The following is a 56934-nucleotide window of genomic DNA, read 5'->3' as shown; positions in this document are numbered from 1 at the left end:
GTGCCCGTCAGGAAGCCGGGCTCCTGCGGCACATAACCGCGGTACCGCGCGAGCCGCTGCGCATCCCAGAGAATCGAGTCCGCGCCATCGAGCAGCACCTGTCCGGATTCGGCCGCGATACCCCCGGCGAGGATGCGGATCAGCGTCGTCTTGCCCGCCCCCGATGCCCCGACGATGCCCAGCATCTGCCCCGCCTGCAGGTCGAAGCTCACCCCCTTGAGCAGCATCGCCGCGCCATCGGCGCTGCGCGTGGTGACCTTGCGCGCGGTGATCCGGCCGAGCGGCGCCGGCAGGACGGTCGCGGGTGCCGCCGCCGCGTCCGTGTCGAACAACTGCTTCAGCGATTTCAGCGCCTCGTTGGCACTCTGCAGGTTCGACCAGCCGCCGATCAGCAGCTCGACCGGCTGCAGCGCACGGCTGAGCAGCACCGAGGCGGCGATGATCGATCCGACCGAGATCTGCCGCTGGACCGCGAGGATCGCGGCAAGCCCCAGCGCCAGCGACTGGAGGAACAGCCGCATGAACTTGGCGATCGCGGCATAGCGCGCGGTCGCCATCTGCGCCGCGGCCAGCGCCGCCTGCCCGTCGCTGCGTTCGGCAATCTGCCGGTCGACCATAGCCCGTCCCATGCCCAGCGCGCGGACGAGCTCGGCCTGCTGGGCGATATCCTCCTGGACGATCGCCGACCGGGCATTGGCGGTGTGCGCGACGGTCATCAGCCCGCGCGTCCCCCGCTCGGACATCCATGTCAGCACCGCGAGGCACGCGCCCGCGGCGATGATGAACAGCCCCAGCAGCGGATGGATCAGCACCGCTGCCAGGACATAGATCGGCGTCCAGGGCGCATCGAAGATCCCGACCAGCGTCGGCGCGGTGATCACCTGCCGCAGCGTGTCGAACTCGCGCATCGCCTGTGCGGTCGTCGGGTCGCGCTGCCGGGTGTGGCCGCGCTCGATCAGCCGCGCCAAGATCGCTCGCGACACGCGCTGGTCGAGCCGCAGCGACACCTTGACCATCAGCCGCGACCGCAGGGCCTCCAGCACCCCGATCGTGGCGATCGCCGCCCCCAGCACCAGCGTCAGGATCACCAGAGTGACGACGCCCCCGGTCGGCACCACCCGGTCATAGACCTGCATCATGTACAGCGTCGGCGCGAGGTACAGAATGTTGACCAGCGCGCTGAACAGCAGAGCGGCCACCACATGCGACCGGCACTGCCTGACCGCGTCACGTACCGGCAGTGGCAGCCGGTGCTCGAACATCTGCATCATCGATCAGAACCCGAAATCGCTGTGGTCGATCGTCGTCGCGTTCACCCCGGTGAGCGTGATCGTCTGCGTGCCGATCGTGATCACCGTGTTGACGCCGACCTGCGAGATCAGCACCTGCGCCCCGAAATTGGCGGCAGTGATGCCGCAACCCGAAACATCGAGCAGGTCCTGTCCCCCGGCCGCATCGAAGTCGAAATCGACCACCGTGTCATTGCCCTGCCCGGTCACGAACACGAACACGTCGTCGCCCGTGCCCCCAGTCAGCCGGTCGCTGCCGGTGCCGCCGACGAGCCGGTCCTGCCCCGCGCCGCCCAGCAGCTGGTCATTGCCCCCCAGCCCCTGCAACAGGTCGTCGCCGTCGAACCCGGACAGGATATTGCCCGCGCTATTGCCCGTCAGTGCGTTCGCGCCGGCATTGCCGTTGCCGTGCACGCCGGAATTGCCCGTCAGCGTCAGGTTCTCGAGCCCGTCGGCCAGCGTGAAGGTGATGCTGCTGGTGACGAGATCGACGCCGTCCCCGTCGGTCTCGTCGACGCTGTCGCCCAGAGTGTCGACGATGTAGATATCGTCGCCCAGGCCACCCGCCATCACGTCCGCGCCGGTGCCGCCGTCCAGCGTGTCGGCGCCGCCACCGCCGAACAGCTGATCGTTGCCGGCCATCCCGCGCAACGTATCGGCCCCCTCCATCCCCGACAGGATGTTGACGCCGGCATTGCCCGTCAGGATGTTGGCGTCCGCGCTGCCCGTCGCATCGATCGCCGCCACCCCGCTCAGCGTCAGGCGCTCGACCCCAGCCCCCAGCGTGAAGGACACGCTGCTGGTGACCGTATCGAGACCGTCCCCACCGGTCTCGTCGACCATGTCGCCGATATCGTCGACGACATAGCTGTCGTTGCCACGCCCGCCGGACATCACGTCCTGGCCCGTGCCGCCGTCGAGCGTATCCGTGCCCGCACCGCCGGACAGCTGGTCGTTGCCGGCAAAGCCCGACAGCACGTTCGCACCGTCATTGCCGGTGATGACGTTGTCGGCGGCATTGCCCCGCCCCGCGATTCCCCCCGTCCCGGTCAGGGTGAGGCGTTCGACGCCGGTGCCGAGCGTGTAGGTGATGCTGCTGGTGACGGTGTCGATACCGTCGCTGGCAATCTCGTCGACGATGTCGCCGGTCGTGTCGACGCTATAGAGATCGTCGCCGTCGCCGCCGGTCATGATGTCCGATCCGGTGCCGCCGTTCAGGATGTCCGCGCCCGCACCGCCGTTCAGCCGGTCGTTGCCCGACAGCCCGATCAGCGTGTCGTCGCCGTCGAGACCCGTCAGCGTGTTCGCCGCACCATTGCCCGTCAGGATGTTGGCGGCGGCGTTGCCCGTGGCGCTGGGCGAACCGCTCCCCGTCAGCGTCAGATTCTCGACACCGGCGGCCAGCGTGAAGGTCACACTGCTCTTGACCAGGTCGACGCCGTCGCCGTCGGTTTCGTCGACGACGTCGCCGACATTGTCGACCGTATAGATGTCGTCACCCGTGCCGCCGGACAGGCTGTCCGCGCCGGTACCACCGTCGAGGTCGTCCGCCCCGCCCCCGCCGAACAGCTGGTCGTTGCCGGCCAGCCCGCGCAGCGTATCCGCGCCGTCCAGCCCGGTCAGCCGGTTCACCCCGGCATTGCCCGTCAGGACGTTCGCATCGGCATTGCCCGTCGCGTTTATCGCCGCACTGCCCGTCAGCGTGAGGTTGTCCACCCCGGCCGCCAGCGCGAAGCTCACGCTGCTGTTGACCAGATCGACGCCATCGCCGCCGGTCTCGTCGACGGCGTCACCGACATTATCGACCGTATAGGTGTCGTTGCCGAGCCCGCCCGCCATCGCGTCCGCACCGGTGCCGCCGTCCAGCCGGTCGTTGCCGCCGCCGCCGGTCAGTCGGTCGTCCCCCGCGAGCCCCGCCAGACTATTGTCCCCGTCATTGCCGGTGACGATGTTCGCGACCGCGTTTCCGGTGGCGTTCAGCGCCGCGTTTCCAGTCAGCGTGACGTTTTCCAGCCCCGTTGCGAGTGTGTAGGCGATGCTGCTGAGGACGGTGTCGGTCCCGTCGCCCCCGCTTTCGCTGACGACATCGCCGGTGCTGTCGACGACATAGGTGTCGTCCCCCAGCCCGCCCGCCATGGTGTCGGCGCCCGCTCCCCCATCAAGGAAATCGGCACCGGCGAGCCCCGTCAGTGTGTTGGCGGCACCGTTGCCGGTAAGCACGTTGTTGCCCGCATTGCCGGTACCGCTGATCCCCGAGGAGCCGCCGAGCACCAGATTCTCGACCTCGGTGCCCAGCGTGTAGCTGATGCTGCTGGTCACCGTGTCGGTGCCGCCCAGGCTGCCCTCGACGACCGTGTCACCGCCGTCATCGACGACATAGGTGTCGTCGCCCAGCCCCCCCGCCATCCGGTCGGCCCCGCTGCCGCCGTCGAGGCTGTCGTTCCCGTCTTCGCCGAACAGACGGTCGTCTCCGTCCAGCCCGAGCAAAGTGTCATCGCCGCCGCGCGCGAAGACGAGGTCGGCGTCCTCCGTGCCGGTGAGCGCGTTGGCCTCCTCGTCACCGAGGATCGCGTAATCGGGGATCGCGACCGCCATCGTCGCGTCGGAATAGACCACCGCCTCCGGCTGGTTCGTCCCCTGCGTGCTGAACCCGCGATTGTCGGTATAGTTGGTCGCGACGCGCAGCGGCTGGCCGATATCGTCGACCGTGACCTTGTACGTGTCGTCGGTCGCCCCCGCGATATCGACCCACGTCCCTTCGACCTGACGCTGCCACTGCCGCGCAAAGCTCGTCGTGCCGTCATAATCGATGAAGCTGCCCGTCGTGACCGTCAGCACCTGATCGATTTCCGGCTCGACGTTATCGATTCCGAAGCTGCCGACATGCTGCCGGTTGATCTCGGCGACGCTGTCGGCGAACTGGATCCGCTCGACATTGCGCAGCATGTCGCTGCCCTCGTCGCCGATATTGTCGACGACGCTGACCCGCCCGTCGGGCCGCAGCGTGATCGTGAAGTTGGAGCGGTTGCCGATATAGACCGCGGTATCCATCCCCGACCCGATCGTCGCCGCACCCGTGGCATAGCCGTTGACGGTCTCGCGGTAGACGATCTCGCGCGACGCGATGAGCTGGCCGGGGTTGATCGTCCCGTTCAGCAGCCGCGCCTGGATCTCGGTCAGCGAATCCGCGCGGAACAGCTCGGCACCCGACCCGTCCTTGTTTTCGCGCACGCTGATGAAGACGTGCATATAGGCGTCGCCGTCGATGACGTCGTTGCCCGCGCGCCCCTTGATGACGTCCGCGCCGCCGCCGCCGATCAGCAGGTCGTCGGTCGTGCTGCCGTCCATCACCAGCGCGTCGGCATCGCTCGCATCCCAGGTCTTGAAGCTCAGCAGCTCGCGCAGCCCGGTGATGAGCCGGACGCCGTCCTCGTACAGGTTGTTGCCGAGGATCCGGGGATTGTCGTCGCCGAGCAGGTCCGGGAAATTGGCGCCCGTGCTGACGAGCCCGAGCGGGATCTGCCGGCCGGTCAGCGTGTCGGCATATTTCCACCCCGACAGCGCCTCGACCAGGTCGTTGCGGTCGCGCAGCGTGAACGCCTGCTGGTTGACCGCGGCACTCAGCCCGAGATCCGAATTGGCGGCGGTCGTATCACCCTGGTGGATGACCCAGTCGAACCCGGCCATGCCGTTGTTGCGCTGGATCCCCGCCCCCTGGATCATGATGTCGTCGCCGCTCTCCCCGTCATAATCGGTGTCGTTGCCGCCGCCGTTCAGGATGTCGTTGCCGATGATCGGGCTGTTGAAGAACAGGTTCGAATTCTCGCCCGTCACGCTGTCGAAGCCGTCGCCGCCCTCGATCCAGTCGTCGCCTTCATTGCCCATCAGACCGTCGCTGCCGCTGCCGCCGAGCAGGAAGTCGTTGCCGCGGCCTGCGAACATCTCCTTCGCATCGGTGCCGCCGACCATGAAGTCGTTGCCGCCGCCGCCGAACATGATGTCGAGCCCGGAGCCGCCGCTGACGACGTCGTTGCCCTCGCCGCCGCGCAGGAAATCGTCGCCGAACGGATCCTCGATGATGTCGTCGCCGTCACCGGCATAGACCTGATCGGACTCCGTGCCCGCGTTCAGGTAATCGTCGCCGCCATCGCCCCACAGCGTATCGATGCCCTTGTCGCCATAAAGCCGGTCATTGCCCTCGGTCCCGCCGAGCACGACATGCTCGCCGCCGCTATATTTGAGCATCCCGCCATCGTCATGGCCGTCGCCGTCGACGTCCTCGCCCGGGGCGATCCGCACCACCTTGGGGTCGAACGCCTGCTGGAAACTGTCCTCCCAGACCGGATCGAACGTGCCGCCCGCCAGATACGTGCCGTCCTCGCCGATATTGGTGACCTGCGGCGTCAGCGGATCGAGTTCGAGGATATAATCCGCGGTGTTGAAGATCTGGCCGTCGACATGCGTCGAATGCACGTCGCCCAGGTCGGAATTGCGCATGACGAGATCGGCGAAGCTGCTCTTCTCCAGCTCGTTGAGCATGTTCATGCCCTGGGTGCGGCTGAGATAATAGAAGCGGTCGCCGTTCTGCAGGCTTTCGAGCTGGTGCTCGAACACATAGTTGAACGTCGAACCCAGCATCCCGCCGAATTCCATCTTCTCCTCGGCCAGACCGCCGATCCACAGATCGACCAGATTCAGCCCGGTTTCGTGGCTATTGACCCCGTCGACGATGCTGGGCGCCCAGTTGCCCTTGCTCTGCAGGAAGTTGAGCCGATCGGCCGGGGCCTGCAGCACATGCTCCTCGACGCCCATCGCGGCATTCGCATGCACGACGATATCTGCGCCGCCCATCACCAGCAGGGTCGCGGCGGCGCGCTTGCCCTCCAGCGTCGTCTCGCCGGTGATCAGCGGATGCGTGCCATAAGCGGCGATGAAATTAACGATCGACAGTGGGTTCTTGATGTTCTGCGCGAAGTCGAGCCAGCTCGTATAGGGTTTGAGCTGCGAATCGTTGGTCGAGGCGTAGAGCTGCGCACGCACCACGTTGAACGCCGCCACCCCCGCATCGCGGCCGCGCGCGATGTTGAGCGCGGCAAGGTCGAGCGGCAGCCCGACCAGGAAATTGCGCAGGGAATCCGGCACGAACTCGTCGATCTCGCTGCCCTCGACGCGCGTCATCCCGCGGATGATCGCGCCGGCGGCGATTTCGGCATCCTCCTCGCCGGTGACGGGATCCAGACCCGCTTCGCCAAAGGCCTGCGGGTTCAGGAACGCCTCGACCAGGCTCAGCGACTGGGTCGACAGCGTCGGATCGGTGATCTCGATCGTGTCGGTCAGCATCGAATGGCCGAACCGGTACACGGCATGCGCGAACTCGGCGGTGATCGCGGGGTCGATGTCGGCGGTGTTGCTGAAGATGAACGGATCGATATTGGGCTGGATCCGGCGCGCGAATTCCTCGAACACCAGATGCTGATACTGCATCTCGGTGCTGAACCGCCCGGCCTGGAACAGCCGCTCGCCATCCCAGTCGAGCGCGGCGATCGCCTGCGTCTTCGCCGTCCCGGTCAGCGCCTCGATCGCATCGAGCTCCGCCTGCGTGATCGCGGTGCGCGTGCCGTCGGCTGCGGGGCGCAGCCATTCGTTGACGATGGCAAGGTCACCCGATGCGATGATCGTCAGCTTGTCCGCCTCGACCACACGGTTGTGCTCGGAATGGAAGACCGTGTGGACCGCGGTCAGCCCGATATTCTCGTTGCCGCGGCCGTCGCCCGTGACGAAATGCGCGTCGAGCATCTCGTCGTCATAGGTCAACGGGTTGTTGTCGTCGGCGATCAGGTCGCGCGCGTTGATCACGCCGTCCAGATTGACGTCGCGCAGGTCGTCGAGCGTAATCACGTGGTCGCCATCCACATCGACGATCCGCCCCTCGCCCGCGACCAGATCGGCCTCGTCGGACACGCCGTCGCCATTAAAGTCGAGCATATCCGTGTCCGCGGTCTGCCGCACCGCGGGCGTCGCCGGATTGTGATCGAGGTCGACCAGCACCGGCTCGGCATGATGCGCGATGTCGTTGAGGAACGCGTGGCCGGTGAAGTACGCGTTCGCGGGCACCGCCACGCCCTCGGCCGTCCCCTCGAGCAGCGTGCCGTCCTTCAGCATGATCTGCGCATAGCCGTTCGCGCCGGGGATGAACCGGCCGTACGCGTCGGTCAGCAGCAGCGGCACATTGTGCACGTCGTAGTCGTCGAGCCGGATGCCCAGCATCGTCAGCGCCTGCGCCTTGGTCTCGGCCCAGTTCGCCATCCCGCCGATCGCGCCGTCCAGCAGCCGCCCGGTCGAGATCGCATGCGAATCCTTCACCCCGTCGCCATCCGAATCGACCGAGAACTTGTATTCGCGCAGGAACACCTGATGCGATGCATGCGAGGTATAGGTCTGGTTCTGGTCGATGAACGGCGTCGTCGTGTTGACCGTCTCGGTCCCGCCGACGACCGGGTTGCCGTTGGCGTCATATTGCGTCGACCGGGTCAGCGGCATGAAGTTGGGGCCGCCAGGCACATAGAGCGGATCGTCGGGCTGGAGCGGGATCAGCACCGTGCCGTTGCCGCCCTTGGTGATCAGGTCGAGCCCATGATCGAAGAACTGGCCGAAGAACGTCATCCAGGCGTTGAACGACGGCGACAGGCCGATGTCCGGCGACAGGTTCGGGATCGACGCCAGTTCCTCGTTGGTCGGGATATAGCCGTCGGGTGGCGCGTCGCCGCCATGCGCATCGGCATAGGCCGCCTGCGCATGCGCGTTGACGTACCAGGCGGCGATCGCCGCGGGATTGGTGTTGGTCATGTCGGCGATCAGGTTGCTGATCAGCCGCGGGTCGGCATCGACCACGCTGCCCGGCGTGCCGTAATCGGTGTTGGTCAGGACCGGCCCGCCGGGCCCGGTGCCGAACGTCGCGCCGTCGTTCAGATTGCGGAACACCGGCGTCGTCAGCCGCGGCAGCAGCTGATCCGCCGCGCCCAGCACCGCATTGCCCGGCAGCAAGTTGTTGTAGCTGCCATCGACGGTCCGCAGACCATAGGGGATCAATTGCGCCTGGGGGCCCAGGATATCCGCGAGCGACTCGCCAGCGGCATTGCGCTCGCTGATCCTGATCTGCGCCAGGATGAAGTTCAGATCTCCCAGATCGACGGTAAAGTCACCAGACATGATGCAATTTCCCCTCTGAATGACGAAACGCGAAACGTCTCGAGCGATCGTGATCGGGTCGTGATCGAAGACCGGCACACGTCGTGACGCCAACCTTCCATTCTTCGTTCGGCGGGATAAGGCCCATGAAGGACCTACGCCGGCCCCTGGCAGCCTAGGCCCTGTCCTAGGCCGAACGGCCGGGTTCGCGGGCGTTCCGCCTGGCGATGGACCCGAACACGCTTCGGATCCCGGTCTGTGCGAGGTCGAGCGGGGCCATGCGCGGCGCTACCCCGCCGCCAGTGAGGGGGGGCTCGTTCCGGCGGCGGGGTCCCGATCCGGCGAGCGAGTCAGCCGGTCGAGACGATACTGGACACTAGAGCCGCCGGGTCAGCCCCGGCGGCGTGCCAGATGACGGATCATGTCCTCGAGCGCGACCGAGGGCTGGTCGTGCATAGCATAGCCCGCGACACGCGTGTCGGGCGCGAGGACATAGATGAGCGAGGAGTGGTTGATGCTGTGCCCCATCTCGCCGGGCCTTGGCGGGATATGCTCGCGCGCGACGTTGAACGCCTGCGTCGCCGCGTTCAGCTGCGCACGCGTGCCGGTCGCCACGACCAGCCGCCCGTCGAACTTCTTGGCCAGCGCGCGCATCGCCGCGATGCGATCGAGCTCGCCATGGCCGTGATGCGTTGGCGCCTGCAGCGCCATAGCCGCCGCCGCGCCCGGCCGGCGGAAGCGCACCACACCGAGCGGCGGCACGTCGATGTCGACGAACAGCGCACGCGCCGCGATCCCCGACTGGCGCAGCCGTTCCGCCGTCTGCACCATCCGCGGAATGGCCATCGGGCAGCTCGCGCGGCAGCGGCTGTACCCGAAGAACAGCAGCGTCCAGCGATCGCGAAAATCCGAAGGCCCGATCGGGCGGCCTGCAACATCGGAAAAGTCGAACGCCCCGCCCAGCTGCGTGGGCATTGCCGCATGCGTCGCATGGCCGGGACGTGCGGACGGGGGGGCGGATCGGGTCGGGAATGTGGTCATGATACGACAATCTGCGTCTTGGCCACGCCGCGGCCATTGTCCTGGACGCGGCGGGTGATCCAGTGGAGATATTCGATCGTTGCGTTGATCGCGCCGCGCTGAGTCGCGGTGATCAGGAAATCGAGCCTTGTGGCGCTGGTCAGCTCGATCGGTGTCCCCGCGGGAAAGACGATCGGCGCATTCCAGTTTTCCTTGCCCAGCCGGTGCCCGTCGCACGACACGCAGGTCACCGGCACCTGGAACGTCACCCTGAGGATCGAGTAGCTCGCGTTGAGCAGCCGGATCAGGACGGTCTCGCCGACCCGCGCCTTCGCCGCGACCTTCTGATCGGTCATCGTCTTGGTCGGGAACACACCGTTGATCAGGAAATATTTGGGCTCGAACCGGTTCAGCCCGACATTTTCGCCGCACATGCCCGCATCATGGTTGTTGCTCAGCACATTGTGCCAGCGCGCATCCATGTCGTCGCACACCCAGAGCCGCTCGACCTGATAGCGCTGGTACGGGGCATTCGCCATCGGCGACGAATAGAGATAGCCGGGCCCCTCCGGCGGATCGACGATCAGCCCGCCGAACATCCCCATCTCGAAATGCAGCGGGGTGTTGCGGTGGCAGTGATAGAAGAAGGTGCCGGGGTTGGACGGTTTCCACTGATAGGTGAACTGGTTTGCCACCTCGAACGACACATGGCCGACGCCGTCATGCATCGTCGTCGGCTCGATGCCGTGATGGTGGATCGTGTGCGCATGCTTGGCGGTGAGCAAAGTGACATGCACGATCTGCCCCTGCCGCACGCGCATCAGCGGCGAGGGATAGGGCGATTTGACGCCGCTCGCCGGATCCTCGAACGCCCAGTAGCGCAGCCGTACCCCGTCGGGCGCGACCAGATTGCCGCTGGTCGTCACCTGCCGGACGAAGCTGATGTCGGGCGTCAGCCGGTCGGGCGTCGGCAGGCTTGCCTTGAAGACGTTGCAGCCGAACGTCTGGAAATTGGTGACGCCCTGTGCCGCGGTCTTGGTCCAGTCGATCCCCGACGGACTGATACTCTCATCGCCCATGGTCATTCCCCATCGTCTCGACCGGATCAGAAGGCGTAGATCGGGCTGGTCATCGTCCAGTGCGTGACCAGTCCCTGCGGATAATTGCCCCCGCCCGCGGTCTGCGACATCTCGGTGTGGCAGTGCATGACGTATTTCAGCGGGAACGGCTCCTCCCTCGGCGGCCAGACCGGCACGTCGGGCGGCCGCTCGAACGGCAGGATCATGTCCTTGCGGTCCATCGGCCGCATGACCCACACGTCGCGTTCGTAGACGTTGGTCTCGCAATAGGGGACGCCGCTCGCGTCCGCCTCGGTACATTCGAACAGGTGATTGCCGTGGATGTGCGCCGAATGCGTGCACAGCCCTGCATTCATCACCCGCAACAGCGTCGGCTGACCCTGTTTCCCGACCGGCTCGATCGCCTGCGCGGCCGCCCTGTCGACGCTGGCTGTGGTGTCGTGGACCGCGGTATCGAACCCGCTCAGGCCGTTGATGTGGAAATAATCGGGCAGGAACGCATCGATCAGCGCCTGGCCCGATATCCGGTAGCCCGACGCCACGCGCGCGTTGATCGCCGAATCGGTCTGCGAGAACAGCCACAGCTTGTCGCGCGCCGGATCCCCCGCCTTCCACCGCTCGCCGGGAAAGCGCGGATGCCGCCCGAACGCATCGAACACCGCGGCGATCTGCGGCGTGTGCATCGCGCGGCTGAACGGCGTCGCCGAGCCCGCGACCGTCGTGCCCAGCGCAGGGTCGACGATGAAGGCGCCGTGCAGCCCGAGGATGCGGTTGAGCGGCGGCTCATACGGATCATGATAGAGATAGGAGCCGCCGACCGGCGCGACGAAATCCGGCACCTGCCGCGTCTGGCCGGGGGGGATTTCGGGCACGGTCGCCTGCGGGATGCCGGTGATCGCAAAACCGTGCGGGACGAGGTCGTTGTTCGTGACGCTGAGCGAGACGGGTTCGCCCTCGCGGTACCGCAACACCGGCTGTGGCTGGCCGCTCTCGTGGAAATAGAACACCATGTAGACGATCTTGCCGTCGATCATCTCCTTCTCGACCGGCTCGATGACCAGCCGGAGCGACTGCGCAAGATCGGACGAGCCCGATAGCGACATCGGCGTCGGCGCCGGGCTGCTGAGCGGCGTGTCGGTCGGCGTGATCATCTGCTGCGCCGTCGCGGCGAGCGCCACCGTCGTTGCGCCGGCCCCAATCTTCAGAAAGTCCCGGCGCTCCATCGACTATCCCCATGACGTTCGCGCAGCGCAATATCTGCCCGATTTCCCGGTATTTAGGTGCCAGACGCTGCCGCAGGATCAAGTAGGCCGCTCGGTCTAAGACCATGGACGATGCAGGGCCCGGGCGGGTCGCCGCGCGGCATGGCTGCAGGCCGGGTCAATAGGCCTGCGCATGCACCGACGCCACCGCACCGGTCCGGTTGTGCACCCCGAGCGCCTTGAACAGCCCCGACAGATGCACCTTGATCGTCCCCTCGGCGAGGTTGAGCGCATGCGCGATCTCCTTGTTCGACGCGCCCCCGACGAGCAGTTGCAGCACCTGTTGCTGCCGCCGGGTGAGCGCGCCTGCGGGCCGTGCCGACTCCGGTTCGGGCATCGACAGGTCGCCGACCATGTCGGGCAGGTAGATGTGACCCGCGGCAACCATCCGCACCGCCTTGGCGATCTCGTCCATCGGCATGGATTCGAGGATATAGGCGTGCGCACCGGCGCTGATCAGCGACAGGATCTTCATCCGCTCGCGCGTCTGCCCGACGACGATGATCCGAAGGTGCGGGTAAGACAGGCGCAGCCGGCGCATCATCCCGTGACCCTGGCCGTTCAGAACATCGGTATTGATGACGGCGAGCTTGGTGCAGTGCGCCCTCAGGAGATGCGCCTGGACGCTGCTCCAGTTCGATGTCGTCAGAACCGTATCGGCTAGATGCTGCTGGCTGAGAATGCTCGATATGGCGTAGCGGAATATTTCGGCATTGCTTGCGACAATAGCGTTGGATCTATCCAATTCATCATTGCGAATGATCTGCTCATTCATGACGCCCCTCCATTGGATGTTTTTGTAATATTACGCGATAATCTTACCAAAGCTGCCTAGACCATTGGCCGAGGCTGCGACCACGCCGGGTCTTAGGCAAGTCCGTACGGATACGGACCCCGGACAGTCTGTTCAGGCTTGGCACACCATGACCACCACACCGGCTTTGCTTCAATTTGAGACGGTTGCACTGCACGAAGACCCCGGCCGGTGTCTGGAAACCCCTGTGCGGAAAGCGTAGCATTTTGGTTCTTTCCGGCGGATTCGAATTTGGAGCGATCGTGCAGCGGCTATGGGCCATCGTCGACCAGCAGGAGACCGCGTCCGACTGGCGCTGGAACCTGCTGCAGGGCGTGGGGTTCGGCAGCGCCGCGCTGGTTGCCACGGCGGTCGGTCGCCACCTGTTCGGGATCGACCTGCCCTTCACCTTCGCGCTGGCGGCGATCGCGATCGGCGCCGTCCTGGGGGGTGCGCTGACCGCGTGCGTGGGCGCCGCGACGACGATTCCCACCGCGCTGGTGTTCAGCGCGCACCATCCGCTCGTGACGCCGCTGAACACGCTGGTCGTGACCGGTTTTGCGATCATCCTCGCGCTGTTCGGCGGTCGCATGACGCTGCTGCGCCAGCGCGCCGGCCTCGCGCAGGGCCGGTCGCACCAGCGCGAACTCTGTCTCCACTCGATCTTCAACACCACCCCCGCGGCGATGCTCATCGTCGACGCGGGGGGCGACGTGCTCGCGATCAACCGGAGCGCGCGCGGCATCCTGGGGATCACCGACCCCGATGGCGGACGCCTCCGGCTCGCCGACCTGCTCCCCGGCCTGCCCGACCTGTCCGGCGACACCGCCACCGCACACGAGCTGTGCCGCGCCGATGGCACGCGTCTCGCGCTGTCGCTGTCGAGCGGCCCACTGCCGTTCGCCGCGACCGGGCTGCGTACGCTCCATCTCCGTGACGAGACCGAACAGGTCGCCGCCGCCGAACGGCTCGGGTTGCTGCAGGCGGAGCTCCACCAGCTCGCGCGCGCCACCGCGCTCGGCCAGCTCGGCTCGGCGATCGCGCATGAACTGAACCAGCCGCTGGCGACCGCCGCGAACTTCGCCACCGTCGCGCAGGCGGCGCTGGCGCGCGGCCGCGACGTAGGCGAGGTCGGCGCGGCGCTCGACGGCGCGGTCCAGGAGATCTTCCGGGCGGCCGCCGTGCTCAAAAGGCTGCGCCGGTTCGTCGAGCGTGGCCCGTTACAGGCGCAATGGGTCGATGCGCGCGACATCATCGCGGAGGGGGCCACGCTCGGCATGCTCGCGGTCCGTCAGGCCGGAGCGGAGCTGAAGGTCAGTATCGCGCCCGATCTCGGCGAATTGTGGATCGATGCGATCCAGATCCAGCAGGTCCTGCTCAACCTGATCGCCAATGCGGCCGATGCGGTGTCCGACACGGCGATCCGTGTGATCGATCTGCGCGCCGTCTCGGGACCGGACGGGCAGTGCACGATCACCGTCTCGGACACCGGCCCCGGCATCGCACCCGGCCAGGAACAGGCGATCTTCGCCCCGTTCCGGACCAGCAAGCCCCATGGCCTCGGCGTCGGGCTCGCCATCTGCCGCGCGATCGTCGACGCGCATGAGGGGACGATCACCGCTTCTACGAACAGCAACGGCGGCGCGACCTTCCGCGTCTCGCTGCCGCAACGTCCTGGTATCGGGTCCAGTGGAGAAATGGTCGCCCATGCCGCGTGACCGGCCGATCTACATCATCGATGACGAGCCCCAGATGTGCCGCTCGCTCGAAATGCTCCTCGCGCTGGAAGATTTCGAGACCCGATCCTTTCCCAGCGTCGAGGCGTTCATCCGCGACCTTCCGCGGCTTCCGCCCGGAATCATCCTCAGCGACGTCGCGCTCGGCGGCCTCAGCGGTCTCGAGCTGTTGCAGACCCTCCCGTCGCTCGACCGGTCGGACCCGGTGATCCTCGTCACCGGTCATGCGGATATCCCAATGGCGGTAGCGGCGATGAAATCGGGCGCCGCCGACCTGCTCGAAAAGCCGTTCGAGGCGCAGCGGCTGCTCGGCGCGGTGGCGGCGGTCCGCGACCGGATCCTGCAATCGACCCTGCTCGAGCAGCGCCTCGCCTCGCTCTCGCACCGCGAACGCCAGGTCCTGCGCCAGATCGTCGAGGGGCTGACCGCGAAACAGATTGCGACGCGGCTGGATATCAGCCCGCGCACGGTCGAAACCTACCGCGAGCATCTCATGCGCAAGACGGGCGCGACGAGCCTGGCGCAGCTCGTCCGGTTCGCGGTCGAGGCGCGCGTCACGTGCGTGCCGTTGTAAGAAACAGCCGATCTTAGGCTATACTTAACCCCGCCGCCCCATAGCGCTGTCGCAGGGAGACCGTGGCTATGGTACTGGAACAATACAGTTTTGATAATGTCGCGCTGCCCGAGCTCGACACGATGCGCGTCGAGGACCGCGACACCCTGCCGTTCGGGGTGGTCGGGTTCGAAGCCGACACGCTCGTCCAGGTCTATAACGCGACCGAGGCGCGGATGTCGGGCCTGGATCCGGCGACCGTGATGGGCGTGCCGTTCTTCGATGCGGTGGCGCAGTGCATGAACAATTTCATGGTCGCGCAGCGGTTCGAGGACGAGCCCGAGATCGACGACATCGTCCCCTATGTCCTCACGCTGCGGATGCGCCCGACCAGGGTCCGGCTGCGTCTGCTCGCGGCACCCGGCATTGCGCGCCGCTATATCCTCATCGAACGCTAAGCCGCTTCGATGAGCGATAGGTCGAGCGAGGAAGAGCTTCTCGAGTTTCTGTACGCCTGCCCCGTCGGCCTGATCGAGTGCGACAGCAGCGGCACGATCGCGATGATGAACCCGCACGCGATGCAGCATCTCCTGCCGCTCGCCGGGGCCCGCGATCCCGGTAACCTGTTTGCCGCGCTCGAACATCATGCGCCCGAATTGCGCAGCATCGTCGCGGCCTATGCGCCGGCGACGGGCCGGATCTGCGACGGCCACCGGATCTTCGTCGATCTCGCCACGCGTCGCCGCGGTACCGCGCCCAAGGTGCTGGCGTGCACCCTGGTCAAGCTCGGCCCCGATCGGCTGATGGCGACGCTGTCCGATATCAGCGAACAGGTCGCCCAGGAGGCGCGGCTGCGTCAGGCGGATACTTGGTTTGCCACGCTGCTCGACAGCGTCAGCCATTATGCCGCGCTGACGATCACCCCCAGCGGCGAGATCCAGTCCGCCGACGCCTGCTTCGCCCGCCAGACCGGACACGCCGCCGCCGATGTCATCGGACGCCACCTCGCCGAGATCGGCGGCAGCGAGGCGAGCGGCGGCGATCTTCGCCTCGACGAGCAACTGCTTATCGCCGCCCGCGAGGGCTGGCATCTCCAGGAAGGATGGCAGCAGCGCGCGGATGGCGAGCGCTACTGGTGCCAGCGGCTCGTCGTCGCGCGATCCGAACGGGGCGAGCCCCGCGCCTCCGGTTTCTCGGTCATCCTGCGCGACGTGCCGCGGCGTGGCGAGGCGGCGGAAGACATGCGCCGCCTGTTGAATCATGATCACCTGACGGGCGCCGCCAACCGACGGCATTTCGGCGAGGTGCTGAAACGCGAACAGCGGCACTGGCGCGAGCTGCGGCAATCGCTGTCGCTGATCGTTCTCGACCTGGATCATTTCAAGGCGGTCAACGACACGCATGGCCACCCGGTCGGCGACACGCTGCTCCGCCGTGTTACCGATGTCTGCACCGCGCTGCTCCCGCCCTGCGGGATATTCGCGCGGCTCGGGGGCGAGGAGTTCGGCGTCCTGCTGCCGCGCTATGACGAGGATCAGGCGGCGGCGCTTGCCGAGGCGATGCGCGCGGCGATCGCCGGGATCGCGGTCGACACGCCGCGCGGTGGCTTGCACGTGACCGCCAGCCTGGGCTGCGCCACGCTCAACGAAACCGACGGTTCGATCGATGCGCTGCTCGCGCTCGCGGATGATCGCCTCTACGCCGCCAAGCATGCCGGACGGAACCGGGTCCGCTCGCGCGAGACCGCGACCGCGTGACCCGGCCCGGACTGTCGCGCGCCGCGGTGCACCGCATCGCCTGCGCGGTCGTCGCGGCCGAGATGACACGGCTGCTCGATCCGGCCCCGCCGGCTGCGACACGGGGCGACTGGCCCGACACCATGCCGATCGGCGACGAGGGCCTCGGGCTCGATTCGATGGAGCAGCTGGGTGCGCTGGGGGCGCTGGCCGAGGCGTTCGACCTCGACGACGACACGCTCGGCGAGGGTCCGCCGCAGACGGTCGGCGCCTGGACCAACTGGATCCTGCGCACGCACGCTACGGGCCCCGGGCGGATCGCGGTGCGGACGTCCGGCTCGACCGGCAGCCCGCGCCTGTGCGTCCATGCCGTCCCCGACCTGCTTGAGGAAGCAGCCTTCTTCGCGACACGGTTCGCCGATCGGCGCCGGGTCGTCGCACTGGTCCCCGCCGATCATCTCTACGGGCTGGTCTGGACCGCGCTGCTGCCCGACGCGCTGGGCGTTCCCGTCGTCGTGCGGACGATCGGCGCACCGCTGTCGCTGGAGGCGGGCGACCTCGTCGTCGCGGTGCCCGACCAGTGGCGTGCGCTGTCACGGATGACGCGCCGCTGGCCGGGGGATGTCGTCGGCGTCAGTTCCGCCGGGCCGCTCGACGACGCCGTCGCCGCCATGCTGCTCGCGGCGGGGCTTGCCGGGCTGGTCGATATCTACGGCGCCTCCGAAACCGGCGGTATCGCCATCCGCACGCTGCCCGCGCTCGACTACGACCTGCTGCCCCGCTGGCAGCTCTCGGCGTCCGACGCACACGACTGGCGGCTCGTCGACCGCGACGGCCGGCACCACGACCTGCCCGACCATGTCGCGCGTCTCGGCGAGCGCGTCATTCGACCGATCGGCCGGCGCGACGGGGCGGTCCAGGTCGCCGGGCATAATGTCTGGCCGTCGCGCGTCGCCGGCGTGCTCCGGGAAGTGGAGGGTGTCGCGGATGTCGCGGTGCGGCTGCACGGCAATGGCCGGTTGAAGGCGTTCGTCGTGCCGCACCCCGGTCAGGACCCCGCCCGGCTGTCCGCGCGGATCGAGCAATTCGCGGCGAACCGACTCACCGATCCCGAGCGTCCGAAGGCCTATCGCTTCGGCACGGCGGTGCCGCGCACGGCCTTGGGCAAGCTCGAAGACTGGGGCTGATGCGGCCCCGACAGCGTCTAGCGCCCAGTCAGCGCATAGCCGCGGGTCTTCTCGCCGAGCGCGGCGTAGATCGCCGCCTGATCGAGGAGCAGGTGACGCTGTTCGTCGGTCTCCGCAGCCGCGGCCGCGGCCAGCGCGTCGATCGTCAGCCGCTCATAGTCGGGGGTCGGGTCTTGGTCTGGCATGGGTCTGCCGTTCATTCCTCTTCACGATGTCCCGTGACGATAAATGGCCTGCCTCCGGCCGCAACCTGCTTAAAACGCTGCTTAACCGGCCAGAGAGGTTGCGCATGCCGGGCGCCGTCGCACGGCTGCGGATACTATTCCGGCATCGGCATCGCGGATTTCCGCCGTCACGGTCGCCGTCACGGCCGTGTAATCTGAGTTAAGATTCTGACCCATATAGACGCGTGACAACAAACCCGTCCTGCCACATCGCGCGCAGCACTGGATCGCGAATCTCGTCATAGGGGCAAAGCGCGAGATGGGCGACCGGATCGCTCGCGGCGAGACGGCCGTCATTTCTGGCTTTCAAACAGTCTCTTGCGAAATCCGGCATCCTGCGGCCCCACTGCTGTCGTCGCGTCGTCCGACCCATGGTCAGATCGTTACAAAAAGGGCAATGGCTTGTCCCAAACCGACACAGCGCCCCACGCCGCACGGAGACACGGTTCGCCACGCCGCGAGCCGCACGGTCCGCACTGTCTCTACAGAAGCGACGATCGCGGCCGACGCTCTACGCAAGTACAGCCGGACCAGCGAGACTCACCCGGCGGCCGGATGCGGCAGATGAACCAGCAACGCCTGCCATCGCTCACAATGATGTTCGCCAAAATTCTGAGCCTGCACGCCCTTCGACATTGCCGCACCGCAGCAAAGTCTGTGCGCATTGCAGCGGTGATTTATCACGCCTACCTTTCACCTTCCCCACAACCGCCGATCGCAAGGAAAAACCGTCCGGCCACCATTGTGTGGTGATAGCGCTATCGATATCATCCCGAAAACAGGCAAAAACGGGAGAGCGGATATGCGCATCGGATGTCGCGGCAACGAAGTCGTTCGAGGGGCAAGACGTCGTCTTGCATGGCTGGTCGGCCTGACGATCGCAGTCGCCCCGCCCGCGATAGCGCAGTCCTCCGACACGATGGCGTCGATCGCCATCCCCGCGCAGCCCGGCGCGATCGACCTCGGCACCGGGAAACTCCCTGGGGCGACCGCCCCCGAAGCCTGGCACAGCCAATATGGCAGCGTGTTCGCGCGCAACGTCACGGTCGCGACGCTAACCCCCGTCCTGCCCGATCCCGCCAAGGCCAACGGCACCGCGGTGATCGTCGCGCCGGGCGGCGGGTTCCGCACGCTGTCGATGGAAAATGAGGGCTGGGACGTGGCGCGCGCGCTCGCCGCGCGGGGCGTCGCCGCGTTCGTGCTCAAATACCGGCTGAACCAGACCCCGGCGGATCTCGAAACCTTCGCGCGTCCCGCCCCCGCTGGTGCCCCCCCGGGCGCACCCCCGCCGCGCCGGGACCCCGCGGCGATGATGGCAGGCCTCGCGCCGCAGATCGCCGATGCGCGCGCGGCCTTCGCGCTCGTCCGCAAGCGGGCGGGCGAATGGCACGTCGATCCGGCAAGCATCGGCATGGTCGGCTTTTCGGCGGGCGCGATGCTGACGATGGCGACGACCATTGCCGGGCAGGACGCGAAGCCCGCGTTCATCGGCAACATCTACGGCCCGCTCGCGGCGATGACGGTGCCCGCCGACGCGCCGCCGATGTTCGTCGCGCTGGCGGCGGACGATCCGCTGTTCGGCAATGCCGGCTACGGGCTGATCGACAGCTGGCGCACCGCCAAACGCCCGGTCGAGTTCCACCTGTACGAACAGGGCGGGCACGGCTTCGGCATGTATCCCAAGACCACCACGAGCACCGGCTGGTTCGACGAATTCGCACGCTGGATGGCGATGCACGGCTGGATCAAGCCGGCGCAGTAACCGCGCGCCTCACGACGCGATCGCCGCCTCCAGCGTCTGCAGGAACCGCGCCGGCGCCTCGACCTGCGGCGCATGACCCAGCCCCTCGAGGCGGATCAGCCGCGCGTCGGGGATACGTCCTGCCGCGGTCACCGCCGCCTGCGGCACGGTCTGGACCTGCGCCCGCCGGTCGGGTGCGGCGCGGTTCGCCCGGAACGCGGTGAGATCGCGGTCGCCGATGATCAGCCGCACGGGCATCGCCAGCCGCGGCAGTTCGGCGGCGACCGGCTGGGTCTGGATCATGTCGGACAGCCGCGCCTGCGCATCGCGCACCACATCGCCGTCGGGACCGGCATATTGCCCCGCCAGCATCGCCACCCAGCGATCATAGGCCGGGCGCCATTCCCCGTGATAATAATTGCGCAGCTGATAGGCCTTGATCGATGCGGCATCGGTCTTCGCCTCCTCGGTGCGCAGCGCGCCGAGATCGGTATAGGCCACGCCCTGCGCCAGCGTGTCGTTCAGCCCGAGCGGATTGACGAGCACGAGCCGCGACACGCGTTCGGGGTGGAGCAGCGCGAACCGGGTCGCGAGGATCCCGCCGGTCGAGTGACCGACCAGGATGACCCTGCCCGCCCCAGCCCGGTCGAGCAGCCCGCGGGTCAGTTCGGCCATCGCATTGAAGCTGTACTGATAGCCCTTGGGCTTGGACGATTTGCAGAAGCCGACCTGGTCGGGCGCGATCACGCGGTAGCCCGCGCCCGCCAGCCCGCGTGCGCTCTCGTCCCAGGTCGCGGCACAGAAATTCTTGCCGTGCAGCAGCACGACCGTCGTGCCGTTCGCGCGCGCGGTCGGTGCGAGGTCGAGATACGCCATCCGCACCGCCTGCCCCTGCGACGATCCGTCATACCAGCGCAGCGACGCGGGATAGGCAAAACGCTCGAGATTGGCGCCGAGCGGCACGGTCTGGGCAAGGCCCGGCGTGGCGGAGGCGGTGAACGCAGCGATGGCGGCGATCACGGCGGGGATTTTGAAACGGATCATCCGCCTCTAACGACCGGCCGCGGCGAGGTGTCCCGTCCTACAGGCCCGGACCCTCCCCGTCATATTTGAGTTCGAGATACCGCCCCTGGATCGCGATCTCGTCGAGGCTGCTCCGCCCGAGGCACTCGCCGGCGCGCGCGAGCTCGGCGTCGATCAGGCGCAGACCGTTGATCAGGTGATCGTCGGGCGTTCGGCCATCCGCCTGCATTTCGCGCCGCGCCGAAATGCCGACCATCCGCCAGCTGTCGACCAGCGCGGGCAGCTCGACCGCGACCAACTTGCGGATCGACGCCGCGGCCGGGCTGCGCGGATCGAGCCGGGCAAGGCGCGGCGCCAGCGCCTCGAACCGGCTGCCCAAAGCATCGGCAAGCCGCAGCGCGGGCAGCGGCATCCCGCGGCGTTGCGCGGCGAGCCAGATCCCCGCCTGCTCGGCGAGCCCGGCCAGCCCGGCCTCCACCAGCGCCTCGCGTCCCGGCGCGCGCGGATCGGCCTGTGCGACGATCACGATCACGATCACCAGCATCAGCGCTGCGGCGACGGCAAGCGCCAGCATCGCCGGCAGGACCGCGGCGAGCGCCGCGCCGCCGAGCAGCGACACGATCGCCGCGAAAACCAGCCGGACCATCAGCCGCTTCTGCCGACGCGCCCGCGCCTCGCGCTCGCGCCGCGCCTGCTCGCGGCCTTCGGGGGACAGCCGCCGGAGCAGCTCTTCGGCCTGGGTGAGCCCGACATCGGCAAACCCTGCCGCGACGCTGCGGGCACGGTCGATCATCGGGGCCCGCTGACCGCTATTGTCGTCCATCGCGCGAGGATGCCGGTCTTTGTGCGCCCGGTCCAGACCCGCGCGGCGCGACAGACGCACCCAAAGTGGCCACAGATCGACATCAAATTGATCTATGTCAATTACGACAGCCGGTGTGAGGGAACGGTTCCGCGCCTGCATCGTCCGGTAGGGGTCAGTTTCGCGAGGCCCCATGACCCCACCCACCTTGTTGTTTTTACACGCTCTTGGCGCCAGCGCGCGCGAATGGCTGCAGGTCGCCGATCACCTGTCCGACCATGATTGCGTCGCGCTCGACCTGCCGGGGTTCGGCGACGCGGCCGATGCGGGGCATGCCGATGTCGGGACGATGACCGACTGGCTGGCGCAGGAAATCCGCGCCCGCGACCTCACCGCCTGCGTGCTCGTCGGGCACAGCATGGGGGGCAAGATCGCCACGCTTGTCGCCGCGCGCGCCGCCGCGGGCGAGCCTGGTCTTGCGAACATCCTCGGTGTCGTGCTCGTCGCCGCCTCGCCCCCCTCGCCCGAACCGATGGACGAAAAACGCCGGGCGGAGATGATCGGGTGGTTCGCCGATGGCCAGGCCTCGCGCGACGATGCGGAAACCTTCGTCGATGCCAACAGCGCCGAGACGCTCCCGGAGGCCATGCGCGATCAGGCGATCGACGACGTGCGACGCTCGAACCGCGCGGCCTGGCTCGGCTGGCTCGAACGCGGCAGCCGCGAGGACTGGGCCGCCGCGGTCGGGCAGCTCGCGCTCCCCGCGCTGATCATTGCCGGGACCGAAGACGGCGATCTCGGCGAGGATGCGCAACGCCGGCTCAACCTGCCGCATTATGCCAATGCCCGGATGCGCGTCGTCCAGGGTGCCGCGCACCTCATCCCCTATGAACAGCCCCGCGCGCTCGCCGCGCTGATCCGCGGGCACGCGGCACTGGCGACGACGGCCGCGCTGCCCGAGGATTTCGCCCGGCTGCTCGACTCCGATCGCGTCAGCAGCGGGACGCGCGCCGCGATGCTCGACCGGATCTACCCGATGCCCGTCGGTACCGCGTTATGGGACGACGCCGACCATGCGACCGTCGCGGCGCTGGTGGCCCGGATCCTCCCCGATTGCGGCGCCGACCGTGCGCTGGCGGGTCGCATCCTCGACTCGGTCGCGCAGGGTGTCGGCGACGGCTGGCGCTTCGCCGAGCTGCCGGACGACCGCGCGGCGTGGTCGCGCGGGCTCGCGACGCTCGATACGGCGACCGGCGGTTTCGTCGCGCTGGCCGATCCCGACCAGGACGGCTGGCTCGATCGCATCGCCGGCGGCACGGTCGGCATCGAGGAGGACGCGACCCGCCTCTCGCCCGTGCAGATGCGGCTCTGGTTCGAGGATGTCCGCGCCGAGACGGTCCGCATTTGGATGGCGCAGCCCGCGACAATGGCCGCGATCGGCTATGACGGCTTTGCAGTCGGCGGCGATGGCCCCCGCAAGCAGGGCTATACCCGCACCGGCGCCGACGATCCCGAAGCGTGGCAGCGCCCGTCGCAGGAGCGCGGGGCGTGACGACGAGGCAGCATGGTGCGAATGACGTCGTCGATGCGGTCGTGATCGGCACCGGCGCGGGCGGTGCGCCGCTCACCGCCCGGCTCGCACAGGCGGGCCTGTCGGTCGTCGCGCTCGAGGCGGGCCGCGCCTTCCGCCCCGACGAGCATGTCGCCGACGAGGTCGCGGCCGATATCTACTGGATGGAGGAACGGCTGAGCGGCGGATCGACGCCGACCGCGTTCGGGTCGAACAATTCGGGGATGGGCGTCGGCGGCTCGACGCTGCACTGGGGCGCCTTCTGCCCGCGTCCCGATCCCCGCGACCTGCGGCTCAAGACACTGACCGGCGAAGGCGCCGACTGGCCGATCGATTCAGCCGAGCTGACCCGGTACATCGCGGAGGTCGAGGCGTTCACCGGCGTCTCGGGCCCTGCCGACTATCCGTGGGACGCCACCCGCCGCTACGCCTATCCCCCGGTCGCGCGCAACGCCGCCGCCGACGCCATGGCGCGCGGTTGTGCAGCGCTCGGCATCACCGCGACCGACGCCCCCGCCGCCCTGGTCTCGCGCGATCGCGACCAGCCGCACTGGGGACAGCGCCAGGCCTGCGTCAATTGCGGCGCCTGTCACCAGGGCTGCCGCAACGCCGCCAAGACGAGCATGGACACGACCTATCTGCCCCTCGCGGTCGCGCATGGGGCCGAGATCCGCGCCGGCGCCCGCGTGATCGCGTTCGACTATGACGGCCGCGGCCGGATCAGCGCGGTCGTGTACAGCCAGAACGGGCAGGAGCATCGCCAGCTTTGCGCCGCCGTCTTCCTGTGCGCCGGCGGAGTCGAGACGCCGCGGCTGCTGCTCAACCTCGGCATCGCCAATTCGAGCGGTCAGGTCGGGCGCAACTTCATGGCGCATGTCGCGACCCAGATCTGGGGCCGGTTCGACGCCGAGATGCGCATGAACCGCGGCTATCCCTCGTCGCTGATCAGCGAGGACATGATGCGCCCCGGCGATGCCGGCTGCGCGGGCGGCTATCTGATCCAGAGCCTCGGCGTACTCCCGGTCAACCTCGCCACCGGGCTCGCCCGCGGTGCCGGCCTTTGGGGCGAACGGCTGCAGAGCTTGCTGCGCGGCTATAACCGGATGGCCGGGATCGGCATCAACGGCGAATGCCTGCCGCATGCCGACAACCGGCTGACGCTCGCCGACGAGGTCGACGCCTTTGGCCACCGCAAGGCGCGGATCGACTTCAGCTATCACGCCAACGAACAGGCGATCGATCGCCACGCCCGGCGTACGCTCAGCGACATCTGGGCGGCGGCAGGCGCGCAGGACATCTTCGCGGTCGATCGCTCGGCGCATACGATCGGCACCTGCCGCATGGGGCATGACGGCGACACCGCGGTGGTTGATTCCGACGGTCGCAGCTTCGACATTGCGAACCTGCTTATCTGCGACAATTCCATCTTTCCCAGCGCGCTGGCGGCCAACCCCGCGCTGACGATCATGGCGCTGTCGCTGCGCACCGCCGACCGTTTTCTCGCATCCGACGATTGAGGAGTTTCACATGGATTTGGGTATCAAGGGGCGCATCGCGCTGATCAGCGGCGCGGATTCCGGCATGGGCAAGGAAACCGCACGGCTGCTGCTCGAGGCCGGCGTGCGCGTCGCGATCACCGACCAGCCGGGCGGTACGCTCGACGCGGCACTCGTCGAACTGTCGCCGCTCGGCGAGGTCGTCGCGGTGACCGGCGACGTCACCAGCCTCGATGATGTCCGCGCGATCTGGGCGGAGGTGCGCGAGCGGCTCGGCGATCCCGACATCTATGTCAACGCCGCGGGCGTGACGGGCGCGACCGGCGACTTTCTCGACGTCGACGATGCCGGCTGGGAGCAGACGCTCGACATCAACCTCATGGGCGCGGTGCGCATGTGCCGCGAGGCGATTCCGGCGATGCGCAAGGGCGGCTGGGGCCGGATCGTGCTGTTCGCGTCGGAAGATGCGGTGCAGCCCTATGTCGACGAACTCGCCTATTGCGCGTCGAAGGCGGGGATCCTCGCGCTCGCGAAAGGGCTGTCCAAGGCCTATGGCGGCGACAATGTCCTCGTGAACACCGTTTCGCCCGCGTTCATCGCGACGCCGATGACCGACAAGATGATGCGCAAGCGCGCCGAGGAACGCGGCCAGAGCTTCGACGCGGCGATCGACAGCTTCCTCGAGGAGGAACGCCCGGGCATGGTGCTCAAGCGTCGCGGCAAGGCCGAGGAGGTCGCCGCCGCCGTCGCCTTCCTCTGCTCGGAGCGCGCGAGCTTCATCAACGGCGCTGGCATCCGCGTCGATTCCGGCTCGGTGTTCACGATCGCCGGATGACGGAACAGCGCGTGCACCGAATTGGGTTCGGCGGCGGGTGCCACTGGTGCACCGAGGGCGTCTTTCAGGCGCTCCGCGGCGTGCAGGCGGTCGAGCAGGGCTTCCTCCGGTCCGAGGCCCCGTCGGACGCCTGGGCGGAGGGCGTGATCGTGACGTTCGATCCCGCCGCCATCACCTTGGCGACACTGGCCGAGGTCCATCTGCGCACGCATTCGGCGAAATCCGGCTATTCCCCCGCCGGACGCTATCGCAGCGCCATCTATGTGTTCGAGGACGGGCAGCGCCCCGACGCCGAAGCCGCGATCGCCCGGTTCGCAGCCGAGAGCGCTGAGCCGGCCCGCACGCTGGTCCTGCCGTGCACCGGCTTCCGGCCCTCGGACGCGCGCTTCCAGAATTACTACCGGACTGATCCCGACCGGCCCTTCTGCCGCCGCTATATCGATCCCAAGCTCGACTATATCCGCACCCATTTCGCCGCCGTCGCCCTGCCCGCGGAGCCGCGCGCGTGAGCGTCTTCTTCACCGCCGACACGCATTTCGGCGACCACCGCACGATCAACATCGCCCGCCGGCCGTTCGCCGACACCGCCGCGATGGACGCCGCGCTGATCGAGCGGTGGAACGCGGTCGTCGGGCCGCAGGACGTGGTGTGGCACCTTGGCGACGTCGCGCGTCGCCCCGCGGACGTGGCCGGGCTGCTCGCGCGACTGCACGGGACCAAACACCTGCTGCGCGGCAACAACGATCCCGATGCGACGCTGGCGGCGCCGGGCTGGGCCAGCGTCGCCGACTATGCGGAAATCACGCTCGACGACCGGCGGCTCGTCCTGTGCCATTACCCCTTCCGCAGCTGGAACGGCCAGCACCGCGGCGCGCTCAACCTCCACGGGCACAGCCATGGCCGGCTGAAGCCGATGCTCCGCCAGTTCGACGTCGGCGTCGATGTCGAGGGTCACGACTATGCACCGGTCGGTCTCGACCGCCTGCTCGCGCCTCGGCGATAGGTGCGAGGGGAATGGGCGGGCGCGTGAAACGGATGACCGGACTGGCCGAGGCGGCGGCACGGACCGCGCAGGCATCGGACGACGCGCCCTGCGCCCTGTGCGGCCGCCCGCTCGGCCACCGTGTCGAGCGCCACCATATCGTCCCCAAGAGCGAGGGCGGTACGCAGACCGTGCCGGTGCACCCGATCTGCCACCGCACCATCCACGCCTTCGTCGCCAACCGCGACCTCGCCACCAGCTATGCGACGATGGACCAGCTCCGCGCGCGCGAGGATATCGCCCGCTACCTGCGCTGGATCGTGGACAAGCCCCCCGACTTCCGCGCCCCCACGCGAAAGCGCAGCACCCCCTAAACGCACCTTGGTGGTGTAACCCGCAAGCAACACCCATTTCGCAATTTACCATTGCTGATCGTAACGGAGCAGCAACATATGGTCATAAAAACCATTTTCGTCGTAACCATGGTGCACCGCCGTAAAACGGGGTGTCACAAGGGGGACAGAAATGCGTTGGACGAAATGGATGATGCGCTCGTCGCGGATGGCGATGGGCGCGGGCCTGCTGATCGCGGCCAATGGTGCCGCGGCGCAACTGGCGACTGACCCCCAGACGCCCACCGCCCCCGCGGCGACCGAGGCCCCCACCGAAGACATCATCGTCACCGGATCGCGCATCCGCCGCGACCCGCTCGATCAGCCATCGCCCGTCATCACCGTGGATGAGAACGCGATCGCGCGCACCGGTCTGTCGTCCGTCGCGGACATCCTGCAGCGCCTGCCTGCCTCGTCGGGCGGCCTCAATTCGAAGTTCAACAGCTCGGGCAATTTCGGCAACCCGCCCGATGGCGGCGGCGTCGGTGCCGGCTCCGCGGTGCTCGACCTGCGCTATCTCGGCCCCAAGCGGACGCTCGTGCTCGTCGACGGACTGCGCTTCGTCAACGGCGCGTCGGCCAGCGGCATCCCGGCGACGGTCGATCTCAACTCGATCCCGTCCTCGATGATCGAACGGATCGAGGTGCTGCAATCGGGCGCCTCGACGCAATACGGGTCCGACGCGATCGCCGGCGTCGTCAACATCATCACCAAACAGAACCAGAAGGGGTTCAAGGGATCGGCGCAATATGGCCAGTATCTCGGCGACAATGACGGCAAGACGCAGGATTACCAGCTGAGCTACGGCTTTGGCAGCCAGGGCGTGCACGTCGTCGCGGGCGGCTATTACACCAAGCAGGAATCTGTCAGCGCCGCCGATCGCGACATCTCGCAATTCCCCAATCCGGGCCAGACCAGCTGCTCCGAACCCATCGGCGGCTGCTCCAGCTTCACACCCTTCGGCCGGTTCCTGGTGAACGGCCAGAACATCACGTTGCGCGGCCCCGTCGCCAGCGGTCGGCCGGTCTATGACCCGACGCTCGCGACCGGCGACTTCAAGGCGTTCACCGCCGCCGATCGGTTCAACTTCGCCCCGCTCAACTATTTCCTGACGCCGGTCGAGCGGTTCGGCGGCTTCGTCAACACGCGCGCCGAGTTTTCGGAGGCGCTCAATCTGCGCGTGAAGGCGGTCTATAACCGCCGCAATTCGCAGAACCAGGCGGCGTTCCTCCCACTCGGCATCGGTCCCGACGTCGGCAACGGCAACATGCTCGACACGCTCTCGGTCGATGCCACCAACCCGTTCAACCCGTTCGGCGTGACGCTCGTCCCCGGGCAGAACTACACCGCGATCTTCCGCCGCCTCGTCGAGGCGGGGCAGCGCACCTACAGCCAGCAGGTCGACACCATGTCGCTGACCGGCACGCTGGACGGCAAGTTCCAGATGTTCGGGCACAACTGGTATTGGGATGCGAGCGCGGTCATCGGCTATAACGATGCCAAGCAGCTGTTCACCGGCAACATCAACGCCGCGCGCCTCGCCCGCGCGATCGGCCCGATCAGCCAGTGCACCGGCGAATGCGTGCCGTTCAACTTCTTCGGCGGGGTCGGCTCGATCACCCCGGCGATGCTCGGCTATATCGGCTTCGACGAACGCGACCGCAGCCGCCAGAAGCTGAACGACTATACCGCCAATATCTCCGGCGAGCTGTTCGACCTGCCCGGCGGGCCGGTCGGCATCGCGGTCGGCTATGAGCATCGCTATCAGTTCGGCAGCTTCACGCCCGACCCGATCATCCAGGCGGGCCTCGGCGCGGACATCCCGGCACAGGCGGCCAGCGGCAAGTTCAACGTCGACGAGGTCTATGGCGAAATCCGCCTGCCGCTGCTGCGCGACATTCCCGGCATCGCCTCGCTCGAGCTGAACGGCGCGGTCCGCCACTCCAACTATTCGACCTTCGGGGGCAATACGACGCTCAGCGGCGGCGCGTTGTGGAAGCCCGTCAGCGACCTGCTGCTGCGCGGCCAATATGCCGAATCGCTGCGCGCACCGTCGATCGGCGAGCTGTTCGGCGCGCAGTCGCGGTTCGACGCCTCGATCGACGATCCCTGCACCAGCGCCGCGGGCGGGCTGTTCCAGTCCAACCCGACGGTTCGCGCGAACTGCGTCGCCAACGGCGTGCCCGGCAATGGCAGCTATGCCGAACCCTCGGGCCAGTTGCCGGTGCTCACCGGCGGCAATAGCGAGCTGCGCCCCGAAACCGCCCGGACGCTGCTGTTCGGCGGCGTCTACAGCCCCAGCTGGGCCCGCGGCGGCACGCTCTCGGCGCTCAGCCTCGAGGTCAACTACTACGACATCAAGGTCGACGACTCGATCGCGTCGATCCCGGCCCAGGTGCTGCTCAGCCGCTGCGCCCAGACCGGCGACGCGCTCAGCTGCGCGGCGGTGCGGCGTGCCCCCAGCGGCATCGTGACCGCGATCAACGGCCTGCTGCTCAACACCGGCGGCATCCGCACCAAGGGTATCGACGCGACGCTGACGGTCCGCTCGGGTGAAACCGGCGCCGGGCGCTTCGGCCTCTACGTCTCGGGCAATTATCTGCTCAAGTACAGCGAGCGCACGCCCGCGACCGACGGCTTCGTCACGACCGACTATGTCGGCACCGAACGCGGCTCGCCCGATCAGACCTATCCGCATTTCAAGGGACTGGGCACGATCGACTGGTCGGTAGGCCCGGTCACCGCCAGCGTCACCGGACGCTATATCGACAATGTCGACGAGATCGCTGCGGAGAACGCCCTGAAGAGCCGCCTCTACGGCGACGTCCAGCTCCAGTTCCGGCCGACCTGGCTCGATTCGAAGCTCGCGCTGACCTTCGGCGTGAACAACGTCTTCGACAAGGATCCCCCCGCCTGCTTCAGCTGCAGCCTGAACAACTTCGACCCGACGACCTATGACATCCCGGGCCGGTTCGGGTACCTGCGGCTCTCCTACGGGCTGTAGGACGATGGCTGCCGACCGGCGCGTCGGTCGGCAGCCACACAGGCGTCGGAAACATAGGATGCTCCGATCGCCAAAAGACCTTCGTCTCACCGATTGTGAGGAACGAAGTAGGCCGTCCCCGCGCTCGACCCCGACAGAAGGAGACGAGCAATGGACGACACCAGGGTCTGGGCATTTGAAGAAAGCCTGTGGACGGGCGACGCGGACCAGTATCACACGCTGATCGACGACGAATGCGTGATGGTGCTCCCCGAACAGCCCTTCGTCATGACCGGTGCGCAGGCGATCGAGGCGGTCGCGGACACGCCGCGCTGGTCGGAGGTCCGGTTCAGCGAACAGCAGATCATGCGCCCGCAGGAAGGCCTGATCGCGATCGCCTACAAGGCCGAGGCGAGCCGCGAAGGCGCAACCGGCTATACCGCCTATTGCACCACCACGATGCGCCGGCTCGAGCATGAGGAATGGCGCGTGGTCCAGCACCAGCAGACGCTGGCCCCGGTCGCCGGCGGCGCCTGAGCCGACCAATACGGCGGTCGCCCGACGACCGCCGATGATCAGGAGCGCGTCGCCGGCCCCCCCGCCAGCGGCATGCTCCTGGTCCTGACCCCCGTCGCCGCCGCCAGCGCATTGGCGAGCGCGGCGGCAGTGGGCCCCTGTGCGCACTCGCCCGTGCCCAGAAACGGCGTACCTGGCCGGTCGATGACCTCGACGGCAACGCTGTGCGGCACGTCCGCGAATCGCAGGATCGGATAGCCGCTCCAGTCATAATCGGTCCGGCGCGTGCCGTCGTGCCCCGCCGCCTCGTAGGCGGTCCAGCTCAGCGACTGGAGCACCCCGCCCTCGACCTGGTTGCGGATGCCGTCGGGATTGACCGCCTCGCCGCTGTCGACCGCGACGACCGCGCGGTGGACGATCAGCCGCCCCTCGTCGGGGATCCGCTCGACATCGAGCGCGACCGCGCAATAGGCGCCGTGATTCTTGTAGCGCGCAAAGGCGAAGCCCCGCCCGCGATTGGGCCGGGGCCGGTAGCGGCTCCACCCGAACCGCGCCGCCGCGCGCCGGATCACGTCTGCAGCGCGCGGATCGTCGAGATGCGCGAGCCGGAACGCGACCGGATCACGCCCCGCCGCCGCCGCCAGCTCGTCCATCGCGCTTTCGAGCGCGAAGATGTTCAGATGCGCGCCGAGCCCGCGCAGCGCCGACACGCGCACCGGCATGTCGGGCAGGAAATGGCTGACGATGCTCTGGTTGGCGAAGCGATAAAGCGGGATGGCGTTGCGATCGCCGCCGCCATTGGGCTGCGGGATCGGCTTGGGCGGCGTCGGCGCGAATGGCGGCACCACCTCCACGCCTGCGAGCAGGTCGCCCGCCGCGACGGGCCGCGTGCTGTGCGTGTTGCTCCACACCTGATGCCGCCAGTCGACGATCCGTCCCGACGCATCGAGCGTCGCGTCGATCTGCGCGAGCATCGCCGGACCGAGCGGTTCCCAGCCATGCTCCTGCTCACGGCTCCATTGCAGCCGGACCGGAACGCCGGGCATCGCGCGCGCGATCAGCGCGGCATCGCCCGCGACGTCGTCCGCCCCATTATGCCCGTAACAGCCCGCCCCCTCGCGGTGGACGCAGCGGACGCGGTCGGCGGGCATCGCAACCAGCTCGGCGATCGCGGTGCGCAGCGGCTCGACGCCCTGGCTGTGCGTCCACACCGTCAGCTGTCCCTCGGCCATCAGCGCCACCGCGCAGGACGGTCCGATCGCACCGTGCATCAGATACGGCCGGTCGTACCGCGCGGACAGCCGCCGCACGCCCGACGCGGCGGCCGCGTCGCGCCGCGTGTCGATCACTTTGCTCTCGCGCCGCATCTCCAGCAGTCCCGCGGGCATCGGCGGCAGCGCGGGCACGTCCGCGTCGCGCGTCCATGCACCCTGATTGGCGACGCGCAGCGCCTGTTCGAGTGGCCATTCGCGCGGACCGACGATCGCCGCGAACCGCCCGACCTCAACGACCCGCGCGACGCCCGGCTGTCGTCGCAGCGCGGCAAGGTCGGGCGTCAGCCGCGTCCCCGAGGACGGCCCACGCAGGACGCGCGCATGCACCATGTCCGGCAGCCGCATGTCCTGCACATAGCTCGGCAGCCCGGTCAGCTTGGCGGGCAGGTCGACGCGCGGCACCGGCCGCCCGATCAGCCGCCGCGCCGCCACGGGCTTGCGCGGCACGTCGACCCGCGCACGCACCGCCAGCGACGTCGACGCGGCGAGCTCGGCATAGGTCGCACGCCGTCCCTGCCCGTCAAGCACGACGCCGTCGCGCGTGAACAGCGTCGTCGCCGCCACGCCCCAGCGCGCCGCAGCGGTTTCGGCGAGCAGCAGCCGGACACAGGCGGCGGCATTGGCGATCGCGGTCCCGCTCTGCTCGAGCGTCTGGCTGCCCGCGGTCACGCCCTCGTTCGGGGTCAGCGCGGTATCCGCGGTGATCAGGTCGACCCGCCCGATCGCGACATCCAGCTCGTCCGCGGCCAGCTGCGCCATCGCGGTCTTCACGCCGGTGCCGAGCTCGACCTTGCCCGTGAACACCGTGACCCGGCCATCGGCACCGATGCGGATCCATGCGTCGAGATCGGGAAATTTGGCGAGCGTCCCCGGCAAATCGGGCGCGACCGTCGGCGGTCCGCCACTGCCCTCGCCGCCACCGGTCTGCGCCAGCGCGGCGGCCGGCGCGAGCGCGAAGGCAACCAGCAGCCCGCCGAGCACGTCGCGCCGCGACGCCTGTCCGCTCACGTCACCGGCTCCGCAGGCTCGACCACCCCGCCGCCGCGCATCACCGCCGCGCGCCGCACCGCGCGCAGGATCCGCATATGCGTCCCGCACCGGCAGAGCGACGGCGCCATGGCGCTGCGCAGCTCGGTTTCGGTCGGCGTGACCGTCTTGCGCAACAGGCCCTCGGCGCGCGCGATCATCCCGGGGATGCAATAGCCGCACTGCGCCGCCTGCTCGTGCAGGAACGCGCGCTGGACGTCGCCCGGCGCCGCCGCGCTGCCCAGCCCCTCGACCGTCGTGACCATGCGCGTACCGACCGCACCGACGGGCAGCAGGCAGGCAAAGACCGGCCGGTCGTCGACCAGCACGGTGCACGCGCCGCATTGCCCCAGCCCGCACCCGAACTTGGCCGCATGCAGCCGCAAATCGTCGCGCAGCACATAGAGCAGCGGGGTGGCGGGATCGACATCGACGCGCGCGGTCGCCCCGTTGACGGTCAGGTCGATCATTCACCCTCCTTGCGCGCCGCGGCGACGTCTTTCTCGAGGTCCGGCCAGGCCGGTCCCGTCCCGTGCCGGACCTGCAGATAGGCGACGACCTCCGCCACCTGCCGGTCGTCCAGCGCATCGGCAAAGGCGGGCATATAGGGCCCACGCGGCGCGACCGGCGGTTTCAGCCCCTTGAGAATGACCTGAATCGTGTCGCGCGGGTTCGCCTCGTGCAGCGGCGTGCCGAGCGGCAGCGCGGGTCGCCCGGCGACCATCATCGCCGCTCCCGGCTCGTGGCAGACCGCGCATGCCCCGTCATACAGCCGCGCGCCCTCGGGATGCCGCTGGCCCGCGAGCGCGCGACGATCGGGCAGCCGCGGCTCGGCCCGCGCGGCAGGCGCAGCGCGCATCTGCCACGCATAATAGGTCGCGAGCGCGCGGACGTCGGCCGGCTTCGCGCGCGCCAGATTATAAGTAACCGGCCCCATCGGCCCCGCGGCCGCTGCGTGCGCGGTGCTGAGCCCGGTCCGGAAATAGGCGTCGAGCCGCTCGACGGTCCAGGCACGGACCGCGGGCGAGCGTGCGTTGATCGGCGGCGCATACCAGCCGCCCGACCAGCCACCATCATAGCCCCGGTCGCCGCGCTTCTCCTGCTGCAACAGCCCGCGCGGACTGTGACAGGCGGTACAATGCGCCAGCGTCTCGCCGATATAGCGCCCCCGGTTCCACGCGGCCGACTGGCGCGGATCGGCGACGACCGGCTGCGGATCGAAGAACAGCAGCTTCCAGCCCGCCAGCAGCGGCCGGAAGCCGAGCGGCGGGATCATCCGGTTCGCGGGCGGCACCGCGCGCACCGCCGGCCGGGTCATCAGGAACGCGTAGAGCGCGTCCACATCGCCGTCCGCCACCCCCGCATAATGCGTATAGGGAAAGGCCGGATAGAGATGGCTGCCGTCGCGCCCGACGCCCTCGCGCATCGCCCGGCGAAACGCGGCGGGCGACCATGATCCGATCCCGGTCGCGGCATCGGGCGTGATGTTGCTGCCGTAGATCGTCCCGAACGGCGTCTTGATCGGATAGCCGCCCGCATAGGGACGCCCACCCGCCGCCTGATGGCAGCTGACGCAATTGCCCAGTCGCGCCAGATTGCCGCCGCGCGCGACCAGCGCGGGATCGAACTGCCGGGGATCCGGCCGCGTCACGCGGGCGATCGCGGGCCGGTAGGCGATTGCGGCAAATACGATCCCGCACAGACCCAGCAGCACGACGGCGATGACGACGACGCGCCTGATCCCGGGCCGGCTCATCCTCGCCTAGCCCCTTGCGCCGCCGAACGCCGTCGTATGCATCGTCTCGTCTCCCCCGTGTGACATCGGACGCACGGGCCGATCGGACGGGGATTGAACGATCCGGATGCCGACAATCTCCCCGCGCCGGGAGATAATCCCGACCCGCACACCGATTCGCACCCCGCCCGCGCTGTGCTAGGCTGACCCGACACTATGAGGGGGGCGGAGATGCGCGAGATCCTGACGGCGGCGGCCCTGCTGGGCGCCGTGTTGACCGTGTCGGCGACAGTTGCGCAGACCCCCGCGCAGACCCCCGCGCAGACCACACCCCCACCAGCCCCCGCGCAAGCACTCCGGGGAACGCTGGCCGGCCCGTTCGAACTCCACTCTCAGCGCTTTCCCGGCACGGTGCGGCGCTACTGGGTCTATGTCCCGCCAGGCTATGATCCGCGCCGCCCGCCCAATCTGCTGGTGTTCCAGGACGGGCAGCGCGCGACGAATCCGGCAGGGTCGCTCAGGGTCCCCGCGGTCCTCGACACGCTGATCCTGCAGCACGCGATTCCGCCAACGCTCGGCATCTTCGTGACCCCCGGTCACCGCGCGGCGCACTATCCCGACACGCTCGGCATGGACAATCCGGATCACCGGGTGGAGGAATATGACGCGCTGTCCGATGATTATGGCTGGATGACGCTCAACGAGCTGCTGCCCGCGGTCGCGGCGCGCTGGCGGTTCACCGATGATCCAAAACGCCGCGCGATCGGCGGCACGTCGAGCGGCGCGATCGCTTCCTGGACGATCGCGTGGCGGCATCCGGAAGCGTTCGGCAACGTGATCAGCTTCATCGGCAGCTATACGTCGATCGGCCTCACGCTCGGCCCGGACGGCGCACCGCGCACGCTGGGCGGGGACCTCTATCCGGGGCTCATCCGCAAGAGCCCGATCCGCCCGTTGCGCATCGTCCTGCAGGACGGGGCCGCCGATCTCGACAACGAACATGGCAACTGGTTTCTCGCCAACCAGCAGATGGCAAAGAGCCTCGCTTGGGCCAATGCGCAGGCCGATGCGGAGCACCGCCCGGGCCCGCGCTACGACGTCCGAACGGCGTGGACGCTTGGTGGCCATTCGGACGCGGACGGCGGCGCGATCCTGCCCGACATGCTGCGCTGGATCTGGCGCGACCAGCCCGCAACCGCGGACGCCCCGCCCCCTACTTCCCCACGACGATCTTCGGCAGGGTCGTGATCGGCTCGACCGTGATCGCGCGGAACCAGGTCTCGGCGCCTTCGGATTGCAGCTGGATCCGGCCATGCGTCAGCGGCTGCCGGCCGTCGGGGCCGATCGTCGCCAGATCATGCACTTCGCCGACCGGTACGCCGTTGACGACATGCACCGCGCGGTCGCCGACGACATAGAGGTCGAGCGTGTTCCACGCGCCGACCGGCCGCTCGGCGTCGGTCGCCGCCTCGACGTTCCAGGTCGGCGTGCCGTTGACGATGTCGATCTCGCGCCCCCCGGCACGGAAGCGGAGATGCGGTTCGACCAGTGACGGGTCGAACGTCACCCCGGTACGGCCGCGCAGCTTGCCGCCGACCGCGACGATCATCCCGGTCGATCCGGTCATGATCTCGAACTCGACCGACGGCCGCCACGTCCCGAACACCTCGCCCGGCGCGCCATGCGTATGATAGAGCAGGCCGTTGTTGCGCGGCTGCGTCGCGCGCGGCGCCCAGGTTTTGGCGCCCCATTTGAACTGCAGCCGCAGGTGATAGTCGCGAAGATCGGCCTGGTGGACCAGGCTGCCCCAGGTCTCGCCCTTCACCCAGATCGCCGGCGCGCCGTCGACGCTACGCACCGCGAAGTCGCCCTTGGTATCCCGGCTCGTGCCGATCGGCGGCGTGCCCGGCTTTGCCTGATAGGTGATCGACGGGTCGGGATAGCCGAGCCACGCGGTCCAGCCCGTGAGGCTGCGCCCGTCGAACAGCGTGGTCGACTTGCCCGTCGGCACGGGGATGTCGGTCAACCTGAGCTGCTGCGGCGCCGCGGCGGGCTCGCCCGCAATCGCCCGCGCCCGGTCCTGTGACGTCTGCGCGGTCGCAGGCGCGGACACCAGCATCAGCGCGACCAGCGCGCGCTTGGATCTTCCAGACATTCGCCCTCAACTCCCCCATCATATTTATGACCCAGCATAGCGCGTTATCGCTACCAGTTGAACTCCGATGGTCCCGCGCGCTAGGACCGGGCGGGAGATTGCACGATGCTCAAGATATTGGCGCTGGCCGCCCTGCTCACCACGGCGCAGGCCGCGCCCGATCCGCATTTGCCGAAGGCCACGACCGACACCGTCGCCCCCGTGCTGCCCAAGGGCCTGCAACGCGCGGTGCTGATCGTGTCGAAGACCAATGGCTGGCGGCATATCGAACATATCCCGCATTCGAACCGCGTGCTCGCCGACATCGTGCAGGGCCTGGGTCGCACGAGCTACGCGACCGAGAATGCGGCGGTCTTCAACGACGCACAGCTGCGCCACTTTTCCGTCGTCGTGCTCAACAGCGCCAGCGGTGGATTCCTGACGCCAGACCAGCGCGCGGCCTTCGCCCGCTTCGTCGCGCGCGGCGGTGGCGTTGTGGCGCTGCATGCCGCGGGCGACGACAGCCACACCGACGCCTGGTACAGCGACACGGTGATCGGCACCAAGTTCATCGGCCATCCGGGCGGCGAGGATCAGTTCCAGCGCGCGCGGCTCGTCGTCGACCGCCCCGACCATCCGGTCATGGCGGGGGTGCGCCTGCCCTGGACCGCGGTCGACGAATGGTATTCGTTCAATGCCAATCCGGCCGCCCGCGGCATGACCGTGCTCGCGACGCTCGACGAGGCGAGCTACCGTCCGGGCGCGAAGCTCGCAATGGGCACGCACCCCGTCATCTGGACCAACCCGCGCACCAGGGGCCGCGTGGTCTATTCGGCGCTCGGCCATTTACCAGAAGCCTATGACGACCCGACCTATCGACGCGTGCTCGTCAACGCGATCCGCTGGGCGGGCCGGCCATAGCCTCATTCGATCGCGAGGAACGCGGTGATGGTCAATCGCCCCGCCGCCGGATCCGCCGACAACACCGCGTCGCGCGCGATCGCGCCGCTGTGCAGCACATAGCTGCGGTACAGCAGCGCCCGGTTGTATTCGGCGTCGACCAGCGCGGTCCGCTCGAACAACGCGGTATCGTCGGCGATATAGCCGTGCGGCGGCATCGTCGCGACCTCACGGCCGAGCCGTTCGAAAAAGTCGGGCGCGCGCGTCTCGTCGACCGTCTCGAACCCGGTGGCGCGATGACGGAAGAAGGCGGTCCCGTCGCGGTTCGTCGGCGACAGATAATGGATCAGCGCGATCCGGTCGCGCGCATAGGCATCGACATGCGGCAGCCTTTGCCGGATCTCGAGCGCGTCGGGCGTCACCGTGACGATCGAGAATTGCGCGTCGACGACATGGATGCGGCGGCACGGCCCGAAATCGCGGCCCAGCGCGCGGGCGATCCGCGGAAGCTGGTCGGCCAGATAGCGCTCGGGCAGCGCCGCGCGCAGACCGGGATAATGCTCGCCCGCGGATCCGAACGCCGCGTCCGCGGCGGCCTTGCGCAATCCGTCCGGATCCTCGGCAAAGCCGTCGATGATCACCAGCGGCTCCGCCTCCCGGCCGATACGCCGCCTGGTCACATCCCCCAGCATCATGCCTCGCCATCATCCATCTTCACCGTCCTCTAGCGATCCCGGTGACGCGCGACATAGCGAAATGCACGGGCGCAGCGTAGGGGCGGCACGCTCAGCCACACGGACGATCGCTCATGCCCCTGCCCCACGCCAAAGCCTTCTGGGCGAAGGCCTTTCCCGCCGACCGTCTGCTCGGGGGCGTCGGCGCCTGTATCGGCATCGCGCTGACGATGCTCGTCTGCGTCGCGCTGCTGCCCGTCGGCGACGTTCCCCAGATCGTCGCGCCGCTGGGGGCGTCGGCGGTGCTCGTCTTTGCGGTGCGGTCCAGCCCGCTGGCACAGCCCTGGCCGGTGATCGGCGGCAACACGGTATCGGCGGCAATCGGCGTCGCCGCGTTTCAGCTCATCCCCGACGCCAGGCTGGCCGCGGGCGTGGCGGTCGGGGCTGCGATCCTGGCGATGTCGCTGCTCCGCTGCCTGCACCCGCCCGGTGGCGCCGCGGCGCTGACCGCGGTGATCGGCGGACCCGGCATCCATGCGGCGGGCTACGCCTTCGCGCTCGTCCCCGTCGCGCTCAATTCGGTCGTGCTCGTGCTGGTCGCCGTCCTCTTCTACCGCGTGACGCGGCGCCCCTATCCGCATCACGCTACGCTGCCCCCCGCGGCAATCGCGGCCGACCGGCGCGCGGCAGGATTTCACCCCGACGACATCGACTCCGCACTCGAGGACATGCACGAAAGCTTCGACATCGCCCGCGACGATCTCCACGCGCTGCTCACCAGGGCCGAACTTCACGCGCAACGCCGCCAGCACGGCTGAGCGCGGACCGGGTCTCGCGGCGCGTCAGTCCGGCAAGATCACGCGACCTGCCGTTGCTGCCGCTCGGGGCCTGCGTCATCGCCAAGGAAATGGCTGGTAAAGGCATGCGCGTCGTCGGCCAGTGACTGCAGCGTTCGCTTGAGCATCGCGCCGGTCCGCTGGACCTCGTCGACCGAGGCGAGATTGCGATCGACCGACGATGCGATCTGCTGGCTCGCCTCGGTGAGCATCTGGCTGCGGTCCTCGACCGCCTCGATCCGCCCGTTGAGCTGTTCGATCGCCTGCGCCTGCGCACGCGACATCGCCGCCACCCGGCCCGCACCGTCGTCCATGCCGTTAATCAGCGCCCCCAGACTGCCCGTACTCGCCACGACCGACCGGATCTGGTCCTGGACCGCCTCGATCTTCGAGCGCACGTCGCCCGCGCTCGCGCCCGTCCGCGTCGCCAGCGACTTGATCTCGGCCGCCACCACCGAAAAGCCCGCGCCCGCAGGACCCGCGCGCGCCGCCTCGATCGTCGCGTTGAGCGCGAGCAGGTTGGTCTGCTTGGTGATCGCGCTGATCACGTCGACGATCTGCTCGATGCTGCTGGCCTGTTCCTGCGACAGCGCGACGGTGTCGTTCGCACTGCGCGCATGGTCGCTGATCGACCTTGCGGCCAGGCTGGTCCCCGCCACCTCCCGGTCGATCTCCTCGAAGGTGTGCGCCAGCAGATGCGTCTCCTTGCCCGCCTCGAGCATCTCGGTTGCGAACAGCTGCGCGATCGCGTCGAGCTCCTGGGCCAGCCGGCGATTGCCCTCGATCGTCTCGTGCAGGCTGATCGCATTCGCCTCGAGCAGCGCCATCGCCTCCTGCGCCTCGCGGATGATGCCGCCGACCTGGCGTTCGAACGCCTCGGCCAGCGCGGCCAGCGTGGCCTCGCGCTCGCGCCGCGCCTGCGCCTCGACCTCGGCGATCGCGCTGGCCTGGCGCGCCTTTTCCTCCTCGGCATGGCGGCGCAGCAGCTCGGCCTGATCCGCGAGGCGTTTCGCATCCTCGCGCTGCGTCTGGAACGTCGTCAGCGCGGTGACGACCAGCCCCAGCTCGTCATGCCGCTTGAGCGTCGACAGATCGATCGCGGCCTCGTGCATCACCGCATCCGTCGCCGCCGCAATGTCGGTGATCGAGCCGATGATCGATCGCCCGATCACATAGGCCATCACCAGGCTCCCGCCCGTGCCGACGAGCAGGACGAGCAGCAGGATCGCGATCGTGACGTGCGTGACCAGCAGCGCCCCCGATGCCGCCTGCCCGGCGCGGCCGATCCCCGCGGCGGTCACGCGCCGGATCCGCATATCGATCTGCTGCGCATTGGCGCGAAACGGGTCGACCATCGCCGCGGTGCTGGCAAAGTCGACCTCGAGCATCGACGTCAGCACGTCCACGGTCGCGGTATATCGGTCGAGATCGGCGAGCACCGGGCCCAGCTGGGCGCGCTGCCCGGCGTGGCTGCGCCGGTAGCCGACCAGCGCCGTACGGACCCGGGCCAGGTCGCGGTGGATCGCCGCCACCTGCCCGTCGACCGCGATCGTCGGCGTCGCCGCCTTCGTCACCAGCAGGTGATAGACGTTCGCGTTGGCGATATCGAACCGCTGCGTGATCGCGTTGAGCTGCTTGATATCGCGCATGTCGCGGTTGACGATGTCGTCGACGCTGCGCCCGGTGATCAGCAGCGCCGCGGTGCTGGCCAGCGCCATCACCACGAACAGCACCAGCATGATGACCGGCGTCGCCGCGACCTTGACCGCGATCGGCCGGTCGGCGAGCGCCAGCCTGCGGTCGAGCCGGTCCGACAGCCGGAAGAACGCGTTAAAGCGCAACTCGCACCCCTGCGCGCACGCGACGATCCGCCGGGATCGGCGATACCGCGGCGCCGTCCGCCAGCGCCAGATTCTCGCCCGCGACATAGAGTTCGAGCGCGGAGGTCAACCGCAGCCCCGCCCGCGCATCGAGCGCCACCGCGTCGTCGACCCGGTAGAGCAGCAGCTGCGGCGTCGACGAGAAGGCGAATTGCCGCGTCGACGACGTGTACCGCGCGACCCCCGACAGCGACAATCGCCCGATGTCATAGCCGAGCGCCAGATTCGCCTTGTGGACCGGCGTCGTCGACTTGGGCGACAGCGCATAGGGGATCGGCAACGTCAGCGACGCCAGCTGCTCGTCGGTGTGCGTCCAGGTATAATTGGCGCGCCATGTGAGCGCACCGACCGCCCCCGACGCCGACACCTCGGTGCCATAGGTGGTATAGTCGCCGATCGCCGTGAACCGCGCGACGAGCGAGGGCAGCGGGGTCAGGAACAGCTCGGTCTGCAGGCCGTCGCCCGGCGACGCGATCGCATTGTCCGTCTTCGTCACGAACGCGTTCGCCTCGATCTGCGTGCCGCCGATCGTCCGCGCATAGCCGACCTCGCCGCTCCATACGCCGACCGGATCGATCCGCGGCGACCCTGCTACGAATATCGGCACCGGCGCCGGGGTGATGATCGGCAGGCGGATCCCGTAATTCACCAGCGACGGCAGCTGGTAGCCGCGACCGCCATTGATCCGCAGCTGGCCGCGCGCATCGGTCTGGACGAGCAGCGCGACGTTGAAGCTGAACCGGGTGAAGGCACGGTCGAAATCGCTCGCCACGTCATAGCTCGGCTGCGCGATCGCGCCCGCCTGGTGCAGCCAGAGCCGGTCGATCCGCGCCGCCGCGGTGATCGAGATCGCCTCGTCCGGATGCAGGTCGAGCATCGCATTGGCCGATCCGACATCATACGAGATCCGCTCGGCGAACTGATAGGCCGAGCGCAGCCGGTTGTTGCGATATTCGCCGCCGAGCCGCAGCGTATCGCTCTTGCCCAGCCGGACCAGCGTCGACGCCTGGGTCACGATGATCCGGTTCTTGAACCCGAGCGGCTCGGTCGCATCCGCCGTCGCGCCGACGCCATATTGCACATCGAGCCAGTTGACATAGCCGCCCAGCGTCACGCCGCCCCAGCCCGTGTCGCGCGTGGCCGAGGCATGGACGTTGTCGCTGCGATAGCGCTGGTTCGACAGCAGCTGGCTCGGCAGATACTCGGCCTGCCGATTGGTCGAATGGCCGCCGCCCAGCACCGTCTCCAGTCCGTCGAACGAACCGGTGATGTCGCCCGACACCTGGTCGCTCGCGACGTCGCTGACCATCGGCGGGCGCAGCAGCGTCGCCGGGATGCGACGCTCGTCCTCGCGCGCGCGGACCCCGGCCAGGCGGATGCCGATCGCCGGGGTGACGGGCAGCGTCACCGACCCCGCGAGCCGGCTGATGTCGTGATTGCCGAGCTCGGCGGTCGCGGTGACGGTCGGCGTCTGGCCGACGCGCCGGGTGATGATGTTGACGACACCGCTGGCGGCGTTGAACCCGAACAGCGCGTTTGCCGGCCCGCGCACCAGCTCGATCTGCTGGATCTCCTCGAGCTGGACGCCCAGCAGATTCCAGTCGGTCATGCCATAGTGATCGAGATAGACCTGGCGTCCGTCGACCAGCACGAGCAGCCGCGCATTATAGGTCTGCACGCCGCCGCGCACCGACACGTCGCTCTGCCCCGCGGTCCAGCTGTTCACGTCGATGCCGGCATGCGTCTTCAGCAACCCGGGTACGTCGCGGGCGGGCGACCGCGCGATATCCTCGCGGGTGATGATGATCGCGGAGGCGGGCAGTTCGGACGCGCGCTGCGGCTTGCCCGTGACGCTGGTCGTCACCGGCTCGCCGATCGTCTCCTGCAACGCCTGGTAATCGACGGCCTGCGCACCTGCGACGGCCGGGCACAGCACTGCACCGGCCGTCAGCATGGCGCGCAATCCGGTGGCGAAAGTCGAAACGGTCATCGTTAAATTTCCTTGATCAGCATCAGGAATGCCGACCCGAATCTGATATTGGCAGCACGCGCCGCGGCGCGATTGACGGTGATCTGGGTCTTGGGACCCGAAGTGATGCCGACCACGCACCGCGCGGTCTGCACGCAGGCGGGATCCGACGAGATCGTCAGGACCGACGATCTGGCGGCCGCGGCGGCGATGCCGGCATGCTCCGCGCGCAACCCCGTCGTGACGAAGGCGAGGCGGAATCCGGCCAGCGACCCGATCGCGCCGACCGGCACGCGGCGCGCGCGGATCGCGCTGCGTCCGGCGGCCAGCCCCGATCCGATCGCCCGCTCGATCGCCGCCGCCTCGGCCTCCGATGCCGCATTGCCCGGCTCGAACACGATCGCCGCGGCGACCGTCCCCGCCGGACCGGGCTGAAGGAACGACACGACGCGCGCCGCGATCGGCACGTTCAGTTCCGCGGACAGCGGCGTCGCGCTGCCCAGCGCGGCCACGCCGCACATCCATATCCAAGGTCTAAACACGCTGTCCCCCACTGAGGGGACAGCGAGTATCACCCGATATTGTCCAATTAGTTAATGGCTTAGAGACCGCGATACACAATCTGCGGCCCCATCGCGCGGGCCGCCGCGCGCCCAATTAAGACGGTCGCGTAACAGAACGGTCCTCTGCGCGTCATCTGGCGCGGCCATAGCCCGCGAACGACGCCGGCCGGGCGCCAACAGGGCAGGACAATCATGCGTATCTCGACGATGCTGCGGGCGACCGCGGCGGTTCTCCCCCTCGCCCTGTTCGCCGGCACCGCGACCGCGAAAAAGGCCGAACCGCTGCGGATCAACGACATCGCCGTCATCGGCACGCACAACAGCTACAAGCAGCCGATGCCCGCCGCGACGATGGCGAAGGTGCGCGCGGCCGATCCGGCGATGGCCGACGCGCTCGACTATGCGCACCGCAGCCTCGTCGACCAGCTCGACGCGGGCGCGCGCCAGCTCGAGATCGACGTGAACTATGATCCGCAGGGCGGGCATTATGCGCGCGGCTCGTCGGACCCGAAGCTGCAGCGGCCGGGCTTCAAGGTGCTGCACATCCCCGGCATCGACAATGCGTCGAGCTGCGTCCTGCTCACCGAATGCCTGACAATCGTCCGCGACTGGTCGGCCCGTCATCCGCGTCACGTCCCGATCCTGCTGATGTTCAACGCCAAGGACGAACAGAACGCCGCGCGCGGCGGCATCGACGCGCTGCCGTTCGACGCGGCCGCCTATGACGCGCTCGATGCGGAGATTCGCTCGGTGCTCGCGCCGGCCAGGCTGATCGTGCCCGACGACGTGCAGGGACGCTATCCGACGCTGCGTGACGCCGTCCTCGCCGACAACTGGCCGCTGCTCGAGCCGTCGCGCGGCAAATTCCTGTTCGCGCTCGACGAGCCCCCCGCCAAGGTCGCGGTCTATCGCGGCGCGCGCCGCTCGCTCGAAGGCCGGGTGTTCTTCATCAACACCGACGAGGCGTCGCCCGCCGCCGCCTATCTGACGCTCAACGACCCGGTCGGCGACGCCGAACGCATCCGCCGCGACGTGCGCGCGGGCTTCCTCGTCCGCACCCGCGCCGACGCCAACACGCGCGAGGCGCGCGCCAATGACGGCGTGCCGCGCAACACCGCGCTGGCGGGCGGCGCGCACTATGTCTCGACCGACTATCTCTGGCCCGACCCGCGCTTCGCCGGCGGCTACCGCGTCGCGCTCCCCGACGGCCATGTCGCGCGCTGCAACCCCGTCCGCATCGCCAAGCAATGCGGCGACCTCGAAGGATCCGCAAAGTGAAACCGGTCGTCGTCGCCACGCTGCGCACCGCCCCCGACTTCCGCCGCGACATCGACGCCGCGCGCACGGAACTCGCGCACGCCGCGGGCGCTGTCCCCGATATGTCGCAGTGCCGGATCGAGGCCGGCGCCAGCTAGCAGACGGACCAGCACGCGGATGATCGACGACCCCAGGGCCACGACCCTCACGATCGCCGGCCGCGCGATCCGCGACATTGCGAGCTTCTACGACGAGATCAACCGCGTCTTCATGGCGGGCGAGGACTGGTCGCTCGGCCCCAGCCTCGATGCGCTCGACGACCTGTTCTACGGCGGCTACGGCGCGCTTGCGGGCAAGGCCCCGGTCATCCTCGTCTGGCAGGATATCGAGACAAGCCGCGCCGCGCTCGGCATCGCCGCCACCAGAGCCCATCTCCGCGCCAAGCTCCAGAACACGGCCTTCGACGCCGCCCGCATCACCGCCCAGCTCGACGCGCTCGAACAGGGTCGCGGCGAAACCTATTTCGACACCATCCTGACGATCATCGGCGACCACCCGAACATCCACCTCGTCCGCGGCTGAGATCGATCGCAGGGGGAGATCGTTACCAAGTTATACTCGATCACCGTATTGCGACTATCGCGCGTCGCATCCATGCTGATAGTGGCGGCCCTACCAGACGGCGTCGGAAAGCTCCTGAATTGACTGTTGCAGGGCGGCATATCGCCATCATCGCGCCGCCGACCGCCGGGCACATCAATCCTCTGGTCGCGCTGGGCACATCGCTCGTCGCCGCGGGACACCGGGTCACGCTGGTGCATATGGCCGACGTCGCGGCGATGCTGCCCCGTGGCGACGTCGCGTTTGCGCCGCTCGACCATCCCGCGGACCGCCAGGGCCTGCTGGCCGAACATTATCGCAAGCTCGCCCAGCCCTCGGGGCCGGTCGGGCTGCCGCGCATGATCCGCAGCACCGCGGCGATGACCGAGCTCCTGCTCGCGGCGCTGCCGGCCACCCTCACGCGGCTCGGCGTCGATGCGGTCGTGGCGGATTCAGTCGAGCCGGCGGGGGCGCTGGTGGCACGCCATCTCGGCCTGCCGTTCGTGACCGCGATCACCGGGCTGCCGCTGCTCCGCGAGCCGATGATCCCCCCGCCCTTTCTCGGCTGGGCCTACCGGGCCGATGCGCTCGGGCGGAATCGCAACAATGGCGGCTATGCGGTCAGCGACCTGCTGATGCGCCCGGTGACCCGCATCGTGACGACCTATGCACAGCTTTGGGGGCTCGACCCCGACCCGCAGCAGCAATGGTCCGACCGCCTGCAGATCGCGCAATGCCCGGCAGGGCTCGACTTTCCGCGCACCGCGCTGCCCCCGAGCTTCCGGTACGGCGCGCCGTGGCGCCTCGACGAACCCGTGGACGATATCCCCGAAAGCGACGGCCGACCGCTGATATACTGCTCGCTCGGGTCGCTGCAGGGTGCGCGCCGGTCGCTATTTGCCGCGATGACCGCCGCCTGTGCCGCGGTCGGTGCGCGCGCGGTGGTCGCGCATGGCGGCGGCCTGAGCGACGGCGACGCGGCCTCGCTGCCCGGCGACCCGCTGATCCGCGCCTTCTGGTCGCAGACGCGTATCCTGCCGCACTGTTCGGCAGCCATTCTCCACGGCGGCTTCAACACCGTGCTCGACGCGCTCGCGGCGGGCGTGCCGATCGTCACCGTGCCACTGGCGTTCGAACAGCCGGCGACCGCGGCACGGCTGAAGCGGATCGGCGCGGCGCGCATCGTATCCGCCGCCGACGCCGCCAAAGGCGGGCTCGAACCGGCGCTGCGCCATGTCCTGACCGATCCGGGCTATCGCCGTGCGGCAGGCCTGCTCGCGGCGGAGATGGCGATGGCGGGGGGCGCTGCCGACGCGGCCGCGTGCGTCGAGGCGGCGCTGCGCGACGACGCGATCGTTATGCCGGCAGGCCTGGACCTGGCTGAGGACAGGGCTGCCTGCGCTGCGTGAGGCGCTGCGCCGCGACGATCGCGGGCGGCGCGAGCAGCAGCCCCATCAGCACGTCGACCCCGTAGTGACCGCCGAACACCGGCGTCGCGACGATCGTCAGGATCGCCCAGCCACGGCCCGGTCCGGCAAGGCGCGGCATCGCACCGAAGGCCCAGATGAAGATCGCGGCGAGCGTCGCATGGAAGCTGGGAAAGCTGACGATCCCCATCAGCATGGTGAGATCCAGCACGCGCAGCGATCCGTCGCGCAGTCCCGAGATCAGCCCCTGTTCCAGCCACGCGATCGACGGCCAGAGATGCACGTAGCGCGCCGGGTCGAACAGGTTTCCCATCGCGGGCGTCAGACCCGAGATCAGGATCGTGACGAACCCGGACAGGATCGCGGCGCACACCATCGTCCGCAGCGTGTCGAACTTCCCCATTCCGCTCAGCGCGACGATGACGACGATCATCTGCACCGTCAGGCTGTGATAGGCGAGGCCCAGCAGCCAGATCAGCGGCGGACACTGGTCGAGCAGCGCAAGCACGACCGGCCAGTCGAAGCCGACCGCACGATCCGCCGCCGCCAGCCGGGCATCCCACAAGGTGCCGGACTTCGCGGCCAGCGCATAGGCGAGGACCACGCCGAACAGCGTGAACAGCGTCATCTGCAGAAACGCCCTCGCCCCCGCGGCAAGACGCGGTCGCGCGCTGTACCGGCCGATCGCCAGCGCGCCGCCCAGCGCGAGCAGCGACAGGATCGCCGGCAGCGCCCGCAGCGGATCGACCGTGAAGCGGTCATCCTGCTGCGCGACGAGGAAACTGAGGATCATGGCTGCGACCAGCAACCAGGACGGGGTGTCGCGGTGGTCGGCACGGAAATTCGAAGCGGGCATCGGGGTCGAACGCAGCGTCCCGCCCTGCGGTGCCGCGATCGATCGCATCCGTATGATTTACCTGTGTATGCTACCGCCGACCCGCGGCTGCCGACGCGGTGCCGCGCGTGCTTTTATGGCGGCGCGCCCTCGCATCGTCCGCCGCGAACGGTTATATATACGCCATGTTGAATGCACTGTTTCTGGTCAGCGCCGATTTGCCCGATCGCGCGTCATGACCTGGGTCGAGAAACTGGCGATCGTCGTCGGCATGGTCCTGTTCATGGAGTGCTTCGCTTGGGCGACGCACCGCTATGTGATGCACGGCTGGGGCTGGGGCTGGCACAAGTCGCATCACGAGGAGCATGAGGGCTGGTTCGAGAAGAACGACCTTTATGCGATCGTCTTCGCGATCGTGCCGATCGTGCTGTTCGTGGTCGGGCTCTGGTACCCGCCGCTCTGGTGGGCGGCGCTCGGCATCACCGTCTATGGCGGCATCTACGCCTTCGTCCATGACATGCTCGTGCATCAGCGCGGCGGCTTCCGCTGGGTGCCCAAACAGGGCTATTTCAAGCGACTGCTCCAGGCGCATCGCCTCCATCACGCGGTCGAGGGCAAGGACGGCACCGTCAGCCACGGCTTCCTGTTCGCGCGCAAGCCTGCGGTGCTGAAGGCGCAGCTGCGCGCCAATGCCGATGCGCAGCGTCGTTCGGCTCGTCCCGCGCGGACCCCGAACACCAGTCCGGCAGACCAGCGCGGGTGAGCATCACCGCCGCCCGCCCGTCAGACGCGATGAAGCGCCAGATGCGGATCGGCGTGTCGCTGTCGGCCGCGATCATGGTCGCGTGGCTCGCCATCCACATCACCGGCATCTTCTTCTGGCAGTGGAGCCTCGCGACGCTGCCGGTCGCGGTCCTGATGGTCCTCGTGCAGACCTGGCTCTCCACCGGGCTGTTCATCGTCGCGCATGATTCGATGCATGGTGCGCTCGCTCCCGAGCATCCAAGGCTGAACCGGGCGATCGGCGCGACCTGTCTCTCGCTCTATGCCTGCCTGTCCTATGCGTCCCTGCTCCCGCAGCATCATCTCCACCACAAGCAGACCGGACGCGCCGGGGATCCCGATTTCCATGGCGGCGACCCGCGGCTGACCCGCTGGTTCCTGCAGTTCTTCAAGACCTATTATTCGCACGGCCAGATCATCCGCATCACATTGGTGGCGCTGGTCTATACGTTGCTGCTCGGCGCGCCGCTCGGCAACATCGTGATCTTCTGGGCGCTGCCCGCGCTCGGCGCGGTCGCGCAGCTGTTCGTCTTCGGCACCTGGCTGCCGCACCGCGAGCGCGACCTGCCCTTCGCGGATACCCACCGCGCGCACAGCCTCGACATCGGACCCGCGCTGTCGCTGATGACGTGCTTCCACTTTGGCGGCTATCATCACGAACATCATCTCTCGCCGGGCACGCCGTGGTGGGGGCTGCCCGCGCGGCGACGTGCGCTTGCGGTTCGCGCCGCCGACCGCCGCGGTGTAGAGGACCCCGCATGACGCTTGCCATCATCCTCTCCGCCATTGCGATGACCGTCATCGTCGGGGTCCGCTATCTGCTCGTGTCGGGCGCGTTCGCCTGGATCACGACGCGCAAGCATCCGGGGCTGTATCTCGGGCTCGATCCGCAGGTCCGGCGCGAGATCGTCTGGAGCCTCGCCTCCGCCGCGCTCTACGGCATCCCCGCCGGCGTCGTCGCCTGGGGCTGGCAGCATCGCGGCTGGACGCAGGTCTATGCCGATGTCCACGCCTATCCGCTCTGGTACCTCCCGGTCTCGGTGTTCGCCTATCTGCTCCTCCACGATGCCTGGTTCTACTGGACGCATCGCTGGATGCATCGCCCCGCCCCGTTCAAGCTCGCGCACGCGCTCCATCACGCCAGCCGTCCGCCGACGGCATGGGCCGCCATGGCGTTCCACCCGATCGAGGCGCTGAGCGGCGCGATCGTCATTCCGCTGCTCGTCTTCTTCGTGCCGATCCACATCTACGGGCTGGGGGTCGTGCTGACGATCATGACGATGATGGGCGTGACCAACCACATGGGGTGGGAGATCTTCCCGCGCTTCATGTGGAGCGGCCCCTTGGGCGGCTGGCTGATCACCGCCAGCCATCATCAGCGCCATCACGAACTCTATGGCTGCAATTACGGCCTGTATTTCCGCCACTGGGACCGGCTGTGCCACACCGATCGCGGCGTCGGCGATTTCACCCGCGAACATGCCCGCGCCGCCAGGCGGGCTGATGCGGCCTGACCAGCCGACTGCGCGATAGGCGACGCCAGCGGCGCCCGGCTCACACTCCCCGAACGCAAAAAGGGCATCCGGGTCGCCCCGGATGCCCTTTTCTGCACGTCGCTTGGGGTCGCAGGCAGCTTGGCCCGCGCCCCTGAGCGTTGTGGCTCAGATACCGTTCGACAGATTGGTATCCGCGTCGTTGGTGCGCATGTCTTCAGCCTGGTTCTGGCCGGTCGCACGCACCGCGTCAGCCTTGTTCTCGAGGCTTTCTTCCGCTGCTTCGTTGCCCGTGAGGTCGGCAGCGTCCTCGAGGTTGTCAGCGACCGCCTCGGTGTTCGACTCGATGTTGTCGGCTGCCTGCTCGCGCGGGCTGGTGTTGCAAGCTGCGAGCGAGAACAGGCCGGCAGCGACGGCGACAGCGAAAATCTTCTTCATGATCAACCCTCTTAGTGGTGCCACACGCATACACGACAACAGCCGAGATTCAACGCCGATCCGTTAAGTGGGATATCGAAGCGCAGCGATGATTGAAGAGGGGCGGACGTCAAAGTCGCGCTTGGCCCACCGCAGAACTGGCCCGCCACCCTGCGTCGGCACGCTACGATGGGGGGCACACCACCGATGACGCTGCCGGTGGGGGAAATGGCGGAGACGGAGGGATTCGAACCCTCGGTACCAGTAAACCCGGTACGGCGGTTTAGCAAACCGCTGGTTTCAGCCACTCACCCACGTCTCCGGCTGCAGCAGATGCGGGGCTATAGCGAGGGTCTGCGGCGGGGGCAACCGTCGTTACGCGGGTACCGGACGCGAATTCGACTCTTCCCGCCGTTTCATTCATTGCGGGGTCAGGCGGGGGTTTGTTAACTCACGCGCACTCGGCATTGGGGAAGATAGCATCATGCGCAGTTTCTGGCTTGGCCTCGGCGCCTTCGCAGCGTCGATCGCGAGCAGCGCGCCCGCACAGGTCCGCACGATCGATCCCAACCAGGCGATCGACGGGGATCTCGCGCCCCAGACCAGCACCACCCCATCGCGGGGGCAGCAGGTCCCCGACCAGCGCTATCCCGAGCCCGCGCCGGTCGAGCCGGTCCAGCCCGCCGCGCCGCCCCCACCCGCGCCTGGCCCCGGCGCGACGACGCGCGCGGAGGCGACGATGAGCGCCGCCGACACCTATGAGCGCGACGACCTGCTCGCCGCGGGCGAAGGCGTGTTCGGCAAGGGCGCGGCCGGGCTCGGCGGGATCCTCGAGAACATCCTGAAGGACCAGGGCCAGCCCAATGCCTATATTGCCGGGCGCGAGGCGTCGGGCGCGTTCATCCTCGGCGTGCGCTACGGCTCGGGGCTGATGAACCACAAGGTCGAGGGCGAGAAGCCGGTCTACTGGACCGGGCCGTCGGTCGGCTTCGACGTCGGCGGCGACGCGAACAAGGTGTTCGTGCTGGTCTACAATCTCTACGACACCGAGGAACTCTACAAGCGCTTCCCCGCGGTCGAGGGCCGGCTCTATCTCGTCGGCGGATTCGCCGCGACCTATCTGCGGCGCGGCAACGTCGTGCTGATCCCGATCCGGCTCGGCGTCGGCTGGCGCGCGGGCGTGAACGTCGGGTACATGAACATCACCCACAAGAGCAGATGGCTACCGTTTTAAGGCGCAGCGCGGCGAGCGGCAACGCCCGCTCGACTCGCGCAAGCCCGGCCGGCGGCGCGTAGCGCCGTCCGACGACGCGGGCTTTGCCCGCGGCACGGCGCCACCCCCGCGGGACACCAGCCCCCGGTAGCGCCCACCCCCACAATCCCCTACCACCCCCGCCATGGCCAAACCCGACCGCCTCGCCCGTCTCGACGCCCAGCGCGAGGATCTCGAAACCGACTATCGCGCAACGCTGATCGCCGCGCTCGAAAAGACCGCGAACGGCGCGCTCGGGCTGTTCGACCGCAGCAGCGACCGCCGCGTCCGCACCGCAATCGCCCCGACGATCGCCGCGCTGCGTGAAATGGGGACCGAGATCGACGCGATGCGCGACCGGCTGATGCTCGACCCGTTCGCGCTCCACCGCGACTTCTTCGCGGCACGCGGGCCGGTCAGCGCGAGCGCGCCCGGCGAGCAAAAGGAAGCGCGGCTCTGGCTCGACCGACTCGCACAGGAGGATCCGGCGAACTGACGCCCCACCGTCATCCTGACGTTCGTCAGGATGACGGAAAAGGCAGAGGCGTGCGCGCCTTAGCCCGCGAACCGCCACCCAGCATCAGTCCCCGCCAGGAACGGCACGACCGCGGTATCCCCCTCCCCGACCCGTTCGGGCACCATCACGCTCTCGCGCACCAGCGTCACCGTGCCCTCGTTCAGCGGCAGCCCGTAGAAGCGCGCGCCGTGCTCCGACGCGAACCCCTCGAACCGGTCGATCGCGCCCTCCGCATCGAATACGCCGAGATACGCCTCGAGCGCGAACGGCGCGTTGAAGATCCCTGCACAGCCGCAGCCCGATTCCTTCGCCCCCACGACATGCGGCGCGCTGTCGGTGCCGAGAAAGAAGCGCGGGGATCCCGACACCGCGGCCTTCCGCACCGCCAGCCGGTGGGTCTCGCGCTTGAGCACGGGCAGGCAATAGGCGTGCGGCCTGAGCCCGCCGTCGAACAGCGCGTTGCGATTGATCAGCAGATGCTGCGGGGTGATCGTCGCGGCGATCGGATGGTCCGCCTCGGTCACGAACGCCGCGGCCTCGGCGGTGGTGATGTGCTCGAGCACGATCTTCAGCCCCGGATAGTCGCGCGTCAGCGGCGCGAGCGTCCGCTCGACGAACACCGTCTCGCGGTCGAAGATGTCGATCGACTTGTCCGTCACCTCGCCGTGGATCAGCAGCGGCATGCCGATCCGCTGCAGCGTCTCGAGCACGCCGGTCAGCGCGCGGATATCGGTGACGCCGTGCGCCGAATTGGTCGTCGCATGCGCGGGGTAGAGCTTGCACGCGGTGAACACGCCCTCGGCATGGCCCCGCGCGATCTCGGCCGGATCGGTGCCGTCGGTCAGATAGCAGGTCATCAGCGGCGTGAAATCGGCACCGCCGACCGCGGCGAGGATCCGCTCGCGATAGGCGCGCGCGGCGGCGATCGTCGTCACCGGCGGGGTGAGGTTGGGCATGATGATCGCGCGCGCGAACTGCCGCGCGCTGTGCGGCGCGACCGCGTCCAGCATCGCGCCGTCGCGCAGGTGGAGATGCCAGTCGTCGGGGCGGCGGATCGTGATGCTGTCGGTCATGCGCCCTCCTACCGACGCGCGGCAGGCGACGCCAGACGGTTGCGCGCCTTGGAAATCGCCGGGCGCACACTAGGTGAAGGAGATGACCCAGACCGACAGCGCAACCCTTCTCGCCGACCGCGCGGTGCTGCGCATCGCGGGCGAGGACGTCCGCGGCTTCCTGCAGGGGCTGGTGACCGCCGACACCGCGTTGCTCGCGCCCGGCGCGCCCGCCTGGGCCGCTTTGCTGTCGCCGCAGGGGAAGGTGCTGTTCGACTTCATCCTCTGGGCGGACGGTGCCGACGTGCTGGTCGATGTCGAGGCCACGCAGGCCGAGGCGCTGGCGAAGCGCCTGACGCTCTACCGCCTGCGCCGCGCGATCACGATCGCGCCCGATCCGCTCCACGTCCACTGGTCGCCGACGGGGACTGAGGGCAGCCCCGACCCGCGGCTTCCCGCGCTCGGCCACCGCTGGCTCGCCCCCGCGGACGCGGCGGCAGGCGATGCGTCGCCCGCCTGGCACGCGCACCGGCTGTCGCTCGGCGTCACCGAAGGCGTCGCCGAGCTCGGCAATGGCGAGACGCTCTGGCTCGAATGCAATGCGCGCGAGCTGAACGGCGTCAGCTTCACCAAGGGCTGCTATGTCGGCCAGGAGAACACCGCGCGGATGCACCACCGTTCGAAGGTCAACCGCCGCCTCGTCGTCGCGCCCTTCACCGAACCGAGCAGCCGCACCCGCGTCACCTATCCCGACCTCGCCCTGATGATCGACCACCGCCGCACCGACGCCTTAGGCGACGCGCTCATCCCCACCTGGCTCGCCCCCGCCCTCGAGGCCGACGATCCCCCCAAGGCGTAAACGCCGCCGCCAGGCGCCGTGACAACGATCTCACGCGAAGGCGCGAAGGCGCAAAGATTGCACGTCGGCCGGCCGGCCGCCCCGACCACATCGGCGAAGCCGCGCCCCGCCGCCCGGCGGCACATAAGAAAGCAGCCCCAAGATCTTCGCGCCTTCGCGCCTTCGCGTGAACATTTCCGACGCACGCCCATGCGCGACCGCGCCGAAGCATCCCGTGCGGCATGCCAAATCCTGCCCAAATCTCCGTGATGCACCCACGCAGCCCATCCAAGAGACTCCGCGGCCTCCGCGCCTCCGCGCGAACCAACCTTCTTCGCCCGCCCCAGGAACGCCAGACAAAAGAAAAGGGAGGCCGGCTCGCGCCGACCTCCCCAATCTTTTTCCCGCATCCGACCCCGAAGGATCGGAAGGCGGAAGTCTTACTGGCCCGAACCCGGACCGTAGGTGACTTCCACGCGACGGTTCTGCACTTCGCGCACGCCATCGGCGGTGTCGACGCGCGGACGGCTCTCACCGAACGCTTCGGTCGAGATCACGCCATCCGGGATCGCATGCGACGACAGATAGGCGCGGACGCCGTCTGCACGACGCTGCGAGAGACCGACGTTGTACGACGCCGAACCCGACTTATCGGCGTGGCCTGCCAGCATGACCTGTGCGTTGCCGCACGACTGGTACTGCGTGACGGCGTTGTCGAGGATCGACGCAGCCTCAGGCGTGATGTCCGACTTGTCCCACTCGAAGAACACGATGAACGGACCAGGCGAGCAAACGACCTCGACCGGCGCCGGCGGCGGCGGGGGAGCCATCGGCTCGGGTGCCGGCGGCGGGGGAGGAGGTGCCATCGGCTCGGCAGGGGCGCCGAAGTTGTACGTCACACCACCAAGGATGCTGTGCGAACGGTAACGACCGTCGAACACGCGGTTGGTGTTGTCGACCAGCTTGACGTTCTCGGCGTTGAAGAAACGATACTTCAGCGTCGCGTCGATGTGGTCGGTCAGCGGTGCACGGATACCGGCGAGGCCCTGATAGGCGAACACGGTGTCCGAATCGTTCAGGAACGAACCGTTGTCGTTGAGGGCGTAGTTCGCCTTGACGCGAGCAACACCGACACCACCGCCGACAAAGCCCTGGATGCCGTCATCCGGACCGAAGTCCAGCAGGCCGTTCAGCATGAAGCTGAGTGCCGACGAAGAACCGCCAGCATAGTCATAGTTGCCAGCCGGTACGGCGACGAGCGCGCCTGCACCGGTGAAAGCTGGCGTGGTCGTGGTCGACGAATAGCCGTCCACAGTAGCCTTGCGGTAACCGACTTCGGTTTCGAGGCGGAAGCCACCGAAATCATAGCCCATGACTGCGTCGACGTCATAACCATAGTCATGGTCGACCGAACCGGCATTGTTCAGAGCACCGATGTCGTAATCGATGTCTTCAACGATCATCGCACCGCCTTCGATGCCAACGTACCACGACTTGTCGCGGGCGAGGGCAGGAGTGGCGAGTGCGGTGGAGGCGAGTGCCAGAACGACGGCAAGCTTCCGCATATAAATCCCCTTTCATGAGTGTCACACGGACATCGCAAACTCCCTATCCTTCGGCTTGTTTCCACGCAAGCGCACAAAAGTTCGGGGTGTTGCTGGAACGCCACAGTTTTTGGAGTGTTTAGGCGGCGATCAATCCGTGGCTCCTCAATAGCACCAGAACGGCGGAAAGTGTAGCCCGGGCGGACGTATCGACCACGGTTCCGCCGACCGGATCGGCAATTGCCGCGCCTTGCGCGCCGACCACCTTGTTACCACCGATCACGACTCGCCCGCCGGTGATATCGGCGGCTGTCCAGCCCGCCCCGTCGTACCGGATCAGCGTCGCCAGATCCTCGCGCCACACCGTCATGCCGGCCCGCGGCGCGGCGAACCGCCAGCCCCCCGCCGTCCAGCCCGCCAGCGCCTGCGCATGGCCCCCCCAGTCCCCGGTCGGCGCGGCCCCGACGATCCAGCACGCGCCGGTCGCGGGCGTGGCCGGCGGCACGTTCAGCCCGACCGTGACCACGCTCGGCTGGAGCAGCAGATCGATCAGCGCGAGCGCCTCGTTATGCACCATCTCCTTCTGCGCCTGCCCCGGCTGCAGCAGCCGCAACCCCGTCCGCACGCTCGTCTCGTCCGTCATCGCCACTCTCCCCCTCGTCACACCATCAGCACCGCGGGCAGCGACACGCCGAAGTCGCCGCGCTGGCGCACCTCGACGCGCACAGCCCCCGCTACGCGTTCCGCCGCGGACAGCGTCACGACCGGCGTCGCGGTCTCGACGAGCCGCGTCACCCCCGCGCCCGTCACGATCCTCACCGCATAGGCTTCGCCCCCCTCGCCCAGCGGCACGTCGCCACCATCGATCCAGCGCCACCCCGCCCGGCTCCGCCGCGTCCAGCGCAGCGTCGCACCGCCATCCGCCGTGATCGTCGCGCGCAAGCCGACCGGCGACGGCGGCAGCACCGACGCCCCCGCCAGCACCAGCCGCGTCTCGACCGGCACCGCATCGCCCACCCCCGACGCCATCACCCGCACCGTCCTGCATCCGCCTCGACGCTCACCCGCTCGGGCCGCAGCGCGTACAGCTCGGCCGCGCCGCCATCGGCATCGCGCAGCACCTGGACATGGGCATTGCCGTGGAGCAGCAGCTGCGCCGCCACCGTCTCGATCAGCATCTGCCCCCCCGACCGCGCGGTGACGAGCGCGACCAGCGCCGGATCCGACCCGTCGAGCGGCGCCGACCCGACGCCCTCGACGACCAGCTTCACCGCCCGCTGCGCCACCGCATTCCCCAGATACGCCTCGCGCACCTGCGCCTCATACCCCCGCGCCCCCGCGACAACGCCCGCCCCCGCCCAGCCAAGACTCCCCGCCCCCGACAAAGCCGGCCGCGCGCCCTCCCGCCCGGACTTCCACCCGAACAACCCCATAGAATCCTCCCGAAAACCATAACAAAAACCCCTCTCCCCCAGGGGAGAGGGACCCAAAAACCCCTCTCCCCTCGGGGGAGAGGGAGGG

The 56934-nt window shown here is 68.4% G+C and carries 52 protein-coding genes and 1 tRNA gene (1 of these 53 running past the window's edge); 28 read left to right on the top strand and 25 right to left on the bottom strand.

The genetic code is table 11. The annotated features are described in order from the left end of the window. The 6 genes from ASE89_RS03060 to ASE89_RS03035 all read right to left on the bottom strand — a co-directional run. Positions 1-1271, bottom strand: the 5' portion of a protein-coding gene (locus ASE89_RS03060; protein ID WP_056673911.1) for a type I secretion system permease/ATPase. 490 nt of this gene lie to the left of the window's left edge; only the first 1271 of its 1761 coding nucleotides appear in the window; its start codon is at positions 1269-1271; the stop codon falls past the left edge of the window. Positions 1272-1274: 3 nt separating this feature from the next. Next, positions 1275-8498 carry a peroxidase family protein gene (locus ASE89_RS03055; RefSeq protein ID WP_056673908.1) on the bottom strand — a complete coding sequence of 2408 codons (7224 nt, stop codon included), beginning with the start codon at positions 8496-8498 and terminating at the stop codon, positions 1275-1277. Positions 8499-8867: 369 nt separating this feature from the next. Next, positions 8868-9518 carry an SCO family protein gene (locus ASE89_RS03050; protein ID WP_082451205.1) on the bottom strand — a complete coding sequence of 217 codons (651 nt, stop codon included), beginning with the start codon at positions 9516-9518 and terminating at the stop codon, positions 8868-8870. Further along, entirely contained in the window at positions 9515-10576 is a 1062-nt protein-coding gene (locus ASE89_RS03045; protein WP_168427540.1) for a multicopper oxidase domain-containing protein, read from the bottom strand. Before ASE89_RS03045 ends, ASE89_RS03050 begins: the two co-directional genes overlap by 4 nt. A gap of 26 nt (positions 10577-10602) precedes the next feature. After that, positions 10603-11799, bottom strand: a complete 1197-nt coding sequence (locus ASE89_RS20150; RefSeq protein ID WP_056673899.1) for a multicopper oxidase domain-containing protein — start codon at positions 11797-11799, stop codon at positions 10603-10605. A 157-nt stretch (positions 11800-11956) separates the two neighbouring features. Continuing rightward, positions 11957-12613, bottom strand: a complete 657-nt coding sequence (locus tag ASE89_RS03035) for a LuxR C-terminal-related transcriptional regulator (RefSeq protein ID WP_056673895.1) — start codon at positions 12611-12613, stop codon at positions 11957-11959. Positions 12614-12894: 281 nt separating this feature from the next. Between ASE89_RS03035 and ASE89_RS03030 the strand changes: the two genes are divergently transcribed. The 5 genes from ASE89_RS03030 to ASE89_RS03010 all read left to right on the top strand — a co-directional run bounded on the left by ASE89_RS03030 (position 12895) and on the right by ASE89_RS03010 (position 17843). Continuing rightward, positions 12895-14349: a sensor histidine kinase gene (locus ASE89_RS03030; RefSeq protein ID WP_156363250.1), complete on the top strand. Its 1455-nt coding sequence runs from the start codon at positions 12895-12897 to the stop codon at positions 14347-14349. After that, positions 14339-14941 (top strand): response regulator transcription factor, encoded by a 603-nt coding sequence (locus tag ASE89_RS03025; RefSeq protein WP_031394609.1) that lies wholly within the window; start codon positions 14339-14341, stop codon positions 14939-14941. The genes ASE89_RS03030 and ASE89_RS03025 overlap by 11 nt, the downstream gene beginning before the upstream one ends. 68 nt (positions 14942-15009) lie before the next feature. Next, entirely contained in the window at positions 15010-15378 is a 369-nt protein-coding gene (locus ASE89_RS03020; protein ID WP_031394610.1) for a phosphonate transporter, read from the top strand. 9 nt (positions 15379-15387) lie between these two features. Continuing rightward, positions 15388-16677, top strand: a complete 1290-nt coding sequence (locus tag ASE89_RS03015) for a sensor domain-containing diguanylate cyclase (protein ID WP_056673889.1) — start codon at positions 15388-15390, stop codon at positions 16675-16677. Beyond that, complete coding sequence (locus tag ASE89_RS03010) at positions 16674-17843, top strand: AMP-binding protein (protein ID WP_056673886.1); 1170 nt, start codon at positions 16674-16676, stop codon at positions 17841-17843. Before ASE89_RS03015 ends, ASE89_RS03010 begins: the two co-directional genes overlap by 4 nt. A 17-nt stretch (positions 17844-17860) precedes the next feature. On the opposite strand, the gene ASE89_RS20145 is transcribed toward ASE89_RS03010, so the two are convergent. Continuing rightward, positions 17861-18028: a hypothetical protein gene (locus ASE89_RS20145; protein WP_156360373.1), complete on the bottom strand. Its 168-nt coding sequence runs from the start codon at positions 18026-18028 to the stop codon at positions 17861-17863. A 603-nt stretch (positions 18029-18631) separates the two neighbouring features. Here ASE89_RS20145 and ASE89_RS20140 point away from each other — a divergent pair. Together ASE89_RS20140 and ASE89_RS03005 are read left to right on the top strand one after the other, a co-directional pair. Next, a complete protein-coding gene (locus ASE89_RS20140) occupies positions 18632-18820 on the top strand; it encodes a hypothetical protein (protein WP_146163637.1) in 189 nt (62 codons plus the stop codon). 49 nt (positions 18821-18869) lie between these two features. Further along, a complete protein-coding gene (locus ASE89_RS03005; protein WP_082451201.1) occupies positions 18870-19829 on the top strand; it encodes an alpha/beta hydrolase in 960 nt (319 codons plus the stop codon). A gap of 9 nt (positions 19830-19838) precedes the next feature. On the opposite strand, the gene ASE89_RS03000 is transcribed toward ASE89_RS03005, so the two are convergent. Together ASE89_RS03000 and ASE89_RS02995 are read right to left on the bottom strand one after the other, a co-directional pair. Then, positions 19839-20852: an alpha/beta fold hydrolase gene (locus tag ASE89_RS03000; RefSeq protein ID WP_056673885.1), complete on the bottom strand. Its 1014-nt coding sequence runs from the start codon at positions 20850-20852 to the stop codon at positions 19839-19841. A gap of 37 nt (positions 20853-20889) precedes the next feature. After that, positions 20890-21624 carry a hypothetical protein gene (locus ASE89_RS02995; RefSeq protein ID WP_056675240.1) on the bottom strand — a complete coding sequence of 245 codons (735 nt, stop codon included), beginning with the start codon at positions 21622-21624 and terminating at the stop codon, positions 20890-20892. Positions 21625-21826: 202 nt separating this feature from the next. Between ASE89_RS02995 and ASE89_RS02990 the strand changes: the two genes are divergently transcribed. The 8 genes from ASE89_RS02990 (at position 21827) to ASE89_RS02955 (ending at position 30428) form a co-directional block, all read left to right on the top strand. Beyond that, positions 21827-23185: an alpha/beta hydrolase gene (locus ASE89_RS02990; RefSeq protein WP_192003351.1), complete on the top strand. Its 1359-nt coding sequence runs from the start codon at positions 21827-21829 to the stop codon at positions 23183-23185. Further along, positions 23182-24720 (top strand): GMC family oxidoreductase, encoded by a 1539-nt coding sequence (locus ASE89_RS02985; RefSeq protein WP_056675234.1) that lies wholly within the window; start codon positions 23182-23184, stop codon positions 24718-24720. The genes ASE89_RS02990 and ASE89_RS02985 overlap by 4 nt, the downstream gene beginning before the upstream one ends. Before the next feature lie 10 nt (positions 24721-24730). After that, entirely contained in the window at positions 24731-25534 is an 804-nt protein-coding gene (locus tag ASE89_RS02980) for an SDR family NAD(P)-dependent oxidoreductase (protein WP_056673882.1), read from the top strand. After that, a complete protein-coding gene (locus ASE89_RS02975) occupies positions 25531-26043 on the top strand; it encodes a peptide-methionine (S)-S-oxide reductase (protein ID WP_056673880.1) in 513 nt (170 codons plus the stop codon). The genes ASE89_RS02980 and ASE89_RS02975 overlap by 4 nt, the downstream gene beginning before the upstream one ends. Beyond that, the gene (locus ASE89_RS02970) at positions 26040-26537 is read left to right on the top strand and encodes a metallophosphoesterase family protein (RefSeq protein ID WP_056673877.1); all 498 of its coding nucleotides are present in this window, start codon (positions 26040-26042) and stop codon (positions 26535-26537) included. Before ASE89_RS02975 ends, ASE89_RS02970 begins: the two co-directional genes overlap by 4 nt. Before the next feature lie 32 nt (positions 26538-26569). Further along, positions 26570-26890, top strand: a complete 321-nt coding sequence (locus ASE89_RS02965; RefSeq protein WP_056675231.1) for an HNH endonuclease signature motif containing protein — start codon at positions 26570-26572, stop codon at positions 26888-26890. A gap of 151 nt (positions 26891-27041) precedes the next feature. Beyond that, positions 27042-29912: a TonB-dependent receptor domain-containing protein gene (locus tag ASE89_RS02960; protein ID WP_274602399.1), complete on the top strand. Its 2871-nt coding sequence runs from the start codon at positions 27042-27044 to the stop codon at positions 29910-29912. A gap of 150 nt (positions 29913-30062) precedes the next feature. Further along, on the top strand, positions 30063-30428 hold the full coding sequence (locus ASE89_RS02955) for a DUF4440 domain-containing protein (RefSeq protein ID WP_031395307.1): 366 nt from the start codon (positions 30063-30065) through the stop codon (positions 30426-30428). Positions 30429-30466: 38 nt separating this feature from the next. Here ASE89_RS02955 and ASE89_RS02950 read toward each other — a convergent pair whose 3' ends face one another. The 3 genes from ASE89_RS02950 to ASE89_RS02940 are packed head-to-tail and all read right to left on the bottom strand — an operon-like array spanning position 30467 to position 34463. Continuing rightward, complete coding sequence (locus ASE89_RS02950; protein WP_056673872.1) at positions 30467-32689, bottom strand: molybdopterin cofactor-binding domain-containing protein; 2223 nt, start codon at positions 32687-32689, stop codon at positions 30467-30469. Continuing rightward, positions 32686-33177 carry a (2Fe-2S)-binding protein gene (locus tag ASE89_RS02945; protein WP_056673863.1) on the bottom strand — a complete coding sequence of 164 codons (492 nt, stop codon included), beginning with the start codon at positions 33175-33177 and terminating at the stop codon, positions 32686-32688. Before ASE89_RS02945 ends, ASE89_RS02950 begins: the two co-directional genes overlap by 4 nt. Beyond that, complete coding sequence (locus ASE89_RS02940; protein ID WP_056673859.1) at positions 33174-34463, bottom strand: cytochrome c; 1290 nt, start codon at positions 34461-34463, stop codon at positions 33174-33176. Before ASE89_RS02940 ends, ASE89_RS02945 begins: the two co-directional genes overlap by 4 nt. 210 nt (positions 34464-34673) lie before the next feature. Between ASE89_RS02940 and ASE89_RS02935 the strand changes: the two genes are divergently transcribed. Continuing rightward, on the top strand, positions 34674-35690 hold the full coding sequence (locus ASE89_RS02935; protein WP_056673853.1) for an alpha/beta hydrolase: 1017 nt from the start codon (positions 34674-34676) through the stop codon (positions 35688-35690). Here the strand turns inward: ASE89_RS02935 and ASE89_RS02930 are convergent. After that, a complete protein-coding gene (locus tag ASE89_RS02930; RefSeq protein WP_082451199.1) occupies positions 35656-36597 on the bottom strand; it encodes a 3-keto-disaccharide hydrolase in 942 nt (313 codons plus the stop codon). The genes ASE89_RS02935 and ASE89_RS02930 overlap by 35 nt on opposite strands. Positions 36598-36702: 105 nt before the next feature. Here ASE89_RS02930 and ASE89_RS02925 point away from each other — a divergent pair, with 105 nt between their 5' ends. Continuing rightward, a complete protein-coding gene (locus tag ASE89_RS02925; protein WP_056673849.1) occupies positions 36703-37497 on the top strand; it encodes a ThuA domain-containing protein in 795 nt (264 codons plus the stop codon). Between the two features lie 2 nt (positions 37498-37499). Here the strand turns inward: ASE89_RS02925 and ASE89_RS02920 are convergent, their stop codons facing one another. Then, positions 37500-38171, bottom strand: a complete 672-nt coding sequence (locus ASE89_RS02920; RefSeq protein ID WP_056673846.1) for a DUF6445 family protein — start codon at positions 38169-38171, stop codon at positions 37500-37502. A gap of 113 nt (positions 38172-38284) precedes the next feature. Between ASE89_RS02920 and ASE89_RS02915 the strand changes: the two genes are divergently transcribed. Beyond that, complete coding sequence (locus ASE89_RS02915) at positions 38285-38968, top strand: HPP family protein (RefSeq protein WP_056673843.1); 684 nt, start codon at positions 38285-38287, stop codon at positions 38966-38968. Positions 38969-39006: 38 nt separating this feature from the next. Here the strand turns inward: ASE89_RS02915 and ASE89_RS02910 are convergent, their stop codons facing one another. Genes ASE89_RS02910 through ASE89_RS02900 form a run of 3 tightly spaced genes read right to left on the bottom strand, consistent with a single transcriptional unit; the run spans position 39007 to position 43347 of the window. Beyond that, a complete protein-coding gene (locus ASE89_RS02910; protein ID WP_056673840.1) occupies positions 39007-40827 on the bottom strand; it encodes a methyl-accepting chemotaxis protein in 1821 nt (606 codons plus the stop codon). Continuing rightward, positions 40817-42856, bottom strand: a complete 2040-nt coding sequence (locus tag ASE89_RS02905; RefSeq protein WP_056673837.1) for a TonB-dependent receptor plug domain-containing protein — start codon at positions 42854-42856, stop codon at positions 40817-40819. Before ASE89_RS02905 ends, ASE89_RS02910 begins: the two co-directional genes overlap by 11 nt. 2 nt (positions 42857-42858) lie before the next feature. After that, complete coding sequence (locus tag ASE89_RS02900) at positions 42859-43347, bottom strand: YfiR/HmsC family protein (RefSeq protein WP_168427538.1); 489 nt, start codon at positions 43345-43347, stop codon at positions 42859-42861. A gap of 243 nt (positions 43348-43590) precedes the next feature. Between ASE89_RS02900 and ASE89_RS02895 the strand changes: the two genes are divergently transcribed. The 4 genes from ASE89_RS02895 (at position 43591) to ASE89_RS02885 (ending at position 46664) form a co-directional block, all read left to right on the top strand. Then, complete coding sequence (locus ASE89_RS02895) at positions 43591-44676, top strand: Ca2+-dependent phosphoinositide-specific phospholipase C (RefSeq protein ID WP_236701596.1); 1086 nt, start codon at positions 43591-43593, stop codon at positions 44674-44676. Further along, positions 44673-44813, top strand: coding sequence for a hypothetical protein (locus ASE89_RS20135; protein ID WP_156363244.1), 141 nt, complete (start codon positions 44673-44675; stop codon positions 44811-44813). The genes ASE89_RS02895 and ASE89_RS20135 overlap by 4 nt, the downstream gene beginning before the upstream one ends. 19 nt (positions 44814-44832) lie before the next feature. Next, entirely contained in the window at positions 44833-45237 is a 405-nt protein-coding gene (locus tag ASE89_RS02890; protein ID WP_056673831.1) for a barstar family protein, read from the top strand. 119 nt (positions 45238-45356) lie between these two features. Beyond that, positions 45357-46664 carry a glycosyltransferase gene (locus tag ASE89_RS02885; protein WP_156363243.1) on the top strand — a complete coding sequence of 436 codons (1308 nt, stop codon included), beginning with the start codon at positions 45357-45359 and terminating at the stop codon, positions 46662-46664. On the opposite strand, the gene ASE89_RS02880 is transcribed toward ASE89_RS02885, so the two are convergent. Next, on the bottom strand, positions 46612-47586 hold the full coding sequence (locus ASE89_RS02880; RefSeq protein WP_056673827.1) for a phosphatase PAP2 family protein: 975 nt from the start codon (positions 47584-47586) through the stop codon (positions 46612-46614). The two genes, ASE89_RS02885 and ASE89_RS02880, sit on opposite strands and share 53 nt — an antisense overlap. Positions 47587-47752: 166 nt before the next feature. Between ASE89_RS02880 and ASE89_RS02875 the strand changes: the two genes are divergently transcribed. The 3 genes from ASE89_RS02875 to ASE89_RS02865 are packed head-to-tail and all read left to right on the top strand — an operon-like array spanning position 47753 to position 49814. Continuing rightward, complete coding sequence (locus ASE89_RS02875) at positions 47753-48280, top strand: sterol desaturase family protein (protein WP_056673824.1); 528 nt, start codon at positions 47753-47755, stop codon at positions 48278-48280. Next, positions 48277-49062, top strand: coding sequence for a fatty acid desaturase (locus tag ASE89_RS02870; RefSeq protein ID WP_236701595.1), 786 nt, complete (start codon positions 48277-48279; stop codon positions 49060-49062). The genes ASE89_RS02875 and ASE89_RS02870 overlap by 4 nt, the downstream gene beginning before the upstream one ends. Beyond that, entirely contained in the window at positions 49059-49814 is a 756-nt protein-coding gene (locus ASE89_RS02865) for a sterol desaturase family protein (protein WP_056673822.1), read from the top strand. The genes ASE89_RS02870 and ASE89_RS02865 overlap by 4 nt, the downstream gene beginning before the upstream one ends. A 147-nt stretch (positions 49815-49961) precedes the next feature. Here the strand turns inward: ASE89_RS02865 and ASE89_RS02860 are convergent, their stop codons facing one another. After that, entirely contained in the window at positions 49962-50231 is a 270-nt protein-coding gene (locus ASE89_RS02860) for a hypothetical protein (RefSeq protein ID WP_031393429.1), read from the bottom strand. A gap of 208 nt (positions 50232-50439) precedes the next feature. Next, positions 50440-50532 (bottom strand) — tRNA-Ser (locus tag ASE89_RS02855). 162 nt (positions 50533-50694) lie between these two features. Here ASE89_RS02855 and ASE89_RS02850 point away from each other — a divergent pair. Next, positions 50695-51444: a DUF1134 domain-containing protein gene (locus ASE89_RS02850; protein WP_056407073.1), complete on the top strand. Its 750-nt coding sequence runs from the start codon at positions 50695-50697 to the stop codon at positions 51442-51444. A 163-nt stretch (positions 51445-51607) separates the two neighbouring features. Further along, entirely contained in the window at positions 51608-51958 is a 351-nt protein-coding gene (locus ASE89_RS02845; protein WP_056673819.1) for a hypothetical protein, read from the top strand. 59 nt (positions 51959-52017) lie between these two features. Here ASE89_RS02845 and pyrC read toward each other — a convergent pair whose 3' ends face one another. Continuing rightward, a complete protein-coding gene (gene pyrC, locus ASE89_RS02840) occupies positions 52018-53052 on the bottom strand; it encodes a dihydroorotase (protein ID WP_056673816.1) in 1035 nt (344 codons plus the stop codon). Between the two features lie 82 nt (positions 53053-53134). On the opposite strand from pyrC, the gene ygfZ reads away from it, so the two are divergent. Next, a complete protein-coding gene (gene ygfZ / locus ASE89_RS02835; protein WP_056675218.1) occupies positions 53135-53890 on the top strand; it encodes a CAF17-like 4Fe-4S cluster assembly/insertion protein YgfZ in 756 nt (251 codons plus the stop codon). Between the two features lie 419 nt (positions 53891-54309). Here ygfZ and ASE89_RS02830 read toward each other — a convergent pair whose 3' ends face one another. The 4 genes from ASE89_RS02830 to ASE89_RS02815 all read right to left on the bottom strand — a co-directional run bounded on the left by ASE89_RS02830 (position 54310) and on the right by ASE89_RS02815 (position 56846). After that, a complete protein-coding gene (locus tag ASE89_RS02830; RefSeq protein WP_056673813.1) occupies positions 54310-55434 on the bottom strand; it encodes an OmpA family protein in 1125 nt (374 codons plus the stop codon). 118 nt (positions 55435-55552) lie between these two features. Then, on the bottom strand, positions 55553-56056 hold the full coding sequence (locus ASE89_RS02825; protein WP_056673810.1) for a DUF2793 domain-containing protein: 504 nt from the start codon (positions 56054-56056) through the stop codon (positions 55553-55555). Between the two features lie 17 nt (positions 56057-56073). Continuing rightward, entirely contained in the window at positions 56074-56442 is a 369-nt protein-coding gene (locus ASE89_RS02820) for a hypothetical protein (protein WP_056673808.1), read from the bottom strand. Beyond that, a complete protein-coding gene (locus ASE89_RS02815; RefSeq protein ID WP_156363241.1) occupies positions 56442-56846 on the bottom strand; it encodes a hypothetical protein in 405 nt (134 codons plus the stop codon). Before ASE89_RS02815 ends, ASE89_RS02820 begins: the two co-directional genes overlap by 1 nt. Positions 56847-56934 lie beyond the last annotated feature (88 nt).

Origin of the sequence: Sphingomonas sp. Leaf30, from assembly GCF_001422525.1 — a bacterium.
Classification (GTDB): Bacteria; Pseudomonadota; Alphaproteobacteria; order Sphingomonadales; family Sphingomonadaceae; genus Sphingomonas; species Sphingomonas aerolata.
Note: the sequence above shows the minus strand (reverse complement) of the source record. Positions and strands in the feature narration are given on the sequence as shown.

Excerpts from the sequence above, each read along its gene's own strand:
- ASE89_RS03055 (WP_056673908.1), bottom strand. The coding sequence starts at position 8,498 with ATGTCTGGTGACTTTACCGTCGATCTGGGAGATCTGAACTTCATCCTG.
- ASE89_RS03050 (WP_082451205.1), bottom strand. The coding sequence starts at position 9,518 with ATGACCACATTCCCGACCCGATCCGCCCCCCCGTCCGCACGTCCCGGC.
- ASE89_RS03045 (WP_168427540.1), bottom strand. The coding sequence starts at position 10,576 with ATGGGCGATGAGAGTATCAGTCCGTCGGGGATCGACTGGACCAAGACC.
- ASE89_RS20150 (WP_056673899.1), bottom strand. The coding sequence starts at position 11,799 with ATGGAGCGCCGGGACTTTCTGAAGATTGGGGCCGGCGCAACGACGGTG.
- ASE89_RS03035 (WP_056673895.1), bottom strand. The coding sequence starts at position 12,613 with ATGAATGAGCAGATCATTCGCAATGATGAATTGGATAGATCCAACGCT.
- ASE89_RS03025 (WP_031394609.1), top strand. The coding sequence starts at position 14,339 with ATGCCGCGTGACCGGCCGATCTACATCATCGATGACGAGCCCCAGATG.
- ASE89_RS03020 (WP_031394610.1), top strand. The coding sequence starts at position 15,010 with ATGGTACTGGAACAATACAGTTTTGATAATGTCGCGCTGCCCGAGCTC.
- ASE89_RS03015 (WP_056673889.1), top strand. The coding sequence starts at position 15,388 with ATGAGCGATAGGTCGAGCGAGGAAGAGCTTCTCGAGTTTCTGTACGCC.
- ASE89_RS20145 (WP_156360373.1), bottom strand. The coding sequence starts at position 18,028 with ATGCCAGACCAAGACCCGACCCCCGACTATGAGCGGCTGACGATCGAC.
- ASE89_RS20140 (WP_146163637.1), top strand. The coding sequence starts at position 18,632 with ATGAACCAGCAACGCCTGCCATCGCTCACAATGATGTTCGCCAAAATT.
- ASE89_RS03005 (WP_082451201.1), top strand. The coding sequence starts at position 18,870 with ATGCGCATCGGATGTCGCGGCAACGAAGTCGTTCGAGGGGCAAGACGT.
- ASE89_RS03000 (WP_056673885.1), bottom strand. The coding sequence starts at position 20,852 with ATGATCCGTTTCAAAATCCCCGCCGTGATCGCCGCCATCGCTGCGTTC.
- ASE89_RS02995 (WP_056675240.1), bottom strand. The coding sequence starts at position 21,624 with ATGATCGACCGTGCCCGCAGCGTCGCGGCAGGGTTTGCCGATGTCGGG.
- ASE89_RS02990 (WP_192003351.1), top strand. The coding sequence starts at position 21,827 with ATGACCCCACCCACCTTGTTGTTTTTACACGCTCTTGGCGCCAGCGCG.
- ASE89_RS02980 (WP_056673882.1), top strand. The coding sequence starts at position 24,731 with ATGGATTTGGGTATCAAGGGGCGCATCGCGCTGATCAGCGGCGCGGAT.
- ASE89_RS02975 (WP_056673880.1), top strand. The coding sequence starts at position 25,531 with ATGACGGAACAGCGCGTGCACCGAATTGGGTTCGGCGGCGGGTGCCAC.
- ASE89_RS02965 (WP_056675231.1), top strand. The coding sequence starts at position 26,570 with ATGACCGGACTGGCCGAGGCGGCGGCACGGACCGCGCAGGCATCGGAC.
- ASE89_RS02960 (WP_274602399.1), top strand. The coding sequence starts at position 27,042 with ATGCGTTGGACGAAATGGATGATGCGCTCGTCGCGGATGGCGATGGGC.
- ASE89_RS02955 (WP_031395307.1), top strand. The coding sequence starts at position 30,063 with ATGGACGACACCAGGGTCTGGGCATTTGAAGAAAGCCTGTGGACGGGC.
- ASE89_RS02945 (WP_056673863.1), bottom strand. The coding sequence starts at position 33,177 with ATGATCGACCTGACCGTCAACGGGGCGACCGCGCGCGTCGATGTCGAT.
- ASE89_RS02940 (WP_056673859.1), bottom strand. The coding sequence starts at position 34,463 with ATGAGCCGGCCCGGGATCAGGCGCGTCGTCGTCATCGCCGTCGTGCTG.
- ASE89_RS02935 (WP_056673853.1), top strand. The coding sequence starts at position 34,674 with ATGCGCGAGATCCTGACGGCGGCGGCCCTGCTGGGCGCCGTGTTGACC.
- ASE89_RS02930 (WP_082451199.1), bottom strand. The coding sequence starts at position 36,597 with ATGTCTGGAAGATCCAAGCGCGCGCTGGTCGCGCTGATGCTGGTGTCC.
- ASE89_RS02925 (WP_056673849.1), top strand. The coding sequence starts at position 36,703 with ATGCTCAAGATATTGGCGCTGGCCGCCCTGCTCACCACGGCGCAGGCC.
- ASE89_RS02920 (WP_056673846.1), bottom strand. The coding sequence starts at position 38,171 with ATGATGCTGGGGGATGTGACCAGGCGGCGTATCGGCCGGGAGGCGGAG.
- ASE89_RS02915 (WP_056673843.1), top strand. The coding sequence starts at position 38,285 with ATGCCCCTGCCCCACGCCAAAGCCTTCTGGGCGAAGGCCTTTCCCGCC.
- ASE89_RS02905 (WP_056673837.1), bottom strand. The coding sequence starts at position 42,856 with ATGACCGTTTCGACTTTCGCCACCGGATTGCGCGCCATGCTGACGGCC.
- ASE89_RS02895 (WP_236701596.1), top strand. The coding sequence starts at position 43,591 with ATGCGTATCTCGACGATGCTGCGGGCGACCGCGGCGGTTCTCCCCCTC.
- ASE89_RS02890 (WP_056673831.1), top strand. The coding sequence starts at position 44,833 with ATGATCGACGACCCCAGGGCCACGACCCTCACGATCGCCGGCCGCGCG.
- ASE89_RS02880 (WP_056673827.1), bottom strand. The coding sequence starts at position 47,586 with ATGCGATCGATCGCGGCACCGCAGGGCGGGACGCTGCGTTCGACCCCG.
- ASE89_RS02875 (WP_056673824.1), top strand. The coding sequence starts at position 47,753 with ATGACCTGGGTCGAGAAACTGGCGATCGTCGTCGGCATGGTCCTGTTC.
- ASE89_RS02865 (WP_056673822.1), top strand. The coding sequence starts at position 49,059 with ATGACGCTTGCCATCATCCTCTCCGCCATTGCGATGACCGTCATCGTC.
- ASE89_RS02860 (WP_031393429.1), bottom strand. The coding sequence starts at position 50,231 with ATGAAGAAGATTTTCGCTGTCGCCGTCGCTGCCGGCCTGTTCTCGCTC.
- ASE89_RS02850 (WP_056407073.1), top strand. The coding sequence starts at position 50,695 with ATGCGCAGTTTCTGGCTTGGCCTCGGCGCCTTCGCAGCGTCGATCGCG.
- ASE89_RS02845 (WP_056673819.1), top strand. The coding sequence starts at position 51,608 with ATGGCCAAACCCGACCGCCTCGCCCGTCTCGACGCCCAGCGCGAGGAT.
- pyrC (WP_056673816.1), bottom strand. The coding sequence starts at position 53,052 with ATGACCGACAGCATCACGATCCGCCGCCCCGACGACTGGCATCTCCAC.
- ygfZ (WP_056675218.1), top strand. The coding sequence starts at position 53,135 with ATGACCCAGACCGACAGCGCAACCCTTCTCGCCGACCGCGCGGTGCTG.
- ASE89_RS02830 (WP_056673813.1), bottom strand. The coding sequence starts at position 55,434 with ATGCGGAAGCTTGCCGTCGTTCTGGCACTCGCCTCCACCGCACTCGCC.
- ASE89_RS02825 (WP_056673810.1), bottom strand. The coding sequence starts at position 56,056 with ATGACGGACGAGACGAGCGTGCGGACGGGGTTGCGGCTGCTGCAGCCG.
- ASE89_RS02820 (WP_056673808.1), bottom strand. The coding sequence starts at position 56,442 with ATGGCGTCGGGGGTGGGCGATGCGGTGCCGGTCGAGACGCGGCTGGTG.
- ASE89_RS02815 (WP_156363241.1), bottom strand. The coding sequence starts at position 56,846 with ATGGGGTTGTTCGGGTGGAAGTCCGGGCGGGAGGGCGCGCGGCCGGCT.